Consider the following 57,671-nt stretch of genomic DNA (forward strand, 5'->3'; position numbering starts at 1 on the left):
TCGCAATTGAATTGCTTCATACGTATTCGTTGATTCACGATGATTTGCCTTCTATGGACAATGCGGATTTACGACGCGGTATTCTTACTTTGCATAAAACGTATGACGAAACAACGGCCGTTTTGGCTGGAGATGCACTCAATACGTATGCTTTTGAGGTACTTTCCAATGCACCGCTATCGGATCGCGTGATCGTGAAACTGGTACGATCCTTGGCTCATAACGGTGGATTGAACGGAATGGTATTGGGACAAGCAATCGATTGTTATTTTGAGAATCAACGGTTGGAACTGGACCAGGTAAAAATGCTTCATATTCACAAAACGGGCAAATTGATCGCTGCGTCGCTCCAAATGGGAGCTATGATCGTCGGGCGTGATGATATTGCAGATGAACTTTATGATTTCGGAATCGATTTGGGGCTACTCTTCCAAATCCAAGACGACATTTTAGATGTCACGCAAGATGAAGTCAAGGCCGGTAAAACGACCAATAATGATGAGTCAAAAAACAGTTTTGTAACATTGCTGGGATTTGATTCAGCGATGCGAGAAGCAGATACTTTGGCTAAAAAAATAACAAAACGGATGGAAAGTTTTGATGAGAATCTGCAATGCGAATTGTCACCAACACTCAATCATTACATTAATCGACACAAGGACTAAACAATGAGTACTACAATGCGCCAAAAAATGGCAGATACGATCCGCTTTTTAGCGGCAGATATGGTTCAACAGGCTAATTCAGGACACCCGGGCGCTCCTATGGGGTTGGCAGACATTGCAGTGGTTCTTTCAGAACACCTTAATCACAATCCAAAAAATCCAAAATGGCTCAATCGTGACCGTTTGGTGTTCTCTGGCGGGCACGGAACAGGGCTTATTTATTCTCTTTATTATTTGTGGGGATACGGACTTGAGATCGATGATCTGAAAAATTTCCGTCAACTCGATTCCAAAACTCCGGGGCATCCGGAATACGGTCATACTGCGGGAATTGAAATTACGACGGGTCCTTTGGGCCAGGGTGTTGCCAATGCTGTCGGTTTTGCAATGGCTTCAGCGTATGTCGGTAATAAAGTGAACTCTGAAACCGCTGCATTGATTGATCATAATGTGTATTGTCTTTGCGGTGATGGTGACCTTGAAGAGGGTATCAGCTACGAAGCGTGTTCGATTGCCGGCCATATGGGACTTGATAATCTTATTTTGATTTACGATTCAAACCGCATTACCATCGAAGGCTCTACCGAACTTAGCCTCAGTGAAAATATACGAGATCGTTTCGAGTCTCAAAACTGGGCAGTATTAGAGATCGACGGACACAATTTTGAAGAGATTGACGGCGCATTGACTCAAGCCAAAACAATTTCTCGACCGGTATTGATTATTGCCAATACGACTATCGCCAAAGGGGGCGATAAAATGGAAGGGTCTCACCATGCGCACGGTGCACCTCTTGGGCATGATGTGATTAAAGCGGCAAAAATGGCGGCCGGTTTCGACCCGGAAGCGACATTCGCGGTAGATGCGGATGTGATGGAGCGTTTCCGATGCGCGATCGAAAAAGGGGACTTGGCAGAGCGTGAATGGAATCACCGCATAAAAGAACTTCCGCTTTCTGAACAAAATGAAGCGTATGAACAGTTGATGAATCCAGATTTTACACGCATTAGTTGGCCGACGTTTGAGAAAGCGGATGCTACTCGCAATACGAACGGTATCATTTTGAATGCGATTGCCAAAGCAATCCCAGGATTCCTTGGCGGATCTGCAGATTTGGGACCTTCTAACAAAACCGAATTGAAAGATATGGGTGATTTCCCAAAAGGGAAAAATATCCATTTCGGTATTCGTGAACATGCTATGGCATCAATCACAAATGCGATGGCATTGTACGGACCGATTATGCCTTTTAGTGCTACTTTCTTTGTTTTCAGCGATTACCTCAAGCCAGCAGCTCGTATTGCGGCGTTGAGCGGCATCCAGCAGTTTTTCATTTGGACGCATGACAGCATCGGTGTCGGAGAAGACGGTCCTACCCATCAGCCGATCGAACATTTGAGTCAGTTTAGATCATTGCCGAATTTTTATGTCTATCGTCCGGCAGATGGAGCGGAGAACGTTAAATGCTGGCAAAAAGCTCTTTCGATGAAACATTCTCCGTCGGCATTTGTCTGTTCTCGCCAAAACCTCCCGCTCCTACCGAGTGCAGTTCGCGGTGATGTCCAAAACGGCGGTTATTTACTTGTAGAGCGTTCGGATGCAACGGTTACCTTGATGGCATCAGGCTCTGAAGTCGGTTTGGCAATTGAGACTGCGGGACTTCTCCAAGAGCGCGGGATTGCTGCGAATGTCGTAAGTGTTCCGTGTTTTGATTTGTTGTTGGAACAATCGCAAAGTTATATCGATTCGATTATTAAATCGGGAACCAAACGTGTTGCGATCGAAGCAGCCCGCGGGTTGGAATGGTACCGTTTTGCCGAAACGGTTATTGCGATGGATAGTTTCGGTGCAAGTGCACCGGCAGAACAATTGTTTGAGCGATTTGGATTTAATGCGGAAGTTATCGCATCCAAAATTTGATGAACGATTCAGAAGAATATCTGGCTAAAAAGCGTTTTTTTGATTCGCTGATTACCCTTTACGGACGTAACGTCGCCGTTGAAGTATTACGGGATGATGAAGTTCAGATCCATAAGCTTCATCTCTCCAAAAGCAACCGCAGTGATGAGACGATCGAAGAAATTTTGGCTTTGGCCGAAATGCGGGGAGTGGAGATCAAATACCACACGAAAGAGTCGCTTTCACGTATTTCTAAAAACAGTGCACAGGATCAGGGTGTCGCTATAGACGTCATTTCACGCAATTATCGAAGTGCGGCTGATATTGAAACAGATTTACCTGGTTCTTTTCGTCTGCTGGCTCTGGACGGGATTAACAATCCCCAAAATTTGGGGATGATTGTCCGCTCTGCCGCAGCCAGTAAGATCGACGGAATCATTTTACCCCGTCGAAACAGTACCAAACTCTCTCCGTTGGTAATGAAAGCAAGTGCCGGTACACTGTTTAAAATCCCGATCTATTACTGTGAAGATTTAACGGATATTCTTGGACTTAAAAATACTGCAATCATCACTCTCTCATCCCATGCGCAAGATGATATCCATACGTTGAAAATTCCGGCACGCGCTATTTTTGTATTGGGCAATGAAACGGAAGGTGTGAGTGATGCAGTGATGCGTGCTTCAACACACAGTGTCTCTATTGAGATGCATCGAGGTGTCGAATCGCTTAATGTTGCCGTGACGGCAGGAATCGTTAGTTTTTTACCGTAATTTTAACGTTATCGGAGCAAAGCCCCGACAACTACGCTTGCCGCTAAGGCACTAAAGCTTGCCTCCTTGAGGCAGAATAGTGCTTATGAGAGCATAAGCTCATAAGGACGGCGGATGTCTTCAACGACTTCTCCGACACTCATGTGTCGGCTTTTACGTAAAAATTCCCGTCCCTGAAAAAAGATCAGTACAGTCGGAATGGCAAAAACGCTAAAATAGGAAGCAATTTCAGGTGTTTCCGAAATATCGATACTCTCTATTTCGAAAATCGGAAATTCGGTGCTGATAGCTTCAACGAGTTTTGGTTTGAGGGCATGGCATACATTGCAGGTCGGTGCGCTAAAATAGAGCATTACCGCATCATGGGTAGTAAGGGTTTGGTTAATTGTGTCTAAGGTTTGCATAAAGGTATTATAGCTAATGAAATTTCATCGTGCCTATATTGAAATAACCAATGTGTGTGGATTGTCCTGCAGTTTCTGCCCTCCGAAGAGTCAACCGACCTTGACGATGGAGCTGCCTTTTTTCCAATCTGTTGTAGAGCAGCTCCGAGAGTATACGGATGAGATCGCCTTGCATGTGATGGGTGATCCCATGGTGCTTAGTAATCTGAAGAGTTATCTTGATATTGCGTATGCGTGCGGATTGAAAGTGATGATTACCACCAGCGGATTTTATCTCGATTCTATGCGGCGAGAGGCTCTTTTTCATCCTGCACTTCGACAAGTGAATATTTCGTTGAACAGTTTCAATAAAAACAGTGTTGCGCGAACGTTCGAAGCATACATGGAAAACATACTCACACTCTGTGATGAGAAGCTTTCGCAGCAAAGCGATTTCTTTATTAATTTGAGGCTTTGGAATCTCGATGAGGTTCAGAGTGAAAAAGAGTTTAATACGAATCTATTTTCCCTTTTAGAGAATCATTTTGGGCTTCAAGAAGGCGAAATCGTTTCTCAGATGAACGGTGAACGACAATCGATTCGATTGGCATCCAAAATTTTGCTCCATTTTGACCGCTATTTTGAATGGCCGAGTTTGAGCAATACCGTTCTTAGTGACGGATATTGTCATGGTTTAAGCAAACAAATCGCTATTTTGGCAGACGGCCGAGTCGTGCCGTGCTGTTTGGACGGGGAAGGAATTATGGACCTAGGTAACCTTCGAGCAACAAATTTGGGTAAAATTCTGATATCGAAACGCTCCCTTGCCATCAGAGAAGGGTTTGCCAAAGGGCAATGCAGCGAGGAGCTGTGTCAAAAATGCAGTTATAAAGAGCGATTTAGGAAAGGACTATCCAATGATTAAATGTTATGTCCGTAATGAAAATGCAATTGCGTTTATCGATACGATGTCGGAACTTGACGGCGACGTAATCGAAAAAGTGATCTGGATTGATATGCTAATGCCGACGTATGATGAGATTGTTTTCATCGAAAATACGTTTAATATTAAATTCCCGACCAAACAAGAGACCGAAGAGATTGAGATCAGTTCGCGTTATTGGGAAGAGAACGATCGTATTGAAATCAATAGCTATTTCTTGGTTACGTCAACTCCACATTCGCATAATGAAACGGTATCATTTATCCTTTACCGGGATCTTTTGATTTCGATCCGATACACGACACTTTATACATTTGATGAATTTAACCGCAAATTCTTTGCCACACCGAAACAGTTTGAGACCGGGTACGATATTTTTTGCCAGATTTTAGATATCCGTATCGATGCCGATGCCGATATCATTGAAAAACTTTCAAAAGATATTACCCGTGTCCGTAAACATGTTTTGACCGACTATACAAACGAAGACGAAGAGATATTGGAACGTATTTCATCATTAGAAGACCTGAATATGCAGATACGTGAAAATCTAAACGATAAGCAGCGTATTTTGAGTGCTTTTTTGAAGTCGAGCAAATACAAACATTCTCTTAAGCACGACGTTACCGTCATGCTTAAAGACATTAAGTCGCTGATTGACTATACCGACTTCAATTTTGAGCGTCTTGATTATCTCCAAAATATTTTCGTCGGTGTTTTGAGCATTGAACAAAATAAAGTCATCAAAATGTTTACGATCGTCAATGTCGTATTTCTCCCTCCAACCTTGATTGCAAGTATTTATGGGATGAACTTTGATCTTTTACCGGAATTGCATTGGCAGTACGGCTATCTGCTCTCTATCATCATGATGATTATTTCATCGATATTGCCGGTCTATATCTTTAAACGAAAAGGTTGGATTTAAAGATATAAATCAACTTAAGTACTAAATATGGTACTATTTTAAACACGGCTTTTTGATAGCTATTATAAAGGATACAATTTTGGATAGGCGGATACGCTATTTTATTGAAGATTATTGGGACATCTTTATAGGTGTAGTTTCAATCGCATTAGCTTTTATATTTAACGCTCAACATGAATCTTCTCTTTCAACAGTGTTCGCGGCAATCGGAATTGCCGCACTCTCTCTAACGGTTGCCGAAGTGGCCGATATCCTCTCTGAACGTCTTCATGAACCTTACGGAAGCTTTGTCCTTACGTTCAGCGCGGTAGCCGTCGAAATCATCCTTCTGTATGTTATTTTACTCGAAGTACGTCATTCTCCTGAAGTGTTAGAGACCGTCAAAGGGGGGATTATCTCCGCTGTTATTGTGGATTTGAATGTCTTGTTGGGGCTTGCCGTCTTTTTAGGTGGCTTGGCCTTTACCCAGCAACAGCATAATAAAGAGACTTCCAGTGCCTATACGACCGTTTTATTTGTTGCGTCCAGTGCTTTATTGGTTCCGGGACTTCTTAGCCATACGGATCATGGGATTGATTCATTGACGCATGTAAGCCATTTGATTGCCGGAGTCTTGCTTCTTTTTTACATTATTATTTTTATTTTTCAAACCCGAACCCATACCCATTTTTTTAAAGCGACCGCACGAAGCCGTTTCTTCCGTCTCAAACGAAAGCTTCAAGAAGAGGAAGATGCCGAAATCGATGAAAACGATTCCAGTGATTATATTTTTGAACACCTAAGTACGCCTATTAATTTTATTGCAATCTTCGGTTTAATTGCCGTTATTGCATTCGGCGCGGAGATATTTGCAGGGAACGGGGTTGTAATAGCACGTGAACATGGTATATCGGCCGGCTTGGCCGGTCTTGTAATCGCAATTATTAGTGTTTCTCCTGAAATCTTTACTGCAGTACGTGCTGCACGTAACGACCAGATTCAGCGGGTTGTTAATATTGCGATGGGGGCATCGACGGTATCTATTATCCTTACTGTACCTATTCTGATGCTATTGGCCTATTTTTCAGGGATCAATCTGACGCTTGATTTTAATCCGCTCCAAATCGGTGCACTGCTGCTGACCATTCTATTGGTCTGGAAAACAACGGATGAGGGTGAGACGAACTATTTCGAGGGGGCGTCACATATGATGTTTTTCCTTAGTTACGCCATTATTGCCGCCTATTACTGATGGTTATTTTATTTGCACCCAGCGAAGGGAAAAAAGAGGGAGGGACGCATCCTGCATTAAGTCCCGATAAACTTATATTCTCTGAGCTTTATTCAAAACGTCTCGATGTCATTAAACAGTATGAAGATGTGATCCGTAATGGCAATAATGAAGCTCTTTTTGAGCTTTTTGGAATTAAAGATACCAAAGAATATGAACGTTATCGTGTCCCATTTTCTTCAGCTCCGACAATGAAAGCGATAGAGCGTTATGACGGTGTTGCCTATGATTATCTGGATTATCAAAGCCTTTCTTCTGAATCTAAAGAGTATCTTGATGTTAATGTTATCCTTTTCTCCAATCTTTTCGGACCGATTCGATCAGGCGATTTTATCCCCGATTATAAGCTTAAACAAGGTGCAGCGATTGGGGCATTTGCACCTGATAAATATTACAAAGAACATTTTTCCGTCGCATTGAATGATCTGGTCGGTGATCAGGAAATATTAGATTTACGTGCAGGGTTTTACGATAAATTTTATATTCCAACAAAACAAACGACAACGTTGAAGTTTTTAAAAGAGGGAAAAGTGGTGAGCCATTGGGCGAAAGCTTACCGTGGTATCATACTGCGTAAAGTTGCTGAACATCAAATAAGAACAATTGAAGAACTTTTAGCCTTGAATATTGAGGGGTTATTTTTGAATGAAATTGTTGAGACAAAAAAGAAAAAAGAGGTTATTTATACAATCGTATAATTTTCTTTAAAATACGCTTGACATTTTAGTAAAGAGTGTATATAATTTCGGCTCCATTTCACCAATGCCGGCATAGCTCAGTTGGCTAGAGCAATTGATTTGTAATCAATAGGCCCGGGGTTCAAATCCTCGTGCCGGCACCATTGAATGAAATCGGAACGCATTACATTTATCAGTGTTAGACCAGATTATGGCCGTGGTGAGATACTCAAGTGGCCAACGAGGGCAGACTGTAAATCTGCTGATTTTTATCTTCGAAGGTTCGAATCCTTCTCTCACCACCATCTGCGGGAATAGCTCAGTTGGCTAGAGCGTCAGCCTTCCAAGCTGAATGTCGCGAGTTCGAGTCTCGTTTCCCGCTCCACTGGGAGCTGAAGTATACATTTCATAATTACTACTTCATCATTACCTTAAAACGTAAAATAGTTTTTAAGCTTCCAAATACATATTTATCATTGTTTTATGCTCACGTGGCTCAGGGGTAGAGCACTTCCTTGGTAAGGAAGAGGTCGGCGGTTCAAATCCGCTCGTGAGCTCCAGTAATAATTTTGTAATTTTTGAAAGCTTGAAAGCTATTTCAGCTGTTTTTTGGTATAATTCCAATTTCATTTACACATTCAGTCGGAGGACACTATGGCAAAAGAGAAGTTTCAGCGTAATAAACCACATTGTAACATCGGAACAATCGGTCACGTTGACCACGGTAAAACTACATTAACAGCAGCTATTACAGCTGTACTTGCAGTAACAAACGGTGCTGCAATGATGGATTACGATCAAATCGATAACGCTCCTGAAGAGCGCGAACGCGGTATTACGATCGCTACTTCACACGTTGAATACGAAACAGACAACCGTCACTATGCACACGTTGACTGTCCTGGGCATGCCGACTATGTTAAAAACATGATCACCGGTGCTGCACAAATGGATGGTGCTATTCTTGTTGTTTCTGCAGCGGATGGCCCAATGCCACAAACACGTGAGCACATTCTTCTTTCTAAACAAGTCGGTGTACCATACATCGTTGTTTTCATGAACAAAGAAGATATGGTTGACGATGAAGAGCTTCTTGAACTCGTTGAGATGGAAATCCGCGAACTTCTTGATACTTATGATTTCCCGGGTGACGATACACCAATCGTAGCTGGTTCTGCTCTTAAAGCACTTGAAGAAGCAAAAACTGGTACTCTTGGTGAATGGTCAGCAAAAATTCAAAAATTGATGGCAGAAGTAGATCGCTATATCCCACAACCTATGCGTGAAACGGATAAAGATTTCTTGATGCCTGTAGAGGACGTTTTCTCTATCTCTGGTCGTGGAACCGTTGTAACAGGTCGTATCGAACGTGGTACAATCAAAATCGGTGAAACAATCGAGATCGTTGGTATCCGTGATACACAAACAACTACCGTAACCGGTGTTGAAATGTTCCGTAAAGAAATGGAAATGGGTGAAGCAGGTGACAACTGTGGTCTTCTTCTCCGTGGTACTAAGAAAGAAGATGTTGAGCGTGGACAAGTTCTTTGTAAACCTAAATCAATCACTCCTCACACTAAATTTGAGGCTGAGATTTACGTATTGAGCAAAGAAGAAGGTGGACGTCATACTCCATTCTTTAACGGTTACCGCCCACAATTCTACGTTCGTACAACAGACGTAACAGGTGCGATTACTTTGCAAGAAGGTACTGAAATGGTTATGCCTGGTGATAACGTAAAAATTATCGCTGAATTGATCCATCCGATCGCGATGGAAGAGGGTACTCGCTTCGCTATCCGTGAAGGTGGACGTACTGTCGGTGCTGGGGTTGTTTCTAAAATCCTTGCATAATTTTCCCCAACCTTCGGGTTGGACTAATAAGGTAAAACATGCGTGAAAATATCCATTTAGCGTGTGAAAAGTGTACTCGTCGTAACTATCACACTACTAAAAACAAAAAAACTCACACTGAGAAGTTCTCAGTACGTAAGTTTTGTAAATTTTGCCGTGAGCACACGGTTCATAAAGAAGCAAAACTTTAATTATCAGTTCCCTCTTCGGAGGGTTTTTATAGGTCAGTAGTTCCAATGGTAGAGCGCCGGATTCCAAATCCGATTGTTGGGGGTTCGAATCCCTCCTGACCTGCCACTCATTTTCTACTAATGATGCTTGAGAGCGTTATTCGTTGGAAATGTCCGAAGGATACAAATAGATGAAAAACAACCTAAACCATTACATTCATAATGCGAAAATGGAACTTGCAAAAGTTATTTTCCCTATGAAGCCGCAAGTTAAACAAGCATTTATTGCCGTGGTCGCTGTTGTTACGTTTATTGTATTGTTCTTAGCACTAGTTGATTTGATTATGTCATCAACTGTTTCAGCAATTTTGAGTTAAGGAAAAAACATGGCACATCGTTGGTACTCGATTCAAACCTATGCCGGTAGTGAGCGCAGTGTTAAAGCCGCTATCGAAAATATTATTGCTGAAAATCATCTTGAAGACGTTATTACTGAAGTAATCGTTCCGACAGAAGACGTTATTGAAGTAAAAAACGGAAAAAAGAAAATTACTGAGCGTTCATTGTATTCAGGTTATGTATTTGCAAATATGGATCTTTCCATCGATTTGCAGCACCGTATCCAATCACTACCGCGTGTAGCCGGTTTTATTGGTGAATCCAATAAGCCGACACCGTTGAGCGATAATGACATTGCGGTCATCTTGGATCGTGTTACTAACCGTTCGGCTCCGAAACCGAAAGTATTCTTCGAGAACGGTGAGATGGTTCGTATCGTAGACGGTCCGTTTGCGAACTTTACCGGAACCGTTGACGAATACGATCTTGAACACGGTACATTGAAACTCAACGTTTCTATCTTCGGACGTAGTACTCCGGTGGATATTTCGTATACCCAAGTCGAAAAAATAATTTAATCTCAAAAAAAGGAAGCACAAATGGCAAAGAAAATTACGGGCTACATCAAGTTGCAAGTACAAGCCGGCGCTGCTAATCCAGCCCCTCCGGTTGGACCAGCACTCGGTCAACGTGGTGTTAACATCATGGAATTTTGTAAGGCGTTCAACGAGCGTACAAAAGATAAGGCAGGTTTTAAACTCCCTGTAGTTATTACAGTATATGCGGACAAAACGTTCTCTTTCATCACAAAACAACCCCCTGCATCTGCTCTCATTATGAAAGCGGCTGGACTTAAAAAAGGGACTGATAATCCGATGAAAAACAAAGTGGGTAAAATCACTAAAGCTCAATTGATGGAAATCGTTAAGCAAAAAATTCAAGATATGAATACAGATGATATCGATGCAGCTGCGGCAACAATCGCCGGTTCTGCTCGTTCAATGGGTGTTGATATCGTAGATTAATTTCTACAAAGCTCTTCGACCGCAAAGAGAATAAATCTTGCGGCAGATTCTAATATTGGAGAATTCAAATGGCTGGAAAACGCTACAAACAACTTAGTGAAAAAATTGATATGGCAAAAAGCTACTCTGTAGCCGATGCTGCAGCTTTTGTAAAAGAGCTTAAATCTGCAAAATTCGATGAAACTGTCGAAATCGCATTGAACCTAGGCGTTGACCCACGTCACGCTGACCAAATGATCCGTGGCGCGGTTGTGCTTCCTCACGGTACGGGTAAAGTGGTTCGTGTTGCAGTTTTTGCAAAAGGTGCAAAAGTTGACGAAGCAAAAAATGCAGGTGCCGATATCGTAGGTGCTGAAGATTTGGTTGAGCAAATCAAAGCAGGTAATATCAACTTCGATATCGTTGTTGCTGCACCTGATTGTATGGGTCTTGTAGGTCAAGTAGGACGTATCCTCGGGCCAAAAGGGATGATGCCGAATCCTAAGACCGGTACTGTTACTGCGGATATCGCAAAAGCGGTTAGCAATGTTAAAGGCGGACAAGTCAATTTCCGTGTTGATAAAAAAGGGAACATCCATGCCGGTATCGGTAAAGTGAGTTTCGACACAGATAAAATTGCTGAAAATATCAAAGCTTTTGTCGGTGCTATCAACCGTGCTAAACCGTCGACTGCAAAAGGTCGCTACATCAAAAACGCAGCATTGTCACTTACTATGAGCCCTGCAATCAAATTCGAAACACAAGAATTATTAGACATCCGTTAAGGTGTCTTTTGACAAAGCTTGCTTTGTCTTTATCTTATGGACTGAAGACAGTAGGGGGCCAAGGCCTTAATCAGAAATCTTCTGCCCCGCTTGAAGTTGTTATGTCTGGAAAGGAGAAACTATGAATAAATCACAGAAATCTGAGATTGTTAGTAATCTAACTAATGAGTTCAAATCTTCTGCTGCAGTTATTATGTGTGACTATCGCGGTTTAGCAGTGTCTGAACTTGAAGCACTTCGTAAAATTGCACGTGAAAAAGATTCAAAAGTTCAAGTTGTAAAAAATACACTTGCAACTATCGCTTTGAACAATGCAGAGATGAGCGGTATCGAAATTAAAGATACTAACATTTTCGTTTGGGGACCTGATGCAATCGCTGCTTCAAAAACAGCAGTTGATTTCGCAAAAGCAAATGATAAGTTTGTGATCCGAACGGCTTACATTGACGGCGAAGCTGCTGATGAGAACAAAGTTCGTGCATTTGCTACCCTACCGGGCCGCGAAGAGTTGCTTGGAATGTTGGCATCTGTATGGATGGGACCAGTTCGCAACTTTACAATCGGACTCGATGCGCTTAAACGTAAAAAAGAAGAAGCAGCAGCTTAATTGCTTCTTTGAAAAAACGCTGATAGAGATGTCGGCATAACAAAATAAAAATACCAATAGGAGAATACTATGGCTGTAACTAAAGAAGATGTTCTTGAGTTTATCTCAAACCTTTCTGTCCTCGAGCTTTCTGAGCTTGTAAAAGAATTCGAAGAAAAATTCGGAGTATCTGCTCAACCGGTAGCGGTTGCTGGCGGCGCTGTTGTTGCTGAAGCTGCAGAAGAAAAAACTGAATTCGATGTTATCTTGAAAGACGGTGGTGAGAAAAAAATCAACGTTATTAAAGTAGTACGTGCTATGACTGGTCTTGGTCTTAAAGAAGCAAAAGACGCTGTTGAAGGTGCACCTACAACAATTAAAGAAGGTATCTCTAAACAAGATGCTGAAGCAGCTAAAAAAGAACTTGAAGAAGCTGGTGCTTCTGTCGAAATCAAATAATCATTTTGATTGGAGGCTGACGCCTCCACCTCCCACAGGGCACTTTACGAAGCGGATTTTAGCTTCTTCGTAAAGTGCCCATACGTCGTTATAGGGTCGAGGACGCTCGACTTATAGACTTTGCACTTATCCCTATGGGATCAAAAACTTCGATTGAGGTAGCCTATGTTAAACACTCTTCACTCCGGAAACCGCTTGCGCGTTGATTTCGCGAAAACTCCCCAACAAATTGAAGTACCAAACTTGTTACAACTTCAACAAAGTTCTTATGAATCCTTTTTGATGTTGGATCAAAAAGATCGATCCAAAAGTGGTATCGAACGTGTATTTCAATCGGTATTTCCGATCCATGATTCTCAAAACCGTCTTTCACTTGAATATTTAGGTTCTGAAGTAGGACGTCCAAAGTACACTGTACGCGAATGTATGGAACGCGGATTGACCTATTCTGTATCGCTACGTATGAAAACACGTCTAATGATTTGGGATCGTGACGAAAACACCAAAGAAAAAACCGGTGTAAAAGATATTAAAGAACAAACCATTTTTATTCGTGACATTCCTTTAATGACAGATCGTACTTCCTTTGTCATCAACGGTGTAGAGCGTGTTGTTGTTAATCAACTCCACCGTTCACCTGGGGTTATCTTCAAAGAAGAAGAATCGACTACAGCCGGAAGCAAAATGATATTTACCGGTCAGATTATTCCTGACCGCGGTTCATGGCTTTATTTTGAGTACGATCCGAAAGATATTCTTTACATGCGTATCAATAAACGCCGTAAAGTTCCGGTTACAATCATGTTCCGTGCGCTCGGATACAGTAAACAAGACATTTTAAAAATGTTCTATCCACTGCAAAAAATTCGTGTCGAAGAAAACAAATATTTGATGGATTTCGATCCTGAACATTTTGCAGGACGTTTAGGATACGATTTGATCGACAGCGACGGAAAATTATTGGTTGCTGCCGGTAAACGTCTTTCAGCGAAAAAAGCGGAAAAATTGATTGCAGACGGTGTTACTGCGATTCAGTATCCGATTGAAACATTGATTGAACGTCATTTAGCTGAGCCGATCATTGATGCTGTGACCGGTGAAGTGATGTTTGATACGATGGCACAGCTTGATGAGACTAAACTCAAAAAAATGATCGAGTCTGGCGTTAAAGAGTTTGTTATTGCGAACGACTTGGCAGAAGGACATGACAGCGCTATCATCAACGCGTTTATCGCGGATGCCGATTCATTAAAACTACTCCGTCAAACGGAAATTATTGAAGATGAAAACGATCTTGCTGCGATTCGTATTTATAAAGTAATGCGTCCTGGTGAGCCGGTAACAAAAGAAGCGGCAAAAGTTTTTGTCAATCAACTTTTCTTCGATCCTGAACGTTATGATTTAACTCGCGTCGGACGTATGAAAATGAATCACAAATTGGGTCTTAACATACCTGAATATGTGACTGTTTTGACGAATGAAGACATCATCAATACCGTTAAATACGTCGTAAAAGTTAAAAACGGTCAAGGTCACATCGATGACCGTGACCACCTCGGTAACCGACGTATCCGTTCAATCGGGGAGTTGCTCGGTAACGAGTTACACAATGGTTTGATCAAAATGCAAAAAGCGATCAAAGATAAACTATCCACGATGAGCGGTCCGACCACCGAGTTGATGCCGCATGATTTGATCAATTCAAAAATGATCACTTCTACGATTATGGAGTTCTTCAGCGGCGGACAATTGTCTCAGTTTATGGACCAAACGAATCCGTTATCGGAAGTTACCCACAAACGTCGTCTTTCAGCACTTGGAGAAGGCGGTCTTGTAAAAGAACGTGCTGGATTTGAAGTGCGTGACGTTCACCCGACACACTACGGACGTATCTGTCCGATTGAGACTCCTGAGGGACAAAACATCGGTTTGATCAATACGTTGGCAACTTATTCTAAAGTTAATGAACACGGATTTATCGAAGCGCCGTATAATGTTGTTAAAGACGGTGTCGTAACTTCTGAAGTTGTCTATTTGACAGCGACCCAAGAAGAAGGAAAAGTTATTGCTGCGGCATCAAGCCGTATCGATGAAAACGGTAACTTCTTGGACGATTTGGTTGAAACGCGCCAAGACGGTGAATATCCTCTTGTTTCTCCTAAAGAGTGTGAACTTCGTGACTTGACACCACATATGGTTGTCGGTGTTGCAGCGAGCTTGATTCCATTCTTGGAACACGATGACGCGAACCGTGCCTTGATGGGATCGAACATGCAACGTCAAGCTGTGCCGTTGTTGCGTCCTGAAGCACCAATGGTCGGTACCGGAGTTGAAAAACTCGTTGCTCGCGACTCATGGGAATGTGTTAAAGCAGATCGCAGCGGTATCGTTGAAAAAGTCGATTCAAAACACATCTACGTGATGGGTGAAGATGAAGACGGAACCTTTATCGATTATTACCCGTTGCAAAAAAATCTTCGTACCAACCAAAATACGACGTTCTTGCAAAAACCGATCGTTAAACAAGGGCAAATGGTAACGAAAGGTCAAATCATCGCGGACGGTCCGAATATGGATCAAGGCGAATTGGCACTCGGTATCAATGCACTCGTCGCGTTTATGCCGTGGAACGGGTATAACTTCGAGGATGCGATCGTTATGTCTGAGCGTATGATCCGCGAAGATGCGTTTACCTCCGTTCATATCTATGAGAAAGAGGCGGAAGCGCGCGAACTCAAACACGGTGTAGAAGAGATTACACGTGATATCCCGAATGTTCGTGATGATGAACTTTCTCATCTTGATGACAGCGGTATCGTAAAAATAGGTACGTATGTTAAAGGTGGGATGATCCTCGTCGGTAAAGTTTCTCCGAAAGGTGAAGTAAAACCGACCCCTGAAGAGCGTTTATTGCGTGCTATCTTCGGTGAAAAAGCGGGTCATGTCGTTAACAAATCACTCTACTGTACACCAAGTATGGAAGGGGTTGTCGTTGACGTTAAAGTCTTCACTAAAAAAGGGTACGACAAAGATCCACGTACGCTAGAACTTGAAAAACAAGAGCGCGATGAACTTGAACGCGAACACTACGATCGTCTTTTGATGATCGATAAAGAAGAGATGCTTCGTATCGTCTCATTGCTCACTAAGCATCCGTTGCTAAGCGATGTAAGCATCAACGGCAACGAGTATAAAGCGGGTGAAAACGTCAAAGCGGACGATCTTAAAGAAGTTAACCGTTTTGCGATGAATAACGTTGTTAAAGCATTCAGCGACGATATTCAAGAGAAATACAACCAAACGAAAAACCACTTCCAAAAAGAGAAGAAAAAATTCCGTGACGAACACGAAGAAAAACTCTCTATCTTGGAAAAAGACGACATCCTCCCTAACGGTGTTGTTAAATTCGTAAAAGTCTATATCGCGACAAAACGTAAACTCAAAGTCGGGGATAAAATGGCGGGACGTCATGGGAATAAAGGTATCGTCTCTACGATCGTTCCTCAAGTTGACATGCCGTACATGGCGAACGGACGATCCGTTGACGTTTGTTTGAATCCGCTCGGGGTTCCGTCTCGTATGAACATCGGGCAAATCCTTGAGATGCACCTTGGTATGGTCGGTAAAGAGCTTGGATTCCAAATTCAAGATATTTTTGAAGCAAAACAAAAAGAGTTTATCGGTGACTTACGCAGTAAAATGATTACATTTGCGGATGTTGCAGGACTTATGAACGCGGCTAAAGTACTTGGTGAGATGGATGATCAAACGCTTCTAGGCTATGCACAAGACTGGTCAAAAGGGGTTAAATTCGCGACACCTATTTTTGAAGGGGTTACCGAAGCAGAATTCGCAAAACTATTTGAGTTGGCGAAACTTGACACTGACGGCAAAATGGAACTTTACGACGGTAAAACCGGCGATAAAATGAAAGAACGCGTTAACGTCGGGTATATGTATATGCTTAAACTTCATCACTTGGTTGATGAGAAAGTGCATGCACGTTCAACCGGACCATACTCACTCGTTACACAACAACCGGTCGGGGGTAAAGCGCTCTTCGGTGGACAACGTTTCGGGGAAATGGAAGTATGGGCTCTTGAAGCATATGGTGCTTCTGCTGTTCTTAAAGAGATGTTGACCATCAAATCAGATGATGTTGATGGACGTGTACGTGCTTATAAAGCAATTACAAAAGGGGAGAGTGTACCAGCATCAGGTATCCCTGAAACACTCTTCGTATTAACTAAAGAGCTCCAATCATTGGCGCTTGATATTGAGATTTTTGACGAGGTGGATGACAATGAGTAAATTAGTACCAGTTGCCGTAACTGAAGATAATCGTCCGGTCGATATTAAACAGATCCAATTCCGACTCGCGTCTCCGGAGAGAATTCTCTCATGGAGCCACGGTGAAGTAAAAAAACCAGAAACGATCAACTACCGTACCCTTAAACCGGAACGTGACGGTTTGTTTTGTGCCAAAATTTTCGGGCCGGTTCGTGATTACGAATGTCTGTGCGGAAAATACAAAAAGATGCGTTACAAAGGTGTTATTTGTGAAAAATGTGGGGTTGAAGTAACTTCTGCAAAGGTACGTCGTACACGTATGGGGCACATTGATCTCGTTACTCCGGTAGCACACATCTGGTACGTCAGTTCACTTCCAAGCCGTATCGGTACGTTGCTCGGTGTGAAGATGAAAGACCTTGAACGCGTATTGTATTACGAAGCCTACATCGTTAAAAACGGCGGAGAAGCGTACTATGACGGTGAGCAAACCTCTGCGGTTCTTAAATACGACGTATTGAACGAAGAGCAATACCGTACATTGGTACAACGTTACGGGGACAGCGGTTTCTCAGCAGAGATGGGTGGATCAGCGGTTCGCGAATTGCTCGATGAACTTGACTTAGTTGATCTTTTCTCAGCTTTGAAAGAAGAAGTTGCTGGGACAAACTCTGAAGCAAAACGTAAAACAATCGTTAAACGTTTGAAAGTTATCGAGTCGTTCTTGAACTCAGGGAACAATCCGGCGTGGATGATGCTTACAGCATTGCCGGTTCTTCCTCCTGAACTTCGTCCGTTGGTCAGCCTTGATGGCGGAAAATTCGCGGTATCGGATGTCAATGACCTCTATCGTCGTGTAATCAACCGTAACCAACGTTTGAAGCGTTTGATCGAACTTGAAGCACCGGAAATTATTGTCCGCAATGAAAAACGTATGCTTCAAGAAGCAGTCGATGCGTTATTCGACAACGGCCGTCGTGCAAATGCGGTTAAAGGTGCGAACAAACGTCCGTTGAAATCACTCTCCGAGATCATCAAAGGTAAACAAGGGCGTTTCCGTCAAAACCTTCTCGGTAAACGTGTTGACTTCTCTGGACGTTCCGTTATCGTTGTTGGACCAAACCTTCAAATGGATCAGTGCGGATTGCCGAAACAAATGGCATTGGAACTATTTAAACCGCATTTGATCGCAAAACTTGAAGATAAAGGGTATGCGACAACCGTTAAAGCGGCTAAAAAAATGATCGAAGAGAAAACCAACGAAGTTTGGGAATGTTTAGCGGAAATCGTAGAAGGTTATCCGATTATGCTAAACCGTGCACCTACGTTGCATAAACTCTCAATCCAAGCGTTTCACCCGAAATTGATTGACGGTAAAGCGATCCAATTGCATCCTCTCGTTTGTGCCGCTTTCAATGCGGACTTCGACGGTGACCAAATGGCAGTCCACGTTCCACTCAGTGCCGAAGCGATTGCAGAATGTAAAGTATTGATGCTCTCTTCTATGAACATCTTGCTTCCTGCATCGGGTAAAGCGATCGCGACACCTTCACAAGATATGGTCTTGGGTCTATATTATTTGACACTTGGCAAAAATGATGTGAAGGGATCGAATAAACTTTTCAGCTGCGTTGATGAGATTATGATCGCGTTAGAGCATAATGCACTTGATTTGCACGCAAAAGTGCGTACACGTGTTGACGGCCGTGTGATTCATACGACTGCGGGACGCATGATTCTTCAGTCGATCCTTCCGGATTTCGTTCCTGCGGAATTGTGGAACGTTGTTATGAAAAAGAAAAATATCTCCGCGTTGGTTGACTATGTTAATAAACACGGCGGTATTGCAGTAACAGCTGGATTCTTGGATGATTTGAAAAATCTCGGTTTCAAATATGCAACCAAATCGGGTGTCTCTATTTCTATCACGGACATCATTATCCCTGAAATGAAAGCGGGATTGATCGTTGCATCTAAAAACCGTGTTAAAGAGATTCAAAAACAGTTCGAAGCGGGTCTATTGACCGAGCAAGAGCGTTATAATAAAATCATTGACGTCTGGACAGATACCAACAACACCGTCGCAGGCGGAATGATGGAATTGATCCAAAACGATAAAGCCGGGTTTAACTCGATCTTTATGATGGCGGACTCCGGAGCGCGGGGATCTGCGGCTCAAATTCGTCAGCTCGCCGGTATGCGTGGTTTGATGGCGAAACCGGACGGTTCGATTATTGAAACTCCGATTATTTCGAACTTTAAAGAGGGTCTAAACGTCCTTGAGTACTTTATTTCTACCCATGGTGCTCGTAAAGGTCTTGCGGATACCGCACTTAAAACGGCGAATGCGGGTTATTTGACTCGTAAACTCGTTGACGTTGCTCAAAACGTGAAAATCGTTGAACACGATTGCGGTACACATGAAGGGATTGAACTGACTGATATCTCTGTCGGTAATGAATTGATCGAACCACTCGAAGACCGTATTTACGGCCGTGTATTGGCAGAAGATGCGATTGACCCGATTACGAATGAGATTCTTTATTCTGAGGGAACATTGATCGATGAGATCAAAGCTTCTAAAGTGATCGAAGCCGGTATTAAATCGGTTCAAATCCGTACTCCGACAACATGTAAATCAGAGGGTGGCGTATGTGCCCTATGTTACGGACTTAACCTTGGAAGCGGCGGAATCGTTAAACGCGGTGAAGCGGTCGGTATCATCGCTGCTCAGTCGATCGGGGAGCCGGGTACACAGTTGACCCTTCGCACCTTCCACGTCGGGGGAACGGCATCAAGTACACGTGAAGAGCGTCAAGTCATTGCAACGAAAGAGGGATTCATCCGTTATCACAACATGAAAACCTACCTTTCAAAAGAGGGTAAACAAATCGTTGCAAACCGTCGTAATGCAGCAATCTTGTTGGTTGAACCGAAAATCAAAGCGCCGTTTAACGGAACGTTAGAGATTCAAACGATTCATGATGAGATCATCGTCAGTGTTAAAGGCGAAAGCCAAACCGTTCGCTATACCCTACGTAAAAACGAAGTGGCTAAACCGAACGAACTTGCCGGTGTCAGCGGTAAAATTGAAGGTAAATTCTTCCTTCCGTATGAATCTGCAACAGCAGTTAAAATGGATGAATCAATCGTTGAAACGATAAAAGACGGATGGAATGTACCTAATCGTATTCCGTATGCGTCAGAAATTCAAGTAAAAGACGGTGCACCGATCACGCAAAAAATTTACGCGAAAGAGAAAGGGGTTGTTAAATACTACCTTCTCAAAGGCGATTATCTTGAGCGACATTATGAGATCAAAAAAGGTCACAGTGTTGAAGAAAAAGGTCTTTTTGCCGTTGTTGCCGATAGTGAAGAACGTGAAGCGATCCGTCACTATATTGCACGCGGTTCTGTGATCGAAGTAAGCGATAACGAAGCGGTCAAAGCAGATACTTTGATCGCTAAACCGGTAAAAGAAGAATCAGTAGTTGTAGCAGAATGGGATCCGTACTCGAATCCGATTATTTCTGAAACCGACGGTGTCATCACATTCGAAGACATTATTCCGGGAGTTACTGCTTCCGAGCAGTTTGACGAACTCACCGGTAAAACCCGTTTGATGATCAACGAATATGTTGCTCCTGAATTCAAACCGGCGATCGTTCTTGCTGCCAATGACGGTTCAGTTATCCGTTACGCGGTTGAACCGAAAACAGCGATTTTTGCACAAGATAGAGCCGATGTTAAAGTCGCGGATATCTTGGCGAGAACACCGAAAGCGCTCCAAAAATCACGCGATATCACCGGGGGTCTTCCGCGGGTTTCTGAGCTTTTCGAAGCACGTAAACCTAAAGAGATCGCTCTTATCGCAGAACTTGACGGGGTGGTAAGCTTCGGTAAACCGCTTCGCGGAAAAGAACGCATCTTGATTACTTCGGATAACGGAATGGTTAAAGAGTACTTTGTTGATAAAAATCTTGTTGCATTGGTTCATCCGGGTGAGTTCGTTCACGCCGGCGAGCGTTTGACCGACGGTATCGTCAGCTCACACGAGATTTTGAGAATCTTGGGTGTCAAAGCATTGTATAACTACCTTGTCAGTGAAGTCCAACAAGTTTATCGCCGTCAAGGGGTTAACATCGCGGACAAACACATCGAAGTTATCTTTACTCAGATGTTGCGTCAGATCAAAATCCTCCGTTCAGGGGATACTAAATTTATCGAGGGTGATGTTGTTTCTAAAGCACAATTCAAAGTGGAGAACGAAAAAATCCTTCGTCTCGGCGGAGAGCCTGCGATTGCTGAACCGTATCTTGTAGGTATTACCCGTGCTGCGGTCAGTGCTGACTCGATTATCTCAGCTGCATCGTTCCAAGATACGACTAAAGTATTGACGGAAGCGGCTGTATCGGCGAAAATCGACGATTTGACCGACTTGAAAGAGAATGTCATCATTGGTCGTACGATCCCGGTCGGAACCGGTATCTACAAAGATCAAAAAATGGTTTTTGGCGACTAATTAATATCTTTTCGGTTGCCTGTGAAAGCAGGCACCGATTTTCTTCTTCACACTTACAACTTCCTTAAAATAAGCTCAAATTAATCAAAAATTAGATACCATTGCGCGTTTATTAGTCCCCCTTTAAGTAGCGGACTAAAATTCTACTGGAACATTTCAACAAAGGAGATTGTGTGCCAACAATCAACCAACTTATTCGTAAAGAGCGACAAGCGGTAGTGAAAAAATCAAAATCACCCGCTTTGGTGTCATGCCCACAACGTCGTGGTGTATGTACTCGTGTATATACTACAACCCCTAAGAAACCGAACTCGGCGCTTCGTAAAGTTGCTAAAGTTCGTTTGACTTCAGGGTTTGAAGTTATTAGTTATATCGGTGGTGAGGGTCACAACTTGCAAGAGCACTCTATCGTTCTTGTTCGCGGCGGCCGTGTAAAAGACTTACCGGGGGTTAAATACCATATCGTACGTGGTGCTCTCGATACTGCGGGTGTTAAAGACCGTAAAGTATCTCGTTCTAAATACGGAACGAAAAAAGCTAAGGCTAAAAAATAATCAACTAGTCTGACAAGATTCGGTTTCTGATGACCGTATTTTGAGTAAATGAAAAAACATTGAAGGAAACATTATGAGAAGAAGAAAAGCGCCCGTTCGCGAAATTATGCCTGACCCGGTTCATGGTTCAAAAGTATTGACGAAATTCATCAATAAAATCATGTGGGACGGTAAAAAAAGTACCGCTGAGAAAATCATGTACGGTGCATTGGATATCATGGGTTCACGTGGTGAAAAATCAGGTATCGAAGTATTCAACGCTGCGATTGAGAACATCAAACCAGTTATCGAAGTAAAAAGCCGCCGTGTGGGTGGAGCGACCTACCAAGTTCCAGTAGAAGTTCGTCCTGTACGCCAACTTTCTCTTGCTATCCGCTGGTTAACCGATGCGGCACGCAAACGTAACGAGCGCACTATGGCAGAGCGTTTGGCAAATGAATTATCAGATGCTGCAAACGACAAAGGTACAGCATTCAAACGTAAAGAAGATACTTACAAAATGGCTGAAGCGAATAAAGCGTTCGCTCACTATCGCTGGTAAGATATTCGTAACCCTTTGATAACCCTCTCGGGTTATCATTCTCCAATCCACTATAAACTCTATTAAGGGCTATTACATGGCAAGATCCCATAAACTTGAAGACGTAAGAAATATCGGTATCGCCGCTCACATCGACGCGGGTAAAACGACAACAACTGAGCGTATCTTGTTCTACACCGGTGTATCACACAAAATCGGTGAGGTTCACGAAGGTGCTGCAACTATGGACTGGATGGAGCAAGAGCAAGAACGTGGTATTACCATCACTTCTGCTGCGACAACCTGTGAATGGAACGGCAAACAAATCAACATCATCGACACTCCGGGCCACGTTGACTTCACCATTGAAGTTGAGCGTTCTATGCGTGTACTTGATGGTGCTGTTGCTGTATTCTGTGCAGTTGGTGGGGTTCAACCACAATCTGAAACAGTATGGCGTCAAGCAAACCGTTACGGGGTTCCTCGTATGGTTTTCGTTAACAAAATGGACCGTATCGGTGCCGATTTCTATAACGTAGAAGAGCAAATCCGCAATCGTCTTAAAGCGAATCCGGTACCTATCCAACTTCCAATCGGTGCAGAAGACGGTTTCAAAGGGATTATCGATCTCGTCAAAATGAAAGCGATCCTTTGGGATGAAGATGCGGCTATGGGTTCAAACTACCGCGAAGAAGAAATTCCTGCAGATTTGTTAGAAAAAGCGGAAGACTATCGTGCAAAAATGATGGAAGCGGCTGCAGAGGGTGACGATTCATTGATGGAGAAATTCTTCGAAGAGGGTGAACTTTCTAACGAAGAGATCATGCGCGGGATCAAAGCCGGATGTCTTAAAATGGAAATTATTCCTATGACATGCGGTACTGCGTTCAAAAACAAAGGGGTACAAACTCTTCTTGACGCGGTTGTTGATTACCTACCTTCACCATTAGAAGTTGCTCAAATTAAAGGGACATTGGAAGAAGATGAAGAGGTAGAAGTTGTTGTTGAATCAAACGACACTGAACCGTTTGCTGCTCTAGCGTTTAAAATTATGACTGACCCGTTTGTTGGACAATTGACATTCGTACGTATGTATCGCGGTGTTCTTGAGTCAGGTTCATATGCATTTAATACCACAAAAGGTAAAAAAGAGCGTATCGGTCGTCTTTTGAAAATGCATGCTAACAAACGTGAAGAGATTAAAGCGCTTTATGCTGGTGAAATCGGTGCGGTTGTAGGTCTTAAAGACACAACTACCGGTGATACTTTGTGTGATGAAAGAGATCGCGTAATCCTTGAGCGTATGCACTTCCCTGAACCGGTTATCTCGGTTGCAGTTGAGCCAAAAACAAAAGCGGACCAAGAAAAAATGGGTATCGCTCTTGCAAAATTGGCTGCGGAAGATCCATCTTTCCGCGTTCACACTGACGAAGAGACAGGACAAACGATCATCAGCGGTATGGGTGAGCTTCACCTTGAAATCCTTGTTGACCGTATGTTCCGTGAGTTTAAAGTTGAAGCGGAAGTCGGTGCACCGCAAGTTGCATACCGTGAATCAATCCGTGCTGAAGTTAACCAAGAGTACAAATACGCGAAACAATCGGGTGGACGTGGGCAATTCGGTCACATCTATATCCGTGTTAAGCCGGGTGTACCTGGAACAGGTTATATCTTCCACAACGAAATCAAAGGTGGGGTTATTCCGAAAGAATATATCCCTGCAGTTGAAAAAGGGTGTAAAGAAGCAATGCAAAAAGGTGTTCTCGCGGGTTATCCGATCGAAGATATCGAAGTTGCATTGTATGACGGTTCATACCATGAGGTTGACTCCTCTGAGATGGCGTTTAAACTTGCTGCATCTATGGGATTCAAAGAAGCTGCGCGTAAAGCGAATCCGGCTATCCTTGAGCCTATGATGAAAGTTGAAGTTGAAGTTCCTGAAAACTTTATGGGTGACGTTATCGGTGACCTTAACCGCCGCCGCGGACAAGTTAACAACATGGGTGACCGTTCAGGTAACAAAATTGTTGACGCGTTCGTACCGTTGTCTGAAATGTTCGGTTACTCAACTGACCTACGTTCAGCAACACAAGGACGTGCTAGTTACTCTATGGAATTCGATCACTACGAAGAAGTTCCACGTAACGTTGCAGACGAAATTATCAAAAAACGCAACAGCTAATTTTTTCTCCTTCGTGCGCCATTTTGGCGCACATCCTCTTTTTCTCCCCTTTTTCTTTGATTTTGATATAATCGTTGTATGAGAAAAACAAATATAGTTAGTATCATATTTTTAATAATGTTATCGGTATCGTCCCTTTTCGCAAAAGAGGTGGTGTATATCGGAGTTCTGGCACATAAAAACTTTGCAACAACTCAAAGTGCATGGAACCCAACCGCAGAATATCTAAATCAAAAAATTCCAGACTATACATTTAAAATTATTCCATTGAAATTCGAAGATTTCCCAAACTATCTACGTGATCAAAAGATTGACTTTGTAGTGACAAATTCTGCCTATTATGTCGAGTTGGAATATAGGTTCGGTATTTCAAGAATTGCGACACTGAAGAATAAAGGTCTGAACGGCAAAGCTCAAACCGAGTTTGGCGGAGTTATATTTACGCGATCATCCAATAAACAGATCAAGCAACTTGAAGATTTGAGTGATAAGCGCTTTGCTGCTGTAAATCAAGACTCCTTCGGCGGATGGATTATGGCATTGCGGGAATTACAAGAGCATAAAGTCAAATTGAATCCATTGAAAACGACATTTTACGGAACGCATGAAGCGGTTGTTCATGCAGTTGAGCGCGGTAAAGCTGATGCCGGAACGGTTCGTACCGATACACTCGAACGAATGGCAAAAGAGGGGAAGATTGATATTAATAATTTTACGGTCATTAGCCCTAAGAACTATCCCGATTTTTTTTACCAAACCAGTACCCGTCTCTATCCTGAGTGGCCATTTGCGACAACGAAACACACACCGGCTTATTTGGCCGAGAAAGTAGCAGTAGCGCTCATCTCAATGCCGGAGGAATCGGATGCGGCAATTGCATCCAATAGCCTTGGATGGACGATACCGCTCGATTATCAAAGCATTCACGAATGTCTCAAAGAATTGGAACTCGGACCCTATGTGTATCTCAAAAAAGCTGCTCTTTCGTATTTAATAGAAAAATACGGGACATATCTTTTGATCGGTATTTTAGTGTTGATATTCTCCCTGATTGTCTTGGTGTACATTGCCAAAATGAATGCGCAGCTTCGGGAGACAAAAGAAGCATTAAAAGAGATCAATGCATCATTGGAAGAGAGGGTGGCAGAGAAGACACAGCATCTGTATGAAAAAAGTTCAATGTTGGAAAATGCCTATCTCAATGAAAAATATCTCAGAAGTATTCTACGAACAGTTGCGGATGTCAATCAGATGTTGATTACTTCCCGGAGCAAAGAAGAACTGATTGACAAAGCGACTCTGTGTTTGAGTTCTAATGAAGCGTTTAAAAGTGCAAAGATTGCAATGGTTATCAAAAATGAATTGAGTGTTATGGCTGCATACGGTGTCGGGGATGTTAAAACTATTACATCAATCGATCAAAAAGCATATGATGAGGGCAAATCGGTAATGATTACCCGTTTTGATGAAAACGTCCCTGAAGCATGCCGGGAAAATGCCAAGCTGTATGGAATAAAAGGGATTTATGCACTGCCTCTGAAACGGAGTACCTATTCGGAAGAAGTAATCGGTGTTTTGACGATATGCACCGGTCATGAGACGGGGTTTAGTGTCGAAGAACAAAACATGATTGAAGAACTCGCAGGGGATATCGGATTTGCATATCATTCATTCTCTCAAAACGAGCACATCGACGTATTGCATGAGGAACAAATCAGAAACTATCAAAATTTTATCGAAGCCTTGGTCAATATGATCGAGCAGCGTGATACCTATACGGCTGGGCATACTCAAAGGGTAGCACGATATTGTGAGCTGATAGCCCGAGAGATGGAGCTTCCGGAGAAAGAAATTAAGCAGCTGGTTGAAGCAGCTAAGCTTCATGATATCGGGAAAGTAGTGACCCCCGATTCTATTTTACTCAAGCCCGGACGTTTGAGTCCTCTGGAGTATGAACTCATCAAAGAACATGTCGCTGCAGGGTATGAGGTGCTTTCTACAGTTCATTTTTATAAAGAATTGGCTGAGATCATGCTGGATCACCATGAACGTTATGACGGAAGCGGTTATCCAAATGGTAAAAAAGGGGGTGAAATCCCATTGTTAGGGCATATTCTTGCAGTAGCCGATTCGTTTGATGCCATGACGACGAATCGTATCTACAAACCGAGAAAAGAGGTCGCTGAGTCGCTGATAGAACTGAATGAACTCAGTGGCGTATGGTATCATCCGGCAGTGGTCAATGCTGCTTGCAAAGTGCTAGCAGGGCTAAGCATTGACACGACCATTAGCCAAATAGGTTCCAGTGCCCTTGAAGAAGAGAGGGTCAGCTACTTTTTTAGAGACAGATTGACAAAACTTTATAATGAAGACTATTTTATGATGATGATCAATGGCCGCACGAAACATGTGCAGCCTGAGACACTCGACATTATTTCATTGTCCGATTTTCATCACTACAATAAGAAATACGGTTGGGAAAAGGGCAATGAACTGATTGGAGAATTCGCAGCATATTTATCTGAAAAATTTCCGGAATATGTTGTCTTTAGAATTTGGGGAGATCGATTTGCCATCGCCGATTTTAAAGGGGATATGGAGTCTTTATTGAGTGATTCACCGTTAACGGCAAACGGTGTTCATGCCAAAACAAAAAAAATAGCGGCAACGGTTGAAAATCTGCAGGTATTAATGCGTGAAGAGATAGTAGAAATCTAGCCTAAAACCCTCCATCGGCTTTCAACGAGTAATGTTGTATCACTGTAAATCCGACCGACAAATTCATCATCTTTTTTATAGGTGCTGACACCTTTAGGTGTCCCGCTCATAATGATGTCACCGTCTTCAAAACTCATAAAACTCTTTATTTCTTCAATCATTTCCAGCGGTTTATAAATCATCAGCTCATAGGTAGCTTCTTGTACCAATATACCGTTAATATGAAGCGTCATACGCAATGATTCCAGGGGTCCATCAAACGGGACAAACTTACCTAAAACTGCCGAACCGTCAAATCCTTTGGCTCTCTCCCACGGAAGCCCTTTGGCTTTGAGATGGTTTTGAATGTCCGCTTTGGTGAGGTCGAGTCCGAAACCGATTCCGGCTATGTTGCCTTTCATCATCAAAAAGCAGATTTCTCCTTCGAAACGGGTGTCAGAGGAGATAAAACGGAGGGTATCGGTGATGGCGGAATTAGGTTTGTTAAATACGACCATAGAGGCTGGGATTTCATTGTTCAGCTCATGGATATGCTCGACGTAGTTGCGCCCGATGCAGACGACTTTGGACGGAATAAAAGGGGAATCGTTATAGTGGATAGCATGCATGTTAATCTCGTATTAATACTTTACAGTAAGGTTCGTGATATGATAACGTATATAAGGAGTTCATATGCATCGTAATTTTTCATCTTCATTTAGAATTTGGCATTGGTTACAGGCGCTTGCCATGTTTGGGCTTTTCATCACCGTTGTATTGCGGGAGAGTGTTATGCACAAATCTCAGATAGGTTCGATCGTCAAAACGAAACTCGCTGAAATCGGAACAGTTATTACAGATGAACAGGCAGTTGTTATTGGAAAAGCTGTGAGAAGTCCAATGTGGGATTGGCATATATATTTAGGGATTACGGTAGCCGTACTGCTGGTGTGGCGAATTGCGTTAGTGATTAAAAACGGATTCGGCTTTGATGATAATCCACATATGCAGAAGGTCTATAAACTTTATAAGGCGGTATATCTACTTTTGGCGACTATGTCTCTCAGCGGTCTAACTCTCTATTGGAAGCTTGCAGGCTCAGCCAAGGATACGGTAGAGACTGTTCATATGTATCTCGGATGGAGTCTATTTGCTTTTATAGCCGTTCATATTATCGGAGTCGTTCTTGCTGAAAAGAGTGATCAAAGTGGTCTTGTTTCACGAATGATCAACGGAGCGGAATAAAACTATCCCATAGTGCTTGTTCATCTTCTTCCGGTCGCCCTTTCAGATAGAGGGAAGGGGCATAATCGATTTTATACGTTAAGCTTTGGCATCCCTCGACATAGTATCCCAGATAGATCCATTTGAGATTTAAACGCTTTGCAAATTCTATTTGTTGTAATAGGGTATACCGTCCTAACGATTGGGAATTGTATTCGGGATCGTAGTAGCAATACAGGGCACTTATCCCCTCATCCAAAATATCGATCAGATCCACAGCGATCAGTTTCTCTCCCTCAAAATAGAGGACTTCATAGCCAAAATCACCGTGTCCGTGGACGAAGGATGCATAATAGTTTTTCGGGTCGCTTTTAGGGGCATCCCAGGCACGTGTGTGATGTTTATAGCGGTGGTATCGATCAAAGAGGGACAGATGTTCCCGTGTGAGGGTCGGTTGGCGGATAATTGTGGTTAAATGGGCATTTTTACGGAGGATTCGGCGTTCGGATTTACTGAAGGTGTAGTTCTCTACATCAATTTTGAGGCTTTCACAGGCACGGCATTCAGAACAGATCGGACGGAAATACATCGCGCCGAAGCGTCGCCAGCCCCGTAAAATGAGATTTTCGCATTGCTCTTTCGTGCAATCTTGAATGACCTTATAATGGATGGTTTGTGAGTTGCCTGAAATATAAGAGCACGGCTCATGAAGCGCGCACTCTTTGAGAATGGTGTTTTGATTATTCGTCGTCATCTTTGCGGCTAAGAGAGATTAAGACACCTTCGATCATTTCATCGATGTCTCCATCGAGAATGTTGCTGATGTTGGAATATGGGATTCCGGAACGGGTGTCTTTGACTTGTTGGTACGGAGCGAGGACGTAGGAACGGATTTGATGTCCCCAGCCATTTTCGCTTTTTTCGATTCCGTCAACGGCAGCTTGCTTTTTTTCCATCTCGAGTTCGTAGAGGCGGGATTTGAGCATTTTGAAAGCGGTTGCCTTGTTTTTGTGCTGCGAGCGGTCATTTTGGCACTGCACGACGATACCGGTCGGGATATGGGTGATACGGATCGCCGATTCGGTTTTGTTGACGTGCTGACCTCCCGCACCGGATGCACGGTAGGTATCGATGCGAATGTCGCGGTCTTCGATTTCGATATCGATGTCATCGTCGAGTTCCGGAGAAACCATGACCGAAGTAAAGCTGGTATGGCGTTTTGCCGCAGAATCGTACGGACTGATACGGACGAGGCGATGAATACCGTTTTCATTTTTAAGATACCCGTAAACATTGATCCCTTTGATGAGGAGTGCGGCATCTTTGATACCAGCCTCGTCACCGGCTTGGTAGTCCAGCATTTCGACGGTGAAGTCATGCCGTTCCGCCCAGCGGGTATACATGCGCAGCAGCATCGACGCCCAGTCTTGAGACTCGGTTCCACCGGCACCCGGATGGATGGTGATGATGGCGTTGTGACTGTCATGCTCACCGCTGAGGAGGACTTCGATCTCCATCGACTTGACCTGATTTTCCAGTTCTCCCGCATCGGCGAAAAGGCTTTCAATGGTCTCATCGTCCCCTTCGTCTTTTGCCATATCATAGATGTCTTTTGCATCACCGAGGGTATTAAAGGTTTTGGAGTATTTGGCAAGGCGGCGTTCAAGCTGGGTTTTCTCTTTTTGTACGACTCCTGCATTGGCTGCATCGTTCCAAAAACCGTCAGAATTTTCGAGGGTTTCGATCTCGCCCAGACGCTTTGTGATTTCCTGCGGTCGCACGACATCCGTGACGTTTTGCATCTTGATTGTCAAAGTTTTAAGTAATTCGGTATATTCGTAATGATCCACGTATTTATTCCTGTGGTTGTATTATAATTGCGATTATATTCTAAAGAGGCTAAAACGATGATTATCGCACGTTCACGGCAAGAACTTCAAGCTGCGCTTGATACTAAGAGAGGCTCAATCGGGTTTGTCCCGACGATGGGAGCTCTGCATATCGGTCATCGAACGTTGATTGAAGCCGCACGGCGTGAGAATGAGACGGTTGTTGTCTCTATTTTTGTCAACCCGACACAGTTTCTGCCGGGCGAGGATTTGAGTAAATATCCCCGACGCGAAGAGGCCGATTTTAAAATTTGCGAGCTGAGCGGAGTGGATGTCCTCTTTTATCCGGATGTGGCAGCCATGTACGGGTCTGATGAGGTACGAGTTTGTGCTCCGGATGTGCGAGGATTCATCCTCGAAGGTGCATCCCGTCCCGGACATTTTGACGGTGTCCTTACCGTGGTGATGAAACTGCTGAATATGGTACGTCCGAGTCGTGTCTATTTCGGGAAAAAAGATGCGCAGCAGTTGGCATTGATTACGCAGATGGTTGAGAATCTTTTTATGGATGTCAAGATTGTCCCGATGGAGACAGTTCGTGAAAAAGACGGATTAGCTCTGAGCAGCCGAAATGTTTATTTGGATGAGAAACAGAGGGTAGAGGCACTGAAGCTTTCCGCGGCACTGAAAGAGGCGACGAAAATGGTGATGCAGGGTAATTTGGATGCAGAGAAGATCAAAGAGGCTATGATGAATCTGCTTAAGCCGTTAGATGTGGAGTATGTCGCAGTCGTAAACCGTCAGTTTGAGTCGCTAAAAGAGGTGGTGATCGGCAATACGATCGTATTGGTCGCAGCGCGCGTCGGGACGACCCGTTTGATCGATAACGTGTGGATGTAATGATGAAAAAGCAGTGGATTATCCTCTTTGTAGGGCTGTTGATCGGAGGATGTGCCGCTCCTAAAATCGGGCAGGATATTCTCATCGAGCCTCAGGGAAATATACGGTTTGAGAATGCGGGTTCCCAAATGATGATGGGAATCTTAACCCTCTTGGGGGTTGGAAATGAAAAGGAACCGCTTCGACTGGGAAGCGATCTGAAAGTGATCAATAAGTGGCACAGCGACCTGAAACTTATTTCCCTCAACTATACTCTTGATGATGAGAATGAGGGAATTGTAAGTGGGGAAGCGATCATCGATAAAAATAAATCTATCATAGTCGAATCCGGCAAAGAGAAGATCATCCCGCTGGTATTTGCAATCGATCCTAAGACGTTAAATTCCAATCGGATGATCGGAATATTTCAATCCAAGCGTAAGCTGATTCTTCGAGGCGATGCCGTTATTGAAGTGTGGGGAATTCAGCACCATTACCCTTTCGAAAAAGAGGTAACGAAACTGATCGTAAAAGCGCTTAAAGCGGGTGTGAAGGGGTAGGCTCTGCCGCTGCGGCTGCTGCAGCGACTGGATCGACCGTCAGATATTTTTCTTCGATCATCATGTCTACAATCGCTTTGAATACAGGTACGGAAGTGATAGAAGCAAAGTAGACGGTACGAGGGTTGTTGACCATGATACCTATCGTATAATGGTGTTTGGCGTCATTGGCGAATCCGATAAACGAGGTATGATAGTTGTTACTGTATCCTCCGTTTTTGGCGATATGCGCCGTCCCTGTTTTTCCTCCGATTTCCAATCCCGGTGTTTTTGCGACCGTTCCTGTCCCCTCATTGACGGTTTTAATTAGAATGCGCTTCATTTGTTCGGCAGTTGCGGGTGTAATGACCTGAACAGGGGCTTGAACCTGCATCGGGATGACGCGTCCGTTGTCATCGACCAAAGAATCTACAACCATCGGATTAATCAATTTTCCTCCGTTATTGAAGACATTAAAGGCTTTGACCAGCTGCATCGCATTGGCGCGCATACCGTATCCGTACGCTGTAATCGCTTTGTAGAGGTAATTGTTTAACTGGGCCGAACTGGGGACAGACCCCCGTTTTTCATAAGGGAGATCGATCCCGCTGAAGTGGGTAAATCCGAACCGTTTAAGTCCTTCGGTAAATTCGACGCCGTTTAATTTTTGAGCCAGTTGAGCTATTCCGATGTTGGATGAATAGACGATAACGTCTTCGGCGCTGAGCATGTTGAATTTATGCTCATCCGTAATGGTTTTTCTCCCCATCGTGTAGCGTCCGCCATGACCGTTGACCATGTCATACGGGTTGATGAGATGCTGGTCAAGAAGCAGTGAAAAGATGACCGGTTTGATAACGGATCCCGGTTCATAGCTGTATTCGATTGCATTGGTATTGAGGGAAGGATAATCATCTTTAGTAATATGGCTGGGATCAAACCGGTTTGAGCTGGCCAATGCCAGGATTTTGCCGCTCTTGGAATCCATAACAGTGGCGATGATTTCATCGGCTTGGAGCTTTTCTTTAATCCGATCGGTGATTGCTTCGACACGTGCCTGCATGGCTATCGGTATGTTGAGTTTTACGTTAAGTCCGTTGATTTGGCGTTTGAAATCGCTTTTTTTATTTAAAATCAAATAACCGTTGACATCGCGCAGGGCTTTTTGGGTTCGGTTTTGCTGCGGATTGAGTTCTTCATCAAAAAATTTCTCCAATCCTTTGATTCCGTAAACGCGAGTGTAACCGTCTTCTTCAATTTTGCGCGGATATCCTAAAAGGGGAGTGAGAAGTTTGCCGTACGGATATTCGCGTGCTTCGCCGCTCTCGATGACACTGAGTCCCTGAAGAACACGATCTCCATCCGGTGTTTCGTATTCGATAAATACGTGGAGGCGGCGCAATTCAAATGCGAGCGTTTTAAGGTACATTGCCTCTTTCGGACTGATATGATAGCTCAGTGTTACCGAACCTTTTCGGGTATGGAGGCGTTGTCGGATCTCTTCGGCAGAAATACCGCTGTAGATACTGAACAGCTGTATGAAAAGTTCTTCTTTATCCGGATCGATGTTACGGGTATTCACAACGGCTTTATAGAGTTTTTGGGTTGTCGCGATGTGAAATCCGTCCGCGCTGATTATAGAACCGCGCTGTGCTTTACCCGATTCTTCAGAGTAAATAGAAGGGATGGCACGGGTATGTACGGCAGTGTAGAGCATAACCGCCAAAAAAATGACGAAGCCGAACATTAATACGAGAAAAAGTGCTAATATTTTTTTTGATTTATTGGAATGGCGCATATAGTAAGGCTAAATCACATTTGCGTTCGTGTGATTTCTTTGTAAGCATTGAGCGCCTTATTCCGTACTTCAAGCATCAGTTTCATACTGATTTCGGCTTTGTCAATGGCGATTGCGGCTTGATGGAGGTCTTTGACCGAGCCTGTCGCGATGTCGCTCATCGCTTTTTCGCTGTCAACTTGCATTTGGTTGACGTTGCCAAGAGCATTTTTAAGTTCTTGGGCAAAATCAGTTCCTCCGGCTTCGACGGCATTACCGCTTTTATTAGCCAGTAGATCGGCGGTAGAGAGAGATTTGATCGATTGAATATTGGCCATAATGGTCTATCCTTCGTTAGGATTGTAATATACTGATGGCGCTTCCCGCCATATTTTTTGCACTTTCAAATGCGGCTACGTTCGCTTGATACGAACGTGTTGCTTCGACTAAATCGGCCATTTCGATAACAGGATTAATATTTGGGTATGCAACATACCCTTTGGCATCCGCATCCGGGTGAGACGGATCGTATTTCATTTTGGGTGCCGAATCATCACGTGTAATTTTGTCCACAACGACACTCATGATAGCTGGGTTGGCTTTAAGGCCGGACAACCCTTCTTTCAGAGGATCACTATAGCTGAGCGCAGAAGTTTGCTCTTCCAATGCTTTATTGTAAACGCTGTTGAAATCCACCGATTTAAAGACTACCTCTTGACGGCGATAAGGACCACCCTCATCGGTTCGCGTTGTTTGGGCATTGGCAATGTTGGAACTGATGGTATTGACGCGAACACGTTGAGCTGAAAGCCCGTACCCGCTGATATCAAAACTGTCTAAAAATGCCATAGTTTAATCCTTACGATGTTTTTCCAGAAGCGTCGATGACACTTTTGAAAATAGCGGAATCTTTTTTAAGTGCGGCAGACAGGGCATTAAACATAGTCGAGTTCTTTGCCATTTCTGTCGTTTCTACATCCAAATCAACGCTGTTTCCGTCATTACGGGCCATATGGCCGTCACGGAAAAAGGTAGTCGGTTTGCTATCGCTTGCATTCTCAGTTCCATCCAAATGTGCACCATTCGTTCGCGTCATGGTCAGAGTCTGAGATTTATCCGCAAAGATCGTAGCACTTTTTTGCGCCAGTACCTCTTCGAAACGGAGATCTCTAGGGCGATAATAAGGGGTGTCTGCGTTGGCAATATTTCCGGCGATCATATCTTGACGCGCCGCACGGTAATCCATCGCACTTTGCATCAAATCGTGTGCCCGTGAAATATTGATTCCCACCTTTTCCCCTTTATCTGTAGATGTTTATGTCATTAAAGCAAAAAACATTCCAAACATTTTTTATCGAACTCTATTCCAAAGAACGATATACTATTGTCAAATTATACATTATAAGCCTAAAAATGCCTGATAAAAAATTATTTCTCTTAACAACGGCTCTTATTACGATAGGAATAATCTGTTCCTATACCCTTTCGGCGTATACGGTTATTTTATTTGAGTACGATGATTTTCACTTTGTCATACGCGAATTGATTGTCGGAATTATTTCAATTTTATTGATGTGGTCTCTTGCACAGTTGGACCCTGATGTTTGGCTACACCGTCTGGGTCTTGGGCTGTTCTTTGGGGGAATCGTATTAATGTTGATTATGCCTTTCCTCCCGGCATCGCTGGTGAGTGAAGTAGGCGGAGCAAAACGTTGGATCAAATTATTCGGTTTTTCACTGGCTCCGGTTGAGTATTTTAAAATCGGGTTTGTCTATTTTTTAGCATGGAGTTTTTCGCGTAAGCTTGGGCACCACGGGAATATGGGAGTGGTTGAAGAGTTTAAACGCTTTTTTCCGTATGCGGCGATTTTTATTTTGGTGATGTTTTTGATCGCTTTTTTACAAAATGACTTGGGACAGGTTATTGTTTTGGCTCTGACGTTAGCCTTTATGCTTTTTTTTGCAGGGAGCAGTTTTCGTTTTTTCATGACCCTGATCGGAGGATCGGTTTCGTTCTTCCTCTTTTTTATTCTTACCTCCGAACATCGGATCAATCGTATTTTATCGTGGTGGGCAACAGCTCAAAGTACGGTTCTGGCGTTTTTCCCTGAATCGATTGCCAAACATTTGAGGATTGAAAACGGTGAAGAAGCTTATCAGATCGGGCATTCGCTCAATGCGATTCACAACGGAGGAATCTTCGGAACCGGTTTGGGCGGCGGAACGTTTAAGCTCGGGTTTTTAAGTGAGGTACACACTGACTTTGTTTTGGCCGGGATTGCAGAGGAGTTTGGATTTATAGGTGTTTTTGGTGTAGTACTCCTCTTTATTATGTTACTTCATCGTCTTTTTAAAATCGCCAATCGTTCCTATAATGACACCGCGTATTTGTTCAGTCTCGGGGTCGGATTGCTTATCACATTCGCTTTCATGGTCAACGCCTACGGTATCAGCGGATTAACACCGATTAAAGGGATCTCGGTACCGTTTTTGAGTTACGGAGGATCGACGATGATGGCTTCGGCGATCGGTATCGGGATGGTATTGATGCTGTCTAAAAAAATTACGTACAAATCGGGTGACAAAAAATGAATATCATCTTTACGGGGGGCGGAACAGGGGGGCATCTTGTTATCGCCTTATCATTAGCAGAGACTGCACGTGCACGAGGACATCGGGTTATCTTTATTGGCTCTCAATCAGGGCAGGATCATCAATGGTTCGGTAACAGTCCCCTTTTTGAAAAGGCTTATTTTTTAGATACGACCGGTGTTGTTAATAAAAAAGGGCTGGGTAAAATCGGGGCGTTGTGGAAAGTATTTAAAGCGTTGATTCGTTCACGTGCTCTCATTCGAGAGTTTGGTGCCGATGCGGTAGTGAGCGTCGGAGGGTTTTCGGCGGCACCGGCAGCGCTGGCCGCAGTCGTATCCGGTATCCCTTTGTATATTCATGAACAAAATGCGATTACAGGCAAGCTCAATCGTCTGCTTCGCTCCTATGCAAAAGGGTTTTTCAGCTCCTATGAAGAGGGGGAATTTCATTGCGATTATCCGGTCAATGAACGCTATTTCCAAAATGCCCGGATACGACAAGAGATAAAAAACGTCATATTTTTGGGCGGATCGCAGGGGGCAAAATTTATTAACGATTTGGCACTTGAGGTCGCACCATGGCTGAAAGAGCGAGGGATACACATTATCCATCAATGTGGGGTTAAAGAAGAAGAGAGAGTAAAGACTGCGTACCATGAACTGGGTATCGATGCCGAAGTCTACGGATTCACCACCCAAATAACGGAACTGATCGAACGAAGCGATTTTGCGGTGAGCCGTTCGGGCGCGAGTACTTTATGGGAACTGTGTGCGGCAGGTGTTCCGGCATTTTACATTCCGTTTCCCCATGCGGCAGCCGATCATCAGTTCCATAATGCCCAGTATATTCTTCAACATAATTGCGGATGGTGCGAACGCCAAAGTGATGGGATAGCTTATAAACTCAAAGAAGCGATTATGAGCGATATCGCCCCGAAGAGCGAAGCACTTGCAGATCTTATCGCTCCGAATGGAGCGGAACACATTATCCAAAAGATTGAAAAAAGCGTTTAAATATTCGTGATTTTATGGATAACCCATAACCCGAATGCGAGGATCAGGGTACTCACAATAGCAACAGTAATGGTTCCTGTTTCGAGTTCCATGCTTTATCCTGCAAGGTCGACCATCGACCACATCGGCAAAAAGATCCCCAAAGCCAGTACCAGAACAAATCCGGCAATGGCGGCGATCAGGATCGGCTCGATCATGGTAGCGACGTTATCGACAATATAATCATATCGGGTATTATACACGCGATTCACTTTACCCAGCATTGTTCCAAGAGATCCGCTGCTCTCACCGGCTTTGATCATCTGCATTACCATCCCTTCGAATTGGCCGCTCTCAGCAAACCCCTGCGCCAATGAACGTCCGTCTTCAATGGCCGTAGGGATTTTTTGGAGCTCTTGTTTGATGTAATTATTCTCAACGACTCCCATAGCAATTTCGAGTGCGTCGATCATCGGAATCCCCGCTTCGGTGAGGACATTAAACAGATAGATAAAGCGGCCGATCATCGCATAATAGGTCACTTTGCCGACAATGAATATTTTCAGAAAATATTGGTCGGTTTTGAGTCTGAGCATAGGGTTTCGACGGTATGCAAAACTAAAAGAGACGGAGAGGACAATCGCACCTCCGATGATATAGGGGCCATAAATACGGATGGCATGTTCGGTCCATAAAAGCAATTTCGTCGGAAAAGGGAGCTCCATCCCCGATTGTTCAAAAAAAGATTGAAATTGCGGTACGACGAATGTAATAACAACCGTAAAAGCGATACTCATCGCAATGAGGATAAAGAGGGGATAACGGGTCGCTTTTTTGAGTTTTTGGCGGTTGTCAAAAATCTGCTGCATGATGGATGAGAGTTTGGCGATTGCCGTGCTCAGGGTTCCTGTTTGCTCACCGAGTTCAAACATCGATAGAGAGAGTGTCCCGAGCTGACGTTGATAATTGACGACGGCACGGCTGAGACTGAGACCGCTTTCGATATCGCGGAGTACTTCGGTAAAGATGGAACGTATCATCGGATCATGGGTATCGGTAATACTTTCGGCAAGACAGGTGTTGATCGGCATTCCCGCATCGAGCATCGTGGAAAGCTGATCCAAAAATGCGATGTAGGGTTCGTCTTTTACCCGTCTGTTTTGGATCGGGTTGGTAAAACGACTTTTGAAACGCTCAAACTTCATCGAAAAAGGTTCTGAGACCTCTTTGACTTCTACGGGCACGCCGAGGGATTTATCCCGAAATTTTTTGAGTGCTTCGGCTTTGTGGGCAGCTTCAAAAACAGTGGAACGTTTGTGCTTTCCTTGTTTGTAGCGTACCCGATAAAATTTCACTTACATCTCCTTGGTAACGCGGAGAACTTCATCAAGGGTCGTAATTCCCCCCAATACTTTGCTGAGACCGTCGACGATCATCGGTTCAAATCCCTCTTTTTCCTGTGCGTATCGTGCAATTTCGTATTTGGAAGATTCATCTGAAATCATTTTAGCAATGGTCTCGTTGACCATGAGGATTTCTGATATCAAAATCCGTCCGGAATAGCCGGTATTATTGCACTTTGAACACCCTTGACCGGCATAAAATTTGGCATCTTCAGGAAGCCATCGTTCGATGCGGCGAAGAAGGTTTTTGTGCGGTCGGACTTCATGTTTGCATTCGGTACAGATTTTTCGCACCAACCGCTGTGCTACGATCCCGACCAATGAATCGGCTATGAGATAAGATTGCAGCCCCATTTGAACCATCCGTCCGATGGCACTTGGGGCATCGTTGGTATGAAGCGTCGAGAAAACCAGATGCCCGGTAAGCGATGCCTGTGCGGCAGAATTGAGTGTTTCAAAATCACGGATCTCCCCTACGAGGATGATATCCGGGTCTTGACGCAAAAACGATTTCAGAGCTTCGAGAAAACTAAATCCTACCCGCTCGTTGACCTGTACCTGTTGTACCAGAGGGAGCTGATATTCGATCGGATCTTCAATCGTAAGGACTTTGTTTTCGATGCTTTTGACTTCGTTCAATGCAGCGTATAGAGTAGTCGTTTTACCGCTTCCGGTTGGACCGGTAATGAGGACGATTCCAAAGGGCGCATGGATAATTTCATTGAACTTGTCCAGATTTTTCCCATCAAACCCGAGCTCATGAAGTTTGAGAAGAATTTTTTGCTGGTCGAGGATACGCATAACGATGGATTCGCCGAACAGTGTCGGAGTCGTAGAGAGACGGAAATCGTATTTTCCCCCTGCCACGTCCAGGCTGAACCTGCCGTCTTGGGCTTTACGGCGTTCGGAGATGTCAAGGTTGCCTAAGAGCTTGATCCGTGAAGAGAGGGCCGTATAAATATCCAGATCAAATACGAAAGTCTCTTGCAAAATCCCGTCGACACGTGCCCGAACGGACATTGAACGAAGTTCAGGCTCGATATGGAGGTCACTGGCACGTCGCAAAATGGCATCTTTGATCATCAGGCTAATGAGCTGCATAACGGAACTGGCATCTCCTTCTGCCCCTTTGGACCCCTCGTTATTGATCTCTTTTTTGACTTCGGCAGCGATACTTTGGGTTTTTTTGATGATTTCAAGACGCTGAAAGATATGGGCGATATCTTCACTGAGCGAGAGATAGACTTTGATCGGTTTAGTCGCGATATTGCGCTCTAATGCTTCGAGTGCATCAAAGTTGAGGGGGTCCGATGTGGCGATATAGACGTAGTCTTCATCCTCTTTGAAAGGGATCGCTTTTGCCGCAGTGAGTAATGAAATCGAAAATTTGGCAAGGGAGAGGAAATCGATTTTTTCTCCGAAGAGGTCGACAAAATCGATTTTGAGCTGTTTAGAGAGGAGCAGTGCCATCTCTTTATGCGATATCATCCCCTCTTCGACAAGTACTTCCCCCAGTTTTTTGGTAAATCCGGAATTTTTTTGTTGGGCCAGGGCATATTCAAGCTGCTCTTGGGTGATCAGGGATTCGGAAATGAGCAAATCCCCTAATCGTACTTGTTGACGGATCATCCTCTTCTCCTTAGTTTGGGTTGTTTAATTTCCATGTCCGCAGCAATTCGGAAGCGGCTTTGGAATCTTTATAGTTGAGATAGAGCTCTAAAACCCCTATTGCTTCTGTTTTTTTCCCTTGTGCGTAATACGATTTGGCATACAAGAGCCATGCATCTTCTGCTTCACGGTTTAGCTGATTGGCTTTTTTCGCCCATGTAGCGGCATTCGCATAGTCTTTTTTTGCATAATAATCGCGGGCTACTTCGAGAGCCGTTTCGTATTTTGGACTATTTTGATAGGCTTCAAGTGGAGTGTCTGCTTTTTGGGTATTGACTTCAAATAAACGGTCGTTTTTGGCTGTCGGCACTGATGTAGGAACCGACTGAACAACAGCCGGAGCGGTCGGTACTATAGATTCTGGCTTAACGGCTGCCACCGGTACTGAAGGAGCGGGTGTAACGGTCTGCTCTTTTTTGGTTTGAGTCGGAGGAGTGGTTACCACTGCTTTCTGGAGAGTACCGGAAGCGGACGTTTGCTTGAGTTGCTGATCAGCAGCCGGAACGGACGGCGGAGGAATCGTTGTTTCCGGAATAATAGATGCCATTTTAGCGGGTGTGGATGAGGTTTGAGATGTAAACCACATTTGATATCCGGAAACTCCGGCAATCACAAACAGTATCGTTCCTACGATCATAAAGGAGAGTCGAATGATTCGGCGCTGCCGCGCTCTCTCACAACGGGCTACAAGTTGATCAAAATTATCAATCATGGATAAGCTCCGCATTCATTGCCGCCATCGTGATGGTACACATTGAAGGACGCAGATATTTGGATTTATTATGGGTATTGGTGTAGTGAAGCAGGTGGAAAAGATGGTAAAAAATCTTTTTGAAATTACGAAAATTTCCTGCACTCAGTCGGTGTGCTTTAGCTATAAGTTTCGGATTGATTTCATCGATAATTTCCGAAAATCCCATTTTAATGAGTTCAGAATGGATATAGTTTTTTCCCTCGATTGTGGTGAGAGGAAAAAGTTCGATCACCCGATGCGGACGGCTTTTGAAATGAGGTGCACGTAATATGGCCTCACCTTCGCTTCTGTGCATGGCGATGATAAACCAAAATGCTTTTGAATCGCTCAAAATACGGATAAATTCGCGCATTTCGGTACTGAGCAATTGCGCTTCGTCAATCATAATGAGATGATCAGAATTTTCATAGAGTTGTGTGGCTTCCGTTCGAAGTTGCTCTATATCGCTCCCCTCAACCGTAACCCCTTTGTGGTTTAAGAGTTTTTTGAGTAGGTCGATCGGAGTGAGAAAGGGAGTTTCAATGAAAATGATATCCCGTTTATCCGCCCATATTGTATGAAGATGGTTGAGTAAAAAGCTTTTTCCGCTCCCCGGCTCGCCTATGAGAAAAATGAGTTGCCGAAATGAACTATTGAGAAGATTTTGGATTTTCTCAATCGCTCCGAGGGCACTTTGTACCTCGAAATATTCTTCACTGTTTCGCCGTTCTTCGAATCGGTTTGCCGCTTCAAGCCATTTGGACATAATCAGTTAAACCGTTTTAAAATCGCGTCGTCGATGGAAGGGAAAGCATCCGGTTTCACCAGTGTCGGAGTGATCAGAATAAAGAGTTCACTTTTACGTGTCGAAGCAGTCGAGCCGTGGAAGAGTCGGCCGAGTAACGGAATATCTCCCAGTACAGGGACTTTATTGTCATAATGATAGGTTTTTTTCTCGATCAGGCCGCCGATAAGAACTTTTTGGGCATCTTTGACTTTAACGATGGAGGTCATTTGTTTGACGCGTGTATCCGGCGGCATTGTACGATTGCTGCTGCCTATATCGCTTGATCCCATAGCGGTTGAGGCATTCAGATCTTCACCGAGCAATTCGCTGGTAACTGGATTGATTCGCATAACGATGTACCCGTCTTCCGTCACTTCCGGAATAATATTGAGGGTAAGGCCGACGAAGACGGATCCGAGAGTATTCGTAGTTGTGGCGAGGGTTTGAGTATTTGCCGCAGAGATTGAACCGTTTTGATAGAGATAGCTGAGCTGTTTTCCGACGTTGATAACGGCAGGCTGGTTACTCAGTGTCAGGATTTTGGGGTTGGAAAGAACTTCAACATCTCCGTATCGGCTAAGGAAATCGATAAGCCCTAACGGATCAAAATTTACCCCGAAAGAGTAAACCGGATGGGCAACACCCATGTTGTTATAACTGTTGGCATAATTGCCTTTGAGCGACAGACTAAAATCACTCCAGTTGACTCCGGTCGTGTTGTAGTCATTGTAGGTGAGTTCGATCAGATGCGCTTCGATCATCACCTCCGCATGCATGCGTGATTCAAGTTTCGTCAAATATTGTTGGACGGCTTCTATTTGACGTTTGTTTCCGGTGATGGTGACGACGGCGGCATCGCGGTTTACGAGAGCTTTGTTGATTGCTTCGTTGTACTCTTCGTCGACTTGCAGAATTTGTTGGATATGTTCACGCATCTGATCCCATAAGGTAAATTTTGAGAGGGCATGGACATTGGTGTAATCGGTATTAGAACCGCTGCCGGAGTTGGTTGAGCCAGAGGAACCGCCATAAGAAGACGAACTACTGTTTGAACTACTTGAACCGCTATTGGAGGAAACGCCTGTGTTCGCGCCTGGGCCGACGGTGATCGATTTAGTCGATTCGGTAGTAAGTTGAGACATATTGATGTAATCGATATTGAGATTTACGGTTTTGGTATAAGAGACACGAAGCACCCCTTTGTCTGCATCATACGTATAAAAAAGGTTATGATCATCAAAAATAAAACTAAAAAGTTCTGCAACGGTATAGTCTTGGATATTTACCATATCCAGAGGCTGAGAAAGACGCTCTTTTGCTTTTTGATCTTCAAACACAACGCTGATATGGCATGTCTGTGCAACATCACGGATAAGGTCCATGAGAGTAAGTGCCGATCCGCGATTTTGATAAGCACTGAGGCTGAAGCGTTTGTCTTCGCACTCTTTGGCTTGGAGCAGAGATAAAAGCAGTAAAAGCAGTAACACTATTTTTTTCATGGAGTATCCTTTATACCGAGTACATGACGGGTAGAACTGACGCTGATCATACTCAGGCGGTTGCCCTCTTTCAGACCGACGAAATTATTTTGAATATATGCGACTTCTTGATTGTTGACACGATCTCCGACACGATACCATGCGCCGTTGATAAAGGCTTTATTATTCATTATGGCTGTGACAACGGTAGGGGGGACCGCCGGTACGGCTGTCATCATCGGAGGAGGCGGCAGCAGACCGTTTACGGATGCGGATTTCGGTTTTGCGGTTTTAATAAACGGATCATACATTTGTGCATGCAGCAGATGCAGCCCGCTTAGGCATAACAAGAGCCAGATCGGAATTCGTCTCATAAACCGACTCCCATATAGAGGATGACCGCTTCAAAACGGGGCTTTTCTTCATCGGAACGGATTTGCACGCTTTGAACTTCCACAAGGGTGTTTTGCCCTTCAATAAAGGTTAAAAAGTCGGCAATGGCCGGGAAACTTCCTGTTCCGGTGATTGTGAGTTTTTTGTACTGTTTTACTTTTCCGAAGAACACTTTATCGGTATCAACCGACTCCATGAGCTCAACTTTAAGGCCAAGTCTGACGGAACGCTCCAATAGCTGGTCAAGCATTGCGGCGTAACGTCGATTATCGAAAACAAGGCCTTGAGATGCAGCCATTTGGACTAACAGAGCTTGTTTTTCATCTTCGAGCGATGCGGTATGTGCTTCTTCTTTGATCAGTGCGTTGGTGCTTTGGGTGATCTTTGCCCGATAGGCATCCGGAGAGTTTTCGCTAATCTGTTTTACCAGAAGGGTATTTTGCTCTTGCAAAGAGGTTAATTCATCCAGTGCGTCCGAGAGGTAAAACATCCATCCCATCACTAAAATACCTATGGCACTGCCGATATAGATGAGCCATCTTTGTTGAGCGTTATACCATAGGAGCTGCTCGTCCAGATTATCGAGCTGTACGTCTAAATCGTTCATCGCGTTACCTTTACAAGGCTATTGTACGTGGTTGTGTTATTGTCCAGCTTGATCTCATGGGTTTCGACGTTTTGGTACCCTCTCGCGTAGAGTCCGCTCATGAGCTTGGCAATGTCGTCACGTTTGCGGTAGTCGGAAACGACGAGGAGACTCATCTCTTTGGAACCGTTTTGTTCCATCAGCAGTGTACCGAGGCGGTAACGTCCAAGTTCGGCAGTCGTATCGAGAAGAAACTGCTGACGGGCGGCATGCATGTCGTGGATCAAAGCGGCCGTCTCTTCGGCTCCGTGGTAGAGTGCAATCTCTTCTTGAAGTGTTTTACTTTTATTTTGTTGTTCTTGGAGGCGTGCATTGTTTTGTTTGAGGGTTGATGAGAGCTCTTTTGTCTGATGTTTGAGCGTTTCCAACTGAGCAGTAAGCTCGGTTTGCCGATCTTCTTCATTACCGCTCATCCATCCGACACAGAGTGATGAGATAAGTACAACAAGTAATGCTCCGCCGACAAGTCCTAAAAACTTGCCGCTTTCTCGGTAATACCACGGGGCTTTGCGTGGGTAAGGGGAGAGATTGAACGTATTTTCTTTTGAGGAGAGAAAATAATCGCTGCACAGAGCATCATGAATATCTGTCGGAGCACTCCCCTCGCGTGTAAGTGCGCTAATACGGATATCGTTGACACCGTAAGCGTTAAAAATGCTCTCCAACCCCGGGATACCCGCACCTTCAAAATCGAGATAACAATTGTCGATTCCGCTAAGGCCGAAAAGACCCCGTTTGTGATTGATGGTATGGACGATCCGTTCAATATTTTTGGCGATTCGATCTTGGAGAAGGATATATTTGTTCAGTTCATCAGGGGCATAATTTTCTTCGATAAGCCCTTTTGTGTGGAGGAAGCTTTTGAGCTTCGGTAAATCGAGCCCTGTCTCAACCGCAATGGAAGCGAGCGTTTCAATACTGCGGTGGGCGATGTAATGCCCCTCTTGGTAGATTGCGGCATAGGCCTCTTCGTCTCCCCAATAGATAAACAGATCATTTTTGGCACTTAGATGAGGGTAGAGCGAGTGATAGACCATAAATCCAGGAGTAACCTGATCGATTGCTCCGCATTTGGAGAGGGAATCTGAGAAATACTCATGTGCTTTGGTGTGGGAAAGGGCAAAAACTTCGACTAAGATACTTTCATCGGTTGTAATCGTATGACGGATAAAATCGATCGTGTACTCTTCGTCGCTGTTTAAATTTCCCTCTTCGAACATCCGAATTTCAACTTGAATCCGCAGTTCATTCTCACTGAGACGATCAGAGAGTTTAAGGGTATGGGTACTAAGAAGCGCGAGAGGAATGATAGCACCGGAACGCAGTTCTTTGAGCTCGCGGGAAGTCCCTTCACTCAGTACACCATTCTGGTAGGTACGGATCCGGTCGTGTTCTATGAAAAGAATTTTTTGGTTTTCCATTGCCCTGCTTGCCGCGTTTTTGTTGGTACGTTAAAACGATAAAATTAATAATTAAATTTTAGTTATTGCAGGGGATTATAGCATAACCCGTTCCACTAAAGAGGCGAATAGTGCTGTTTTTATCACCATTGTTAAAAAAAATATTTAATGGGGAGTGTATTAATGTATCCAATGTTACCGAATTGCCATCATGTGGACGGCCTTTAGCGTCAAAACAAACGGTTGTTACATTGGGTGTCATGGTTATGGCGGATTTGATCTCATGTTTCGGTGCATCGTCGCTGGAGAGGGCTGATGGGGTGAGGGTGACACACCCTGATGGATCGAGTGTGTCATTCCCCATCGCGCGGTAGCGAGCCTCTTTGAGTTTGAGAAGCGTATACTGAGCATCCTGACGGGTGTAATCGGGGCGGCTCATGTAAAATCCGATACCGGTGAGGACTCCGATGAGGACAATGACAAAGATCAGTTCAATAAGGGTAAAAGCACTTCTCATGGTCGTTGCAGGCTCCTTCGTTCGAGTCGGATCGGATGGAGAATCTTGGTGTTGGTGCTATCGGACGTCACAATGACACGCATGCTGATCATTCCGTTGGATTCTTCGGATTGGATCGGGGTGTATGCAACATTCGAACAGGTGCTGCCATCGGCTAAATAGTAGCGTTCTATCGTTACGTTGGCATCAAATTTCCCATCCGATGAGCGGACGGTAAGGCTGCCGAGACAGCTTCCGCCGCTGCGGTCATAAGCACTGATCCGCAGTAATGCCGCTTCGGTTGCACTTTGTAGAAACAGCTCGGCCTGTTCGCGCGTGTAGCTGTCGGCGTAGTGTTTGGCTCCCAGTGAAGCGTAGCGCATTGTGATTGTAACGATTCCACCGATAAAGAGGATGATGAGAAGTACCTGAGGCAGACCGAATGCGCGGCGCATTAGAAGACCACCTTTTGTTTGGATAATCGTACCAGATTGCCTCCGCGAACACTGCGGTTTGTATCGATGGCGAGGCGGATCGTACCGTTGATCATTTGGGCGCGGAAGGCATTGACGTTGGTGGAGAGTATACTCACTTTACCGGCTTGGTTGGCAGTATCGGCACAAAAGCTTTCCCCCTTCCATGGACGGTAATCGTCAAAGAGGAATAACGTATTATCCAATGCGGCGTTGCTGATTCCCAGAGCCGTGATGCATGTAGCGTTTTTTACAGGGAGATGTTCTCCGCGTACAACGGCATATCCTGTATCGACTAGGTTGTATTTTTCATAAATGGTCGTTGGAGGAGTCACATTAAATACAATCGTATTATCGGACGTCATCGAAATCGGATAAACGTTTGCGTTACCCTCGTCAAAACTTCCTGAAAAGACAAGAGCAATATCATTATTAGCCCAGTTAAAACTTCCCCATTTAGCGGTTTGGGTATTCTCGATAGCGGTTTTGGAGGTGTCGGGAGTATAGAGGGTGGCAGTTGCATAATTGGAGCGGTTCATATCGACAAAACTGCTGTAATCCCCCGCAAGGTAGCTCTCACTTGCGAGACCGTTCCACTTGAGTAAAGTTTTGGTGTAGAGTGTCCCATCAAGAGGTTCGCAATGTCCGTTTGTATCACACCCTTGTACTGACATCGGAGCCCGATCGTATAAGAGGATACTGATCTGATCAAGCGCCGTTTGCGAATCGATGGAGAGAGTCGTGAGTATTTTCGCTTTTTCGCTTCGTAATGTAATTGCTTCGAACGCTTTGAACATACCAACGGAGAGGATCCCCGTAATGGCAATCGTGATGATGATCTCGATAAGGGTAAAAGCGCGACGTATCATCAGTTCCAATTCCGTGAGTTGATTTGGATATTCCCGATATTAAATGAGTGGTATTGCAGTGCGGTGATACACCCTTTGTGCTGGCTGTCGCTTCCATACCCGACCCGAACGAGAACGTATTTGGTATTGGAGGTTTGGTTTGCTGCTTTGGGGTTGGTGCTTAGAACAGCAGTTCCGATTGTGGCGGGATCATCAACATAGAGTACGGTTGTCCCGATTGCAAAGAGCCCTTTTTTGAGTGTTGCGGAGCAATTTTTGTCAGCCGTGAGATTGGTGTCGTGATAGTCGTCGATATCGTTGCTTTCTGCATCTTCTTTTCCTATAGGTCCGGCATTGTAGGCAGTGGTTTCGATGCAGTTGCGCCCCCCTATGAATCCGCCGATACGATAACCGGACGTGAGATTGCAGTCGTAAGCCGGATTTCCTGCAGTAACGTTTAGGATTTGGGAATTTTGGGTGTTGTTGTTATCCCACGGCAGATTGATAATCATCCCAATCTGAGCCATAGCATCGTACATCGCCTCTTCTTTGATCGTCGTTTGGGTGCTTTGGTTCATCGACATTACCAGTCGAGGGATGACGGTAAAGACGATCCCGATGATCACCATCGACAATATCAGTTCAATTAATGTGAGACCTTTTCTCATCGAAAGAGTTTTACCCCTTTGTTGGTGATGTTTTTGGCAGGGGTCATATTAAAATCACTTCCTTCAAATGTACCGCTATTGACACCTTTGAGTCCACCGCTTATATCGGTATAGTCATAATTGAAACACGGGTGTTGGCTGCATTCACTACCGAGGGCATAACTGTAATTGTATTTGGAAGAGTACCACAGCCATTGAGGGATATCCAAATGGACGGTCTGATCATGAGCTGAAGTCACGGTGACTTTTTGCAGCCCGTCGATAGGCAATGAAGAGACATCGATATCATTTCCTCCGGCGATGAATCCTCCTTGTATGATATTCCCCACTTCAGCGGAGTCGTGATTGAGGTTTCGGTACCAGTGGAGGATATTTTGGGGCATTCCGCTCACATATCCAGTTGTGACAGTGCTATAGACTTCAAACTCGATAGGATTCGGTGCGGAAGCTTCATTGGTCGTAATATCATAGGCACGTACTCGGCCGTAAATGAAAGTGGCATTTTTATCCAGTCCCGAAGCGTTAAGATCGATTACTCCACCATTGTAACTTGTCTTGATATCCTTCAGCGTCAAGATAAAAGGGTTATACGGGAGGCTTGGTGAGCGAAGAAAATTAAATTTGAGGGAAAGGTTGGCATCTCCATTTTTAAACGAACTGTTTGTGATCGAAAAATACTGAGTATTGAACAGCGTTACGTAGCTTCTGTTTGTATCGGCAATCGCAGAGGTAGATCCGGTCGAGGCGCGGAGTGAAACGTTTACATCTGATGGATAGGTCCCGGCAGCAGTGAAATAGTACCCCTGCGGCACCGTTCCACCTGCACAATTGTCACTGAAGTTTTTAGTCACCGTGACACTGTCTTTGCTTAGTGCTTCGATTGTGGTATTTATTTCGATGTTCTGGGTACGGCTAGAGTCGAGATAGAGCCAGTTGAAGGGAGTAGAAAGAGGCGTTTTGAAACTGTTCAGGGTTGTTTTGAGTTCATAAGGGTTGATTGTGAGGGAAAGAGTTGCGTTGACGTCACACCCCAACCGTCCAAGACCGTAACTATCGAGTGCCGTTGTATTGCTGTTGGCGATACAGTCCCATGTTGTACCGGTTTGATCCGTCTGTGTCCATGTGTTGTCCTTGGCAAACACATTGATAGATCCAATGTCACGGGCCGTGAGGGTAGAGCTGTTTACGTCAGTGGCAAACACAAGACTGTATGGCTCGATCGCGGATAAAAATGTATTTTGGGTTGTACAGTTGGAATTGGGACTTTGGAGTGCCGTTGTAATACTGGTTATGCCGTTATAGTTTCCGCCTCCGTTTTGAGCTGACATGGTGACGCTTTCACCGGCTTTGATGGTCGAAGCAGAGAACGAATAGCCTGAAGGGCGGATAGACATTGTATCGCTGGAACAGTTGAGTTCACTGGCATTGGTTTCAACCATAAGTTTGATATTGGAATAGGCTTTTGTTGAATTGAGGGAAGGGATTGTAATCATCGGATTTGTTTGGTTGATATCAATAGAACCGCTCCATAAAATCGGAAGTCCTGTTGATGTAGCTGGACATGTTGCCCCGTTAACTGCATAGATCTTGGTGATCTTACGAGAGGGAATGTCTCCGGCATTGGTACATGCGACGGTAGCATTGACGTCGAATGCGATGTTGGCAATACGGGTATGGAGGCGATTACTTGGGGACATTGCCGGATCGATGCGATGATAGAGGTCGTATTGGAACGTGGTGCATTCGGATGTTCCACAAAAGGTACACGTACGAAGAGTGGAACTATTGTAGTTATATCCTGATGCTTCATTCGTGTAAATGGTGCTGATGTCCGAAGGAGATAGGATGTAATTGAAGATTTTGACTTCGTCAAGGCTGCCCATTAAATATTTGGGTGAACCGCCGGTGTCTTCGATTCGGCCGAGAGTGCTAAAAGCATTTCCTATCGTTCCGGTTCCTCCGGTTCCTGTCGCGTTCAGATTGCCATTGATGTAGATTTGCAGTTCACCGCTGGAAGCATCCCGTGTCAGGACAAAATGTCGCCATGTCCCGTCATTAATGGCAATCGTTGATTTAGCTTGAGTTCCGTCACCTTTTGCATTGAACCCGATTTTTCCACTGTTGTCAATCCAACCCCAAAAAATGTCGTTTTGACCTCCCGATTGTTCAATACCGATGATGCCAGGAGCAAGCCAGTTGGTATTGTTTCCGACTTGAGTCGTATTAAGCCAGAAACTCAGTGATGAGGTATCTCTGAGGATGTTTGCTGCGGCAGCTGGGATTGTGACATATTGGCTGGTCCCGTTGAGTGTCGTTCCCCGGCAAATTTTTCCCCCCGATACGGTGGTAAGATTGTTGAATGCGGTGCCGTTGTATCCGTTTCCACTCGAGTCCAGCACATCAGCAGACGTACCGCTCCACGAGCATTCATCGAAACGGTAGTCTGAAATCGGAGAACATACAGAACAGCTTCTGGGCGATCCATCCCAATTGTATCTGTTGGCCTGATTGGTATAGAGTGATTGTATTTGGGATGCTGTGAATGCACTGTTAAAGACGGTCATCTCATCCATGATACCCTGATAATCGTAAGTTTTATCAAAATATAAATGTGAAAATAGAATTAACAAAGAAGAATAGGAATATCTTTGTCCCAGAACTAATTGATTTGAGTCGATGTTTAATGACCCTGTCGGATAAGTTTTACAACTTTTTTGTGAACCGTTGATGTAAAGACATACATTGCTTCCGCTACGTGTTAATGCAATATGATCCCAGGTGCTATTGGTGAGCTCATTCGTGTTCAGAGAAAATGTTTGGGATGTGTCTTTGACAGAAACTCCGAGCTGATTGTTGCTGTTCAAATACACTCCAAATTCGTCTACAAAAGGGTTTAATAGATTCAGAGGTGTTGCCCGGACACCATCGATGATTTGCTGTCGTCCTCCTGTGCTGGAAGCTTTTATCCAAAAGCTGAGTGTCAGATCGCTGACACCGGATAGAAGACTGGACGGAAGATTGACGTAATCAGTGTTTCCATCAGTTGAGAAATCGCCTCCCTGGCAGACTTTTCCGCTGTTGACGAGGAGAGAATTGGCGGTTCCGGTATACGTTCCTCCCTGATCGGTGAATGTATCGGTACTGTTCCAATGGCATCGGTCCATCCGGTATTCGGCTCTTGGAATGATTGGTGTAAATGTGGCTGAAATGGTATATGTCTGTTTACCGTTTCTCGTGTTATACACCATGAGATTCACATCTCCTGGAAACATGAAAGAGTACGTTGCATTTGTGACCCCTCCGCTGCTGGTTGGACAGGTAGCGGAGTTTTGAGATCCGCTAAAGGCTACATTACCGGTAATGCTTATATCCAAGCGTCCCGCTGTTGTGGTATTAAAATAGAATTTGTCTGTGTTTCCGTTCCCTGAAATACTATCCGACTGCGAATAATTGTAAGTTGTGGAAGTAGCTGAAAACGTATACCTAAAGTTAGGAGAACAAACATCATCTCCAACTCCGGTTGAATAGGCGATAGCGATGAGCAACAGCAGCCGAAATATACTCATTGTTCTCTTTCCTTATTTGGACGATTGGTGTTCTTATTATAATACATTTCGTCCCTAATATCGGTAAAAGCCCTTTTCGCTATAATCACGCCACTCATTTGCATTCAGCAAGGGCAATGAGAAGAGATTACTATAGGAGTTTCGTATGAAACACGCATCCGCGGGCAAATACCGCCCTTATCCACAAGTTGATTTGCCAAACCGAGTTTGGCCATCTCGTACCATCACGCACGCCCCAATCTGGTGCAGTGTCGATCTTCGCGACGGAAACCAGGCGTTGATCACACCGATGAATTTGGATCAAAAACTTTCTCTTTTCAAACTCTTGCTGAAACTCGGATTTAAAAATATTGAAGTGGGATTCCCGTCCGCATCGAAGGTCGAATTTGACTTTTTGCGTACCTTGGTAGAGCAAAAATTGATTCCCGATGACGTGACGGTTCAGGTTCTCGTTCAGGCTCGGGAACACTTGATCGACAAGACGTTCGAAGCATTGGCGGGAGTCAAAAAAGCGATCGTCCATTTGTATAATTCGACGTCGGTCGCCCAGCGCAAGATCGTGTTCGGAAAAGAACAGGACGAGATTGTCGCATTGGCACTCGAAGGTGTCGATATGGTCAAAGCCCGTGCGGAAAAACACGACGGCGAGATCATGCTTGAATACTCTCCGGAGAGTTTTACGGGGACGGAGTTGGAATTTGCTGCCCGTATTTGTAATGCCGTGACGGATCGTTGGGAAATCAGTGCAAGCCGAAAAGTGGTGATCAACTTGCCTGCGACAGTCGAGATGGCGACACCGAACGTGTATGCCGATCAAATCGAGTGGATGAGCCGTCATTTGACGAATCGTGAGCACGTATTGATCTCGACGCACACCCACAATGACCGCGGAACCTCGGTTGCGGCGACGGAACTTGCATTGTTAGCAGGGGCAGACCGTGTCGAGGGGACATTGCTCAGCAACGGCGAGCGTACCGGAAACGTCGATATCATCACCTTGGCATTGAACATGTACACCCAAGGGGTTGATCCGGAGTTGGATTTCAGCGATTTGGAAACCGTCGTTCGCATCGTCGAAGAGTGCACCGATATGAAGACCCATGAGCGTCATCCGTATGTCGGAGAGTTGGTCTATACGGCGTTTTCAGGATCGCACCAAGATGCGATTAACAAAGGGTTGGCGTATCAGCGTGCCAAAGAGGATGCGTTCTGGGAAGTGCCGTACTTGCCGATCGACCCTCAGGATGTCGGCCGCAATTACGAGGGGATTATCCGTATCAATTCCCAATCGGGCAAAGGGGGCGTAGCCTATGTCCTCGAAGACAAATTCGAGTACTCGCTTCCGAAAAAAATGCATCCGGAAATCGGACGTATCGTTCAGCAGGTGACCGATGAAGCTGGGCGCGAGCTTACCGCAGATGAAATTTTAGAAATTTTCGAGAAGACCTATTTCGGCGAACCGCACGACATCGAGTTTGTTGATTATTCGGTCATTTCGGAGAGTGCGAAAGACAAATTGGTCAAATGTGTCCTCGAATATACCCATAACGGTAAGACGATCCGAAGCGAAGGACAGGGGAACGGTCCGATCGATGCGTGTAAAAATGCCCTGATGCAGGAGTATTCGCACAATTTTAAAGTCCTCTCCTACAGCGAGCATTCGCGAGGGGAGCTTTCCAGCGCCGAAGCGGTCGCTTATATCGAGATCCAAACGGAAAGTCTGGAGAAATTTTTCGGAGTCGGATGCGATAACGATATCACCGTTGCTTCGATCAAAGCGATGTTCAGCGCTCTCAATCGGGCATTTTCGTAACTATTCAGTCATTCCCAATTATATTGGGAATGATAAACTCTTTAATTGTCAATTTTCTATCGAAGTTTTAGTCATTCCATATTGATAATCAGCACATGCTTCAATTCCTTTTCCATCTTTTTTAAAATCTTTATCATAGCCATCTTTTAAATAGGTCAAAATATTTGTAAGATTCTTGATAGGCTCATTTAGTTTAAAATTAGTTGTAATCATAGGATTTGGATAAATTGGAGTATTGTTTTTAGAAGGTTCAGGTTTAATAATATTTTTCCGAGCTGCTCTAAGATGTGTATATAGAGTATTAATATGTAAATATACAAAATGAACATCCTGCAGTACATCATTATGAGAAATTGATACAATTTCCTGACTTTTTAACTCGTTCAACAGTTTCTAAATATCTTCTACACTATCAAAAATTCTATCAAGATCAAGATAAGTAATTTTCTCTTTGGATTTTTCATTTTCTAGTGAAATCAATCTCATTTTAATTAAGCATAATTGAAAAATGTATTTCTAACCTGATTTGAAATTTCTCGCTTTTTTATATTGATAGTAGTGTCAATATTTAAAATAACGGAATATGAAGCAAGAAGTGCAGAAGTGAGTATGCCAAACGCACCAATCAAAGATAAGTTTTCTTGCCAATTTTGGTATATTAAATACGATAATGATAACAATTAATATTAAAGCAAGACTTCTCAGTAGCATAATAATTGTGCTTGTTGGTATTCTTAGAAATAATATTTTTTGAATTTTTTTCATTTATTGCAATTTACGACGCAATCAGTGGAAACCGTTCAGGATGTTCGATAATATCAACGGTGAGGTCGATATCTAAATCTGGCCAGTATAAATGACCGTTTGAATAGCTCTCGACATTAGCAATCTTGGCTATAGAAGCGTCTTTAAACCACGGGAATGTTTCAAAAGACATAAATAGCTCTTTACCATCAGTTAGAATCCATACGCCGTTAGGGGAAATGTTGGTGATTTCAGTTTCCAAAATGTGCCTCCCAAGCTTTTTTAAATAAATCAAAATTTTCGATTGTCATTGTTTCAATCTCTTTCAAACGAACATTTGAAAGTTTATAACTCGTTGCAATTTCGACAGTCGGTTCAAGCCAAAGCTTTGCTTCGCCGTCAGGACAAATGACGTGGATATGCATACGTACCTCTTCACGAGAAAAAAAGAAAAAACGGTAATCTTTAATTTTCAGAACGGTTGGCACGCTTTATAACCTCATTTAATTTTTTATGAAATATAGTTTAGCAAAAAAGTGACAAAACAAGGCTGAATAGATATTAATCAGCTACAAGTAAAAAGCTTATTCTTTATTTAACCCCTTCTTCGCTATAATCGCGCAATTTTTACCAGTATTGTGAGTAAACCATGATGGATGTCCGCGAAGCCTTTTTGGCCTTTTTTGAATCAAAACAACACGAACGTGCTGCGAGTTCTCCACTCGTTCCCGATGATGCAACCTTGCTTTTCACCAATGCGGGAATGGTACCGTTCAAGTCGATCTTTACAGGTGATATCCCAATCCCTGCCAATCCGCGTGCGACCAGTGCGCAAACGTGTATCCGTGCCGGCGGTAAACATAATGACCTTGAAAACGTCGGTCATACGGCACGTCACCATACCTTTTTCGAGATGCTCGGAAATTTCAGTTTCGGCGATTATTTCAAAGAAGAAGCGATTGCCTATGCATGGGAATTCGTCACCTGCGTTATGAAACTTCCGGTCGAAAAACTCTGGGTTACCGTTCACGAATCCGATGACGAAGCCGAAGAAATTTGGAAAAAACATATCGCAGCGGATCGCATCATGCGTCTTGGGGATAAAGACAACTTCTGGCAGATGGGAGATACCGGACCGTGCGGACCGTGTTCGGAAATCTTCATCGATCAGGGTGCGGAACATTTCAACGGGCCGGAAGATTACATGGGGGGAGACGGCGACCGTTTCCTCGAAATCTGGAATCTTGTATTTATGCAGTATGAGCGTAATACCAAAGGCGAATTGAAACCGTTGCCGAAACCTTCCATCGATACGGGAATGGGATTGGAACGGGCTACGGCTGTTCTCGAAGGGGCGTTAAGCAACTACGATTCTTCCCTCTTTATGCCGATTATCAAAAAAGTAGAAGCTCTCATCGGAAAACCGTATGTGTACGCGACCGGTGCATCGTACCGTGTAATCGCCGATCATATTCGTACGGTTACGTTCTTGCTTGCGCAGGGGACGAACTTCTCTAACGAAGGGCGCGGATATGTTCTTCGCCGTATCTTACGACGTGCGGTTCGTCACGGGTATTTGCTCGGATTTACCAAACCGTTTATGTTTGAAGTAGCCGACAGTGTTGCGGAACTCATGGGGAAACAATATCCGTATATCGTAGAGAAACTTTCCGTCCTAAAAGAGCAAATCATGCTCGAAGAAGAACGCTTCTTTAAAACGATCGCATCCGGAATCGAACTCTTCAACGAAGAGCTCAAAAATACCAAAGAGACGTTCAGCGGTGAGGTGGCCTTTAAACTCTACGATACATTCGGATTCCCTCTCGATTTGACCGAAGATATGTTAAAAGAGAAAAATCTCTCTCTCGATGTGGAGACGTTTGAAACACTGATGTCCGAACAGCGCAAGCGTGCGAAAGCGGCGTGGAAAGGTTCGGGGGACGCTCATGTAGAAGGGGATTTCAAAACCCTTCTCGAAACGTTCGGTGTGAATACGTTTATCGGATATGCTTACACCAAAGCGCCGGTTAAAGTTCAAGCCCTTTTAGGGGAGAATTTTGAACGGGTCGATCAATTGCATGCACGTCAAAGCGGATGGGTGCTTCTCGAAGAGACTCCGTTTTATGCCGAAAGCGGCGGACAATGCGGTGATAGCGGTACACTCGGCGATAAAGCGGTTGTGACCGATACGAAAAAATTCCACGGGTTGAATCTTTCCCATATCGAGACCAAAGAAACGATCAGCGTCGGTGATACGGTCGAAGCGATCGTCGATCCTTCGCGTAACGAGATTGCCAAACATCACTCGGCAACGCACCTCTTGCATTCCGCATTGTATGAGATTTTGGGCGAGCATATTTCACAAGCGGGTTCATTGGTCGAGCATAACCGTCTTCGTTTCGACTTTTCTCATCCAAAAGCGATGTCGCATGAAGAGATCGCATTGGTCGAAGAACGGGTCAATTATCATGTCTTCCACGCGTTGGAAGGGATGACGAGAGAAATGAGCATCGACGAAGCGAAAAAAAGTGGTGCGAAAGCGCAGTTTGGTGAAAAATACGGCGATACGGTACGTGTCGTCAATTTCGGTACCGCTTCGGTCGAGTTCTGCGGCGGTATCCACGTTGATAATACGGCAACAATCGGAACGTTTGCCATTGTAAAAGAGAGCGGTGTAAGTGCCGGTGTCCGCCGTATCGAAGCGGTGTGCGGCAATGCGGCGTACAACCTCTTCAAATCACAGCGTCATCTTCTCGAAGAGGTCGAAGCATCGGTTAAAAACCGCGATGTATTGGCCGGAATCGAGCGGCTGAAAGAGCAAGTCAAAACGCTCAAGCATGAAATGGCGACATTGGCATCGAGTGCGAAAGAAGAACTGAGTGTGACTATGATGGGTAATACCGCTGTCGTTGTTGCCGAACTCGGAACGGGTGATATCAAAGAACGTATCGATGAGCTTAAAAATCAGCATGATTCGGTTGCGGTGATTTTATTCCAAGTGAAAGACGATAAAGTTCTTTTGGCTGCCGGAGCGAAGAACACGACGCTCAAAGCGGGAGATTGGATCAAAGCAATCGCACCTATCCTCGGCGGAGGCGGAGGCGGTCGTCCTGATTTCGCGCAAGCGGGCGGAAAAGATGTCACAAAAATCGGCGATGCCAAAGAAGCGGCATTGGCGTACGTGACCAAGGAACTTAATTAAATTCTGCCTCGAACGAGGCAA

Annotated in this window: 52 protein-coding genes and 5 tRNA genes (1 of these 57 only partly in view); 33 read left to right on the forward strand and 24 right to left on the reverse strand. The window is 44.2% G+C overall.

What is annotated here, in order from left to right; translation table 11 throughout:
• The 3 genes in view from PHE37_RS03480 to PHE37_RS03490 are tightly spaced (at most 3 nt apart) and all read left to right on the forward strand, a layout consistent with a single transcriptional unit that may run on beyond the window.
• On the forward strand, positions 1 to 665 hold the 3' portion of the coding sequence (locus PHE37_RS03480; protein ID WP_299997204.1) for a polyprenyl synthetase family protein. Its footprint begins 184 nt before the window's first position; the window shows 665 of its 849 coding nt (coding positions 185-849); its start codon lies beyond the left edge, outside the window; the stop codon is at positions 663 to 665.
• A gap of 3 nt (positions 666 to 668) precedes the next feature.
• Positions 669 to 2,585, forward strand: coding sequence for a transketolase (gene tkt, locus PHE37_RS03485; RefSeq protein WP_299997206.1), 1,917 nt, complete (start codon positions 669 to 671; stop codon positions 2,583 to 2,585).
• The gene (locus PHE37_RS03490; protein ID WP_299997208.1) at positions 2,585 to 3,337 is read left to right on the forward strand and encodes an RNA methyltransferase; all 753 of its coding nucleotides are present in this window, start codon (positions 2,585 to 2,587) and stop codon (positions 3,335 to 3,337) included. The genes tkt and PHE37_RS03490 overlap by 1 nt, the downstream gene beginning before the upstream one ends.
• 83 nt (positions 3,338 to 3,420) lie before the next feature.
• On the opposite strand, the gene PHE37_RS03495 is transcribed toward PHE37_RS03490, so the two are convergent.
• Positions 3,421 to 3,741: a thioredoxin family protein gene (locus PHE37_RS03495; protein ID WP_299997210.1), complete on the reverse strand. Its 321-nt coding sequence runs from the start codon at positions 3,739 to 3,741 to the stop codon at positions 3,421 to 3,423.
• 16 nt (positions 3,742 to 3,757) lie between these two features.
• On the opposite strand from PHE37_RS03495, the gene PHE37_RS03500 reads away from it, so the two are divergent.
• From PHE37_RS03500 to PHE37_RS03610, 23 genes are all read left to right on the forward strand, one after another.
• The gene (locus PHE37_RS03500) at positions 3,758 to 4,645 is read left to right on the forward strand and encodes a radical SAM protein (RefSeq protein ID WP_299997875.1); all 888 of its coding nucleotides are present in this window, start codon (positions 3,758 to 3,760) and stop codon (positions 4,643 to 4,645) included.
• Positions 4,638 to 5,591, forward strand: a complete 954-nt coding sequence (gene corA, locus PHE37_RS03505; RefSeq protein WP_299997873.1) for a magnesium/cobalt transporter CorA — start codon at positions 4,638 to 4,640, stop codon at positions 5,589 to 5,591. Before PHE37_RS03500 ends, corA begins: the two co-directional genes overlap by 8 nt.
• Before the next feature lie 79 nt (positions 5,592 to 5,670).
• Positions 5,671 to 6,822, forward strand: a complete 1,152-nt coding sequence (locus PHE37_RS03510; protein WP_299997870.1) for a sodium:proton exchanger — start codon at positions 5,671 to 5,673, stop codon at positions 6,820 to 6,822.
• On the forward strand, positions 6,822 to 7,559 hold the full coding sequence (locus tag PHE37_RS03515) for a YaaA family protein (protein WP_299997867.1): 738 nt from the start codon (positions 6,822 to 6,824) through the stop codon (positions 7,557 to 7,559). Before PHE37_RS03510 ends, PHE37_RS03515 begins: the two co-directional genes overlap by 1 nt.
• A gap of 66 nt (positions 7,560 to 7,625) precedes the next feature.
• Positions 7,626 to 7,702 (forward strand) — tRNA-Thr (locus PHE37_RS03520).
• Positions 7,703 to 7,757: 55 nt separating this feature from the next.
• Positions 7,758 to 7,843: transfer RNA gene (locus PHE37_RS03525), tRNA-Tyr, on the forward strand.
• A 3-nt stretch (positions 7,844 to 7,846) separates the two neighbouring features.
• Positions 7,847 to 7,923, forward strand: a tRNA-Gly gene (locus PHE37_RS03530).
• Between the two features lie 100 nt (positions 7,924 to 8,023).
• Positions 8,024 to 8,098, forward strand: a tRNA-Thr gene (locus PHE37_RS03535).
• A gap of 94 nt (positions 8,099 to 8,192) precedes the next feature.
• Positions 8,193 to 9,392, forward strand: a complete 1,200-nt coding sequence (gene tuf / locus PHE37_RS03540) for an elongation factor Tu (protein ID WP_299997929.1) — start codon at positions 8,193 to 8,195, stop codon at positions 9,390 to 9,392.
• Positions 9,393 to 9,430: 38 nt separating this feature from the next.
• Positions 9,431 to 9,583 (forward strand): 50S ribosomal protein L33, encoded by a 153-nt coding sequence (rpmG, locus tag PHE37_RS03545; RefSeq protein WP_013461134.1) that lies wholly within the window; start codon positions 9,431 to 9,433, stop codon positions 9,581 to 9,583.
• 30 nt (positions 9,584 to 9,613) lie between these two features.
• A tRNA-Trp gene (locus PHE37_RS03550) sits at positions 9,614 to 9,689 on the forward strand.
• A gap of 64 nt (positions 9,690 to 9,753) precedes the next feature.
• A complete protein-coding gene (secE, locus tag PHE37_RS03555; RefSeq protein ID WP_299997931.1) occupies positions 9,754 to 9,939 on the forward strand; it encodes a preprotein translocase subunit SecE in 186 nt (61 codons plus the stop codon).
• Positions 9,940 to 9,948: 9 nt separating this feature from the next.
• A complete protein-coding gene (nusG, locus tag PHE37_RS03560; protein WP_299997934.1) occupies positions 9,949 to 10,479 on the forward strand; it encodes a transcription termination/antitermination protein NusG in 531 nt (176 codons plus the stop codon).
• 21 nt (positions 10,480 to 10,500) lie between these two features.
• Positions 10,501 to 10,926 (forward strand): 50S ribosomal protein L11, encoded by a 426-nt coding sequence (gene rplK, locus PHE37_RS03565; protein WP_015654570.1) that lies wholly within the window; start codon positions 10,501 to 10,503, stop codon positions 10,924 to 10,926.
• 68 nt (positions 10,927 to 10,994) lie between these two features.
• Entirely contained in the window at positions 10,995 to 11,690 is a 696-nt protein-coding gene (gene rplA, locus PHE37_RS03570) for a 50S ribosomal protein L1 (RefSeq protein ID WP_299996937.1), read from the forward strand.
• A 121-nt stretch (positions 11,691 to 11,811) separates the two neighbouring features.
• The gene (gene rplJ, locus PHE37_RS03575) at positions 11,812 to 12,297 is read left to right on the forward strand and encodes a 50S ribosomal protein L10 (RefSeq protein WP_299996939.1); all 486 of its coding nucleotides are present in this window, start codon (positions 11,812 to 11,814) and stop codon (positions 12,295 to 12,297) included.
• Positions 12,298 to 12,366: 69 nt separating this feature from the next.
• On the forward strand, positions 12,367 to 12,735 hold the full coding sequence (rplL, locus tag PHE37_RS03580; protein WP_299923300.1) for a 50S ribosomal protein L7/L12: 369 nt from the start codon (positions 12,367 to 12,369) through the stop codon (positions 12,733 to 12,735).
• A gap of 165 nt (positions 12,736 to 12,900) precedes the next feature.
• The gene (gene rpoB / locus PHE37_RS03585; RefSeq protein WP_299996942.1) at positions 12,901 to 17,046 is read left to right on the forward strand and encodes a DNA-directed RNA polymerase subunit beta; all 4,146 of its coding nucleotides are present in this window, start codon (positions 12,901 to 12,903) and stop codon (positions 17,044 to 17,046) included.
• Entirely contained in the window at positions 17,039 to 21,547 is a 4,509-nt protein-coding gene (gene rpoC, locus PHE37_RS03590) for a DNA-directed RNA polymerase subunit beta' (protein ID WP_299996945.1), read from the forward strand. The genes rpoB and rpoC overlap by 8 nt, the downstream gene beginning before the upstream one ends.
• Before the next feature lie 173 nt (positions 21,548 to 21,720).
• Positions 21,721 to 22,101 carry a 30S ribosomal protein S12 gene (gene rpsL / locus PHE37_RS03595; RefSeq protein ID WP_013461125.1) on the forward strand — a complete coding sequence of 127 codons (381 nt, stop codon included), beginning with the start codon at positions 21,721 to 21,723 and terminating at the stop codon, positions 22,099 to 22,101.
• A 73-nt stretch (positions 22,102 to 22,174) separates the two neighbouring features.
• Entirely contained in the window at positions 22,175 to 22,642 is a 468-nt protein-coding gene (gene rpsG / locus PHE37_RS03600) for a 30S ribosomal protein S7 (RefSeq protein ID WP_300008218.1), read from the forward strand.
• A gap of 76 nt (positions 22,643 to 22,718) precedes the next feature.
• Positions 22,719 to 24,803 carry an elongation factor G gene (fusA, locus tag PHE37_RS03605; protein WP_300008220.1) on the forward strand — a complete coding sequence of 695 codons (2,085 nt, stop codon included), beginning with the start codon at positions 22,719 to 22,721 and terminating at the stop codon, positions 24,801 to 24,803.
• A gap of 117 nt (positions 24,804 to 24,920) precedes the next feature.
• A complete protein-coding gene (locus tag PHE37_RS03610; protein ID WP_299993640.1) occupies positions 24,921 to 27,521 on the forward strand; it encodes an HD domain-containing phosphohydrolase in 2,601 nt (866 codons plus the stop codon).
• Here the strand turns inward: PHE37_RS03610 and PHE37_RS03615 are convergent.
• Positions 27,518 to 28,129, reverse strand: a complete 612-nt coding sequence (locus PHE37_RS03615; RefSeq protein WP_299993639.1) for a fumarylacetoacetate hydrolase family protein — start codon at positions 28,127 to 28,129, stop codon at positions 27,518 to 27,520. The two genes, PHE37_RS03610 and PHE37_RS03615, sit on opposite strands and share 4 nt — an antisense overlap.
• Before the next feature lie 64 nt (positions 28,130 to 28,193).
• On the opposite strand from PHE37_RS03615, the gene PHE37_RS03620 reads away from it, so the two are divergent.
• A complete protein-coding gene (locus PHE37_RS03620; RefSeq protein WP_299993638.1) occupies positions 28,194 to 28,745 on the forward strand; it encodes a cytochrome b/b6 domain-containing protein in 552 nt (183 codons plus the stop codon).
• Here PHE37_RS03620 and PHE37_RS03625 read toward each other — a convergent pair.
• Both PHE37_RS03625 and prfB read right to left on the reverse strand, forming a co-directional pair.
• A complete protein-coding gene (locus PHE37_RS03625; protein WP_299993637.1) occupies positions 28,729 to 29,478 on the reverse strand; it encodes an arginyltransferase in 750 nt (249 codons plus the stop codon). The genes PHE37_RS03620 and PHE37_RS03625 overlap by 17 nt on opposite strands.
• Positions 29,465 to 30,574: a peptide chain release factor 2 gene (prfB, locus tag PHE37_RS03630; RefSeq protein ID WP_299993636.1), complete on the reverse strand. Its 1,110-nt coding sequence runs from the start codon at positions 30,572 to 30,574 to the stop codon at positions 29,465 to 29,467. The genes PHE37_RS03625 and prfB overlap by 14 nt, the downstream gene beginning before the upstream one ends.
• A gap of 57 nt (positions 30,575 to 30,631) precedes the next feature.
• On the opposite strand from prfB, the gene panC reads away from it, so the two are divergent.
• Entirely contained in the window at positions 30,632 to 31,453 is an 822-nt protein-coding gene (panC, locus tag PHE37_RS03635; protein WP_299993635.1) for a pantoate--beta-alanine ligase, read from the forward strand.
• A gap of 2 nt (positions 31,454 to 31,455) precedes the next feature.
• The gene (locus PHE37_RS03640; RefSeq protein WP_299993634.1) at positions 31,456 to 31,992 is read left to right on the forward strand and encodes a hypothetical protein; all 537 of its coding nucleotides are present in this window, start codon (positions 31,456 to 31,458) and stop codon (positions 31,990 to 31,992) included.
• Here PHE37_RS03640 and PHE37_RS03645 read toward each other — a convergent pair.
• The 4 genes from PHE37_RS03645 to flgB are packed head-to-tail and all read right to left on the reverse strand — an operon-like array spanning position 31,970 to position 35,039.
• A complete protein-coding gene (locus PHE37_RS03645; RefSeq protein ID WP_299993633.1) occupies positions 31,970 to 33,769 on the reverse strand; it encodes a penicillin-binding protein 2 in 1,800 nt (599 codons plus the stop codon). The genes PHE37_RS03640 and PHE37_RS03645 overlap by 23 nt on opposite strands.
• A 14-nt stretch (positions 33,770 to 33,783) precedes the next feature.
• Positions 33,784 to 34,086: a flagellar hook-basal body complex protein FliE gene (gene fliE / locus PHE37_RS03650; RefSeq protein WP_299993632.1), complete on the reverse strand. Its 303-nt coding sequence runs from the start codon at positions 34,084 to 34,086 to the stop codon at positions 33,784 to 33,786.
• 16 nt (positions 34,087 to 34,102) lie between these two features.
• Positions 34,103 to 34,597 (reverse strand): flagellar basal body rod protein FlgC, encoded by a 495-nt coding sequence (gene flgC, locus PHE37_RS03655; RefSeq protein ID WP_299993630.1) that lies wholly within the window; start codon positions 34,595 to 34,597, stop codon positions 34,103 to 34,105.
• A 10-nt stretch (positions 34,598 to 34,607) separates the two neighbouring features.
• The gene (gene flgB / locus PHE37_RS03660) at positions 34,608 to 35,039 is read right to left on the reverse strand and encodes a flagellar basal body rod protein FlgB (RefSeq protein WP_299993629.1); all 432 of its coding nucleotides are present in this window, start codon (positions 35,037 to 35,039) and stop codon (positions 34,608 to 34,610) included.
• A gap of 122 nt (positions 35,040 to 35,161) precedes the next feature.
• Between flgB and PHE37_RS03665 the strand changes: the two genes are divergently transcribed.
• A complete protein-coding gene (locus PHE37_RS03665) occupies positions 35,162 to 36,340 on the forward strand; it encodes an FtsW/RodA/SpoVE family cell cycle protein (RefSeq protein WP_299993628.1) in 1,179 nt (392 codons plus the stop codon).
• Positions 36,337 to 37,353: an undecaprenyldiphospho-muramoylpentapeptide beta-N-acetylglucosaminyltransferase gene (murG, locus tag PHE37_RS03670; protein WP_299993627.1), complete on the forward strand. Its 1,017-nt coding sequence runs from the start codon at positions 36,337 to 36,339 to the stop codon at positions 37,351 to 37,353. Before PHE37_RS03665 ends, murG begins: the two co-directional genes overlap by 4 nt.
• A gap of 95 nt (positions 37,354 to 37,448) precedes the next feature.
• Here the strand turns inward: murG and PHE37_RS03675 are convergent, their stop codons facing one another.
• The 13 genes from PHE37_RS03675 to PHE37_RS03735 are packed head-to-tail and all read right to left on the reverse strand — an operon-like array spanning position 37,449 to position 51,891.
• The gene (locus PHE37_RS03675; RefSeq protein ID WP_299993626.1) at positions 37,449 to 38,687 is read right to left on the reverse strand and encodes a type II secretion system F family protein; all 1,239 of its coding nucleotides are present in this window, start codon (positions 38,685 to 38,687) and stop codon (positions 37,449 to 37,451) included.
• A complete protein-coding gene (locus PHE37_RS03680) occupies positions 38,688 to 40,364 on the reverse strand; it encodes a GspE/PulE family protein (RefSeq protein WP_299993625.1) in 1,677 nt (558 codons plus the stop codon).
• 10 nt (positions 40,365 to 40,374) lie between these two features.
• The gene (locus tag PHE37_RS03685) at positions 40,375 to 41,115 is read right to left on the reverse strand and encodes a CDC27 family protein (RefSeq protein ID WP_299993624.1); all 741 of its coding nucleotides are present in this window, start codon (positions 41,113 to 41,115) and stop codon (positions 40,375 to 40,377) included.
• Positions 41,108 to 41,902 carry an ATP-binding protein gene (locus tag PHE37_RS03690; protein WP_299993623.1) on the reverse strand — a complete coding sequence of 265 codons (795 nt, stop codon included), beginning with the start codon at positions 41,900 to 41,902 and terminating at the stop codon, positions 41,108 to 41,110. Before PHE37_RS03690 ends, PHE37_RS03685 begins: the two co-directional genes overlap by 8 nt.
• A 2-nt stretch (positions 41,903 to 41,904) precedes the next feature.
• A complete protein-coding gene (locus PHE37_RS03695; protein ID WP_299993622.1) occupies positions 41,905 to 43,422 on the reverse strand; it encodes a secretin N-terminal domain-containing protein in 1,518 nt (505 codons plus the stop codon).
• Positions 43,419 to 43,775, reverse strand: a complete 357-nt coding sequence (locus PHE37_RS03700) for a hypothetical protein (RefSeq protein ID WP_299993621.1) — start codon at positions 43,773 to 43,775, stop codon at positions 43,419 to 43,421. Before PHE37_RS03700 ends, PHE37_RS03695 begins: the two co-directional genes overlap by 4 nt.
• Positions 43,772 to 44,401 (reverse strand): hypothetical protein, encoded by a 630-nt coding sequence (locus tag PHE37_RS03705; protein ID WP_299993620.1) that lies wholly within the window; start codon positions 44,399 to 44,401, stop codon positions 43,772 to 43,774. Before PHE37_RS03705 ends, PHE37_RS03700 begins: the two co-directional genes overlap by 4 nt.
• Entirely contained in the window at positions 44,398 to 45,861 is a 1,464-nt protein-coding gene (locus PHE37_RS03710) for a hypothetical protein (RefSeq protein WP_299993619.1), read from the reverse strand. Before PHE37_RS03710 ends, PHE37_RS03705 begins: the two co-directional genes overlap by 4 nt.
• 58 nt (positions 45,862 to 45,919) lie before the next feature.
• Positions 45,920 to 46,357 carry a prepilin-type N-terminal cleavage/methylation domain-containing protein gene (locus PHE37_RS03715; RefSeq protein ID WP_299993618.1) on the reverse strand — a complete coding sequence of 146 codons (438 nt, stop codon included), beginning with the start codon at positions 46,355 to 46,357 and terminating at the stop codon, positions 45,920 to 45,922.
• Positions 46,354 to 46,791, reverse strand: coding sequence for a hypothetical protein (locus PHE37_RS03720; RefSeq protein WP_299993617.1), 438 nt, complete (start codon positions 46,789 to 46,791; stop codon positions 46,354 to 46,356). Before PHE37_RS03720 ends, PHE37_RS03715 begins: the two co-directional genes overlap by 4 nt.
• Positions 46,791 to 47,678: a prepilin-type N-terminal cleavage/methylation domain-containing protein gene (locus tag PHE37_RS03725; RefSeq protein WP_299993616.1), complete on the reverse strand. Its 888-nt coding sequence runs from the start codon at positions 47,676 to 47,678 to the stop codon at positions 46,791 to 46,793. Before PHE37_RS03725 ends, PHE37_RS03720 begins: the two co-directional genes overlap by 1 nt.
• The gene (locus PHE37_RS03730) at positions 47,678 to 48,325 is read right to left on the reverse strand and encodes a type II secretion system protein (RefSeq protein ID WP_299993615.1); all 648 of its coding nucleotides are present in this window, start codon (positions 48,323 to 48,325) and stop codon (positions 47,678 to 47,680) included. Before PHE37_RS03730 ends, PHE37_RS03725 begins: the two co-directional genes overlap by 1 nt.
• Entirely contained in the window at positions 48,322 to 51,891 is a 3,570-nt protein-coding gene (locus PHE37_RS03735) for a LamG domain-containing protein (RefSeq protein WP_299993614.1), read from the reverse strand. The genes PHE37_RS03730 and PHE37_RS03735 overlap by 4 nt, the downstream gene beginning before the upstream one ends.
• 145 nt (positions 51,892 to 52,036) lie before the next feature.
• Here PHE37_RS03735 and leuA point away from each other — a divergent pair, with 145 nt between their 5' ends.
• Complete coding sequence (leuA, locus tag PHE37_RS03740; RefSeq protein WP_299993613.1) at positions 52,037 to 53,704, forward strand: 2-isopropylmalate synthase; 1,668 nt, start codon at positions 52,037 to 52,039, stop codon at positions 53,702 to 53,704.
• A gap of 48 nt (positions 53,705 to 53,752) precedes the next feature.
• Here the strand turns inward: leuA and PHE37_RS03745 are convergent, their stop codons facing one another.
• The 3 genes from PHE37_RS03745 to PHE37_RS03755 form a co-directional block, all read right to left on the reverse strand.
• Entirely contained in the window at positions 53,753 to 54,091 is a 339-nt protein-coding gene (locus tag PHE37_RS03745; protein WP_299993612.1) for a hypothetical protein, read from the reverse strand.
• A gap of 388 nt (positions 54,092 to 54,479) precedes the next feature.
• Complete coding sequence (locus PHE37_RS03750) at positions 54,480 to 54,743, reverse strand: DUF2442 domain-containing protein (RefSeq protein ID WP_366881103.1); 264 nt, start codon at positions 54,741 to 54,743, stop codon at positions 54,480 to 54,482.
• The gene (locus tag PHE37_RS03755) at positions 54,700 to 54,936 is read right to left on the reverse strand and encodes a DUF4160 domain-containing protein (RefSeq protein WP_299993610.1); all 237 of its coding nucleotides are present in this window, start codon (positions 54,934 to 54,936) and stop codon (positions 54,700 to 54,702) included. Before PHE37_RS03755 ends, PHE37_RS03750 begins: the two co-directional genes overlap by 44 nt.
• Positions 54,937 to 55,100: 164 nt before the next feature.
• Between PHE37_RS03755 and alaS the strand changes: the two genes are divergently transcribed.
• Positions 55,101 to 57,650: an alanine--tRNA ligase gene (gene alaS, locus PHE37_RS03760; RefSeq protein WP_299993643.1), complete on the forward strand. Its 2,550-nt coding sequence runs from the start codon at positions 55,101 to 55,103 to the stop codon at positions 57,648 to 57,650.
• Positions 57,651 to 57,671 lie beyond the last annotated feature (21 nt).

This window comes from Sulfuricurvum sp. (assembly GCF_028681615.1).
GTDB lineage: Bacteria > Campylobacterota > Campylobacteria > Campylobacterales > Sulfurimonadaceae > Sulfuricurvum.

Bases quoted from the DNA above. Each gene is read 5' to 3' on its own strand.
- tkt (WP_299997206.1), top strand. From the start codon at position 669: ATGAGTACTACAATGCGCCAAAAAATGGCAGATACGATCCGCTTTTTA.
- PHE37_RS03490 (WP_299997208.1), top strand. From the start codon at position 2,585: ATGAACGATTCAGAAGAATATCTGGCTAAAAAGCGTTTTTTTGATTCG.
- PHE37_RS03495 (WP_299997210.1), bottom strand. From the start codon at position 3,741: ATGCAAACCTTAGACACAATTAACCAAACCCTTACTACCCATGATGCG.
- PHE37_RS03500 (WP_299997875.1), top strand. From the start codon at position 3,758: ATGAAATTTCATCGTGCCTATATTGAAATAACCAATGTGTGTGGATTG.
- corA (WP_299997873.1), top strand. From the start codon at position 4,638: ATGATTAAATGTTATGTCCGTAATGAAAATGCAATTGCGTTTATCGAT.
- PHE37_RS03515 (WP_299997867.1), top strand. From the start codon at position 6,822: ATGGTTATTTTATTTGCACCCAGCGAAGGGAAAAAAGAGGGAGGGACG.
- tuf (WP_299997929.1), top strand. From the start codon at position 8,193: ATGGCAAAAGAGAAGTTTCAGCGTAATAAACCACATTGTAACATCGGA.
- rpmG (WP_013461134.1), top strand. From the start codon at position 9,431: ATGCGTGAAAATATCCATTTAGCGTGTGAAAAGTGTACTCGTCGTAAC.
- secE (WP_299997931.1), top strand. From the start codon at position 9,754: ATGAAAAACAACCTAAACCATTACATTCATAATGCGAAAATGGAACTT.
- nusG (WP_299997934.1), top strand. From the start codon at position 9,949: ATGGCACATCGTTGGTACTCGATTCAAACCTATGCCGGTAGTGAGCGC.
- rplK (WP_015654570.1), top strand. From the start codon at position 10,501: ATGGCAAAGAAAATTACGGGCTACATCAAGTTGCAAGTACAAGCCGGC.
- rplA (WP_299996937.1), top strand. From the start codon at position 10,995: ATGGCTGGAAAACGCTACAAACAACTTAGTGAAAAAATTGATATGGCA.
- rplJ (WP_299996939.1), top strand. From the start codon at position 11,812: ATGAATAAATCACAGAAATCTGAGATTGTTAGTAATCTAACTAATGAG.
- rplL (WP_299923300.1), top strand. From the start codon at position 12,367: ATGGCTGTAACTAAAGAAGATGTTCTTGAGTTTATCTCAAACCTTTCT.
- rpoB (WP_299996942.1), top strand. From the start codon at position 12,901: ATGTTAAACACTCTTCACTCCGGAAACCGCTTGCGCGTTGATTTCGCG.
- rpoC (WP_299996945.1), top strand. From the start codon at position 17,039: ATGAGTAAATTAGTACCAGTTGCCGTAACTGAAGATAATCGTCCGGTC.
- rpsG (WP_300008218.1), top strand. From the start codon at position 22,175: ATGAGAAGAAGAAAAGCGCCCGTTCGCGAAATTATGCCTGACCCGGTT.
- fusA (WP_300008220.1), top strand. From the start codon at position 22,719: ATGGCAAGATCCCATAAACTTGAAGACGTAAGAAATATCGGTATCGCC.
- PHE37_RS03610 (WP_299993640.1), top strand. From the start codon at position 24,921: ATGTTATCGGTATCGTCCCTTTTCGCAAAAGAGGTGGTGTATATCGGA.
- PHE37_RS03615 (WP_299993639.1), bottom strand. From the start codon at position 28,129: ATGCATGCTATCCACTATAACGATTCCCCTTTTATTCCGTCCAAAGTC.
- PHE37_RS03620 (WP_299993638.1), top strand. From the start codon at position 28,194: ATGCATCGTAATTTTTCATCTTCATTTAGAATTTGGCATTGGTTACAG.
- PHE37_RS03625 (WP_299993637.1), bottom strand. From the start codon at position 29,478: ATGACGACGAATAATCAAAACACCATTCTCAAAGAGTGCGCGCTTCAT.
- panC (WP_299993635.1), top strand. From the start codon at position 30,632: ATGATTATCGCACGTTCACGGCAAGAACTTCAAGCTGCGCTTGATACT.
- PHE37_RS03640 (WP_299993634.1), top strand. From the start codon at position 31,456: ATGAAAAAGCAGTGGATTATCCTCTTTGTAGGGCTGTTGATCGGAGGA.
- PHE37_RS03645 (WP_299993633.1), bottom strand. From the start codon at position 33,769: ATGCGCCATTCCAATAAATCAAAAAAAATATTAGCACTTTTTCTCGTA.
- fliE (WP_299993632.1), bottom strand. From the start codon at position 34,086: ATGGCCAATATTCAATCGATCAAATCTCTCTCTACCGCCGATCTACTG.
- flgC (WP_299993630.1), bottom strand. From the start codon at position 34,597: ATGGCATTTTTAGACAGTTTTGATATCAGCGGGTACGGGCTTTCAGCT.
- PHE37_RS03665 (WP_299993628.1), top strand. From the start codon at position 35,162: ATGCCTGATAAAAAATTATTTCTCTTAACAACGGCTCTTATTACGATA.
- murG (WP_299993627.1), top strand. From the start codon at position 36,337: ATGAATATCATCTTTACGGGGGGCGGAACAGGGGGGCATCTTGTTATC.
- PHE37_RS03680 (WP_299993625.1), bottom strand. From the start codon at position 40,364: ATGATCCGTCAACAAGTACGATTAGGGGATTTGCTCATTTCCGAATCC.
- PHE37_RS03685 (WP_299993624.1), bottom strand. From the start codon at position 41,115: ATGATTGATAATTTTGATCAACTTGTAGCCCGTTGTGAGAGAGCGCGG.
- PHE37_RS03690 (WP_299993623.1), bottom strand. From the start codon at position 41,902: ATGTCCAAATGGCTTGAAGCGGCAAACCGATTCGAAGAACGGCGAAAC.
- PHE37_RS03695 (WP_299993622.1), bottom strand. From the start codon at position 43,422: ATGAAAAAAATAGTGTTACTGCTTTTACTGCTTTTATCTCTGCTCCAA.
- PHE37_RS03700 (WP_299993621.1), bottom strand. From the start codon at position 43,775: ATGAGACGAATTCCGATCTGGCTCTTGTTATGCCTAAGCGGGCTGCAT.
- PHE37_RS03705 (WP_299993620.1), bottom strand. From the start codon at position 44,401: ATGAACGATTTAGACGTACAGCTCGATAATCTGGACGAGCAGCTCCTA.
- PHE37_RS03710 (WP_299993619.1), bottom strand. From the start codon at position 45,861: ATGGAAAACCAAAAAATTCTTTTCATAGAACACGACCGGATCCGTACC.
- PHE37_RS03715 (WP_299993618.1), bottom strand. From the start codon at position 46,357: ATGAGAAGTGCTTTTACCCTTATTGAACTGATCTTTGTCATTGTCCTC.
- PHE37_RS03720 (WP_299993617.1), bottom strand. From the start codon at position 46,791: ATGCGCCGCGCATTCGGTCTGCCTCAGGTACTTCTCATCATCCTCTTT.
- PHE37_RS03725 (WP_299993616.1), bottom strand. From the start codon at position 47,678: ATGATACGTCGCGCTTTTACCCTTATCGAGATCATCATCACGATTGCC.
- PHE37_RS03730 (WP_299993615.1), bottom strand. From the start codon at position 48,325: ATGAGAAAAGGTCTCACATTAATTGAACTGATATTGTCGATGGTGATC.
- PHE37_RS03735 (WP_299993614.1), bottom strand. From the start codon at position 51,891: ATGAGTATATTTCGGCTGCTGTTGCTCATCGCTATCGCCTATTCAACC.
- leuA (WP_299993613.1), top strand. From the start codon at position 52,037: ATGAAACACGCATCCGCGGGCAAATACCGCCCTTATCCACAAGTTGAT.
- alaS (WP_299993643.1), top strand. From the start codon at position 55,101: ATGGATGTCCGCGAAGCCTTTTTGGCCTTTTTTGAATCAAAACAACAC.